Source organism: Massilia sp. CF038 (assembly GCF_900129765.1).
Lineage (GTDB): Bacteria > Pseudomonadota > Gammaproteobacteria > Burkholderiales > Burkholderiaceae_D > Telluria_A.
Genome location: NZ_FQWU01000001.1, coordinates 2,047,159 through 2,104,829 on the forward strand (window position 1 = coordinate 2,047,159; position 57,671 = coordinate 2,104,829).

The following is a 57,671-nucleotide window of genomic DNA, read 5'->3' on the forward strand; positions in this document are numbered from 1 at the left end:
ACCAGGCGCATGGCCAGCAGCAGCTCCCACTGGCCCCGGCACAGCACCAGCAGCACACCCGCAATCGACAGCACCGCACCGGCCATCTGCCGCCGCGTCACGGGAGCCTGGAAAAACAGCGCGCCCACCAGCATCATCCACACCGGCATGCCGGCCGCCACCAGGGTGACATTGATGGGGGTGGAGCTTTGCAGCGCCAGGTACTGGAAGGAGTTGTACAGGCCGATGCCCAGCAGACCAAGCAGGGCGTAGCGGCGCCAGTTGCGCAGCAGGGCCGAGCCGGGGGCAAACAAAGCGCGGCCCAGGGGCAGCAAAATGAGCAGCGCGATCGACCAGCGCAGCAGATTGAGCGTCATGGGCGGCACCGCGTCGCGCACCAGCCGCCCGACGATGGCATTCCCGGCCCACAGCAGCGGGGGCAGGGTCAGCAGGGTGATGGTCGACGGTGACAGGCGCGTGTTCATGCGCAGCGTTTAGCGGCGCGGCGGGGTCAGCACGCTGGGCAGCGCCTTGGGCAGCGTGTTCGGGTAATCGCGGCTGAAATGCAGGCCGCGGCTCTCGCGCCGGGTCAGCGCACTGTTGACGATCAGGGACGCCACGTCGACCAGGTTGCGCAGTTCCAGCAAGTCGTGGGTGATGCGGAAGTTGCGGTAGTACTCGTCGATTTCTTCCTTGAGCAGCGCAATGCGGTGCTGCGCCCGTTCCAGCCGCTTGGTGGTGCGCACAATGCCCACGTAATTCCACATGAAGCGGCGCAGTTCATCCCAATTGTGGGCAATGACGACTTCTTCATCAGCGTTGGTGACGCGGCTTTCATCCCAGGCTGGCAGCGAAGGCGTGTCCCCCTGCGGCATCGCGGCAATTTCGTGGGCGCAGGCACGGCCCACCACCAGGCACTCGAGCAGCGAATTGCTGGCCAGGCGGTTGGCGCCGTGCAGACCGGTGCAGGCGGTTTCGCCCACCGCATACAGGCCTGGCACGTCGGTGCGCCCGGCCAGGTCGGTGACAATGCCGCCACAAGTGAAGTGCACGGCCGGCACCACCGGGATCGGCTCCTTGGTGATGTCAATGCCCAGTTCCAGGCAGCGCGCGTAAATGGTGGGGAAGTGCTCCTTGAGGAATTCCGGGCTCTGGTGGCTGATGTCGAGGTTGACGTAATCGAGACCGCGCTTTTTCATTTCAAAGTCGATGGCGCGGGCGACCACGTCGCGCGGCGCCAGCTCGCCCCGCTCATCGTACATGGGCATGAAGCGGGTGCCGGCGGCGGCGCCGGCTTCGGGCGGCAGCTTGAGCAAACCGCCTTCGCCACGGATCGCTTCGGTGATCAGGAAGGACTTGGCATACGGGTGATACAGGCAGGTCGGGTGGAACTGGATGAATTCCATGTTCGAGACGCGGCAGCCGGCGCGCCAGGCCATGGCAATGCCGTCGCCGGTGGCGGTGTCGGGATTGGTGGTGTACAGGTAGACCTTGCCGGCGCCGCCCGTGGCCAGCACCGTGTGCTCGGCTTCGAAGGTGAGGACCTGGCCGGTCTTTTCATCCTGCACGTACAGGCCGTAGCAATGGGGCTGGCTGCCGCCGGTGGGCTTGATGCCCAGCTTGTCGGAGGTGATCACGTCAATCGCGCAGTGCTGCTCGAACAGGGAAATGTTTGGATGGGCGCGTACCTTCTGTTCCAGCGTGACCTGGACCGCGTGGCCGGTGGCGTCCGCCGCGTGGATGATGCGGCGCTGGCTATGGCCGCCTTCGCGCGTCAGGTGGAAACCCAGTTCGGCGCTGGCGTCGCGCGTAAACGGCACCCCTTGCTCGATCAGCCATTCGATTGCCTCGCGTCCGTGTTCGACAATGAAGCGGGTGGCCGCTTCGTCGCACAGGCCGCCGCCGGCAATCAGGGTATCGTCGATATGCTGCTGGTGGGTGTCGCCCGAATCGAGCACAGCGGCAATACCGCCCTGGGCCCAGTTGCTGGCGCCGTCGAGCAGGGCGCGCTTGGAAATGATGGCGACCTTGCGCGTCTGCGCGAGGTGGAGGGCAACCGAGAGGCCGGCAAGGCCGCTGCCGACAATAGCGACGTCAAATTTCATGATGAGCAAGGTGGTTTGTACAGAAACACCACTATAGACTATTTGCCACGGCTTCGTCTGGCCTGTAGGAAATGGCCAAGCGCGCTTGTTCGTAGTCAATGCCCGCCAGTGCGCTCTCCGCCACACTCAAAGGGCTGTTTTCATCCCCAAGACGGAGGAGCCCCGTGATCCGGATCTTTAATCACTATGTTTCAAAAGTGGCATTTATTTTGCTCCTGCTGGAACTGGTGATGTTGCTGGCCACGGTCAGTGTGGCATCGGCGATCTGGGTGTCGGACGGCCAGGCCTATTTCAGCCCCACCAATCTGTACATTTCTTCGCTTGCATTTGCGCTGGTAATCATCTTCAGCATGAGCGCCCTGGGCATGTACCAGCACAGCACGCGCGAGGGCATGCGCATCACGCTGTTCCGGATCATGCCCTCGTTTGCCCTGGGCTTTGCCCTGCTCAGCGCCCTGATTGCCATCCGGCCCGATCTGTCGGTCGGGCGCGGCGTGAGCAGCATCATCTTTGCCCTGGGTGCTACCGGCGTGGTGCTGACCCGGCTGGTGGTGTTCAAGTCGGCCGAGTCGGCGCTGCTGGAAGCGCGCCTGATCTTCATTGGCAGCGGCCCCATTGCGCGCGAATGCATGGAGCTGGCCGTGCGCAAATTCGGTTTTCACCAGTTTAAGGTGGTGGGCTGCCTGCCGGTGGCGGGCGAAGCGACTTGCGTGCCTGACAGCTACTTGTTGCCAATGGCGGAATCGCTCTTGACGATGGCGCAAAAATACGAAGCCAGCGAGATTGTCGTGACGGTCGGGGAACGCCGCAGCAGCGCCTTTCCGGTCGATCAATTGCTGCAATGCGCGTTGGGCGGCGTGCGCGTGATCGATGCGGCCACCTTCTTCGAGCGCGAAGCGTGCCAGATCCGGCTCGATTCCTTGCAGCCCAGTTATCTGATCTTCGGGGGCGGGTTTGACCAGAGCTTTATACGCGCCAGTTCCAAGCGCCTGTTCGATCTGCTGGCCAGCGTGCTGCTGTTCGTGCTGGGTTTGCCCGTGATGCTCGCTGCCGCCGCCGCCATTGCCATTGAAGGCAAGGGGCCGATTTTCTACCAGCAAGAGCGGGTTGGCCGCCATGGCCAGCTGTTCAAGGTGCTGAAATTTCGCAGCATGCGCAAGGATGCCGAGGAGGGCGGCTTGCCCACCTGGGCTGCTGCCAACGATCCCCGTGTGACCCGGGTCGGGCGGGTGCTGCGCACGCTGCGCATTGACGAATTGCCGCAACTGTTTAACGTGCTCAAGGGCGACATGAGTTTTGTAGGGCCGCGGCCCGAACGGGCCTACTTTGTCGATCAGCTGATTTGCGACGTTCCTTATTACAACGTCAGGCACGGGATCAAGCCCGGCATTACAGGCTTGGCCCAAGTACGGTATCAATATGGCGCCTCCAAGGACGACGCCGTCCAGAAATTGCAGTACGACCTCTACTACGTCAAGAACAACAGCTTATTCCTCGATATTCTGATCCTGATCGATACGGTCCAGGTGGTCCTGCTCGGGAAGGGCAGTCGCTAACGCAAGGAGAGGCGGATGGGCAAACGCAAGTTGCTGATTGTGGAGGATGACAAGGGCCTGCAAAAACAGTTGCGCTGGCATTTCGATGCCTACGAGGTGATTGTGGCGGGCGAGCGCGACGCGGCCCTGGCCCAGCTCAGACGCCACCAGCCGGCGGTGGTCACGCTCGACCTGGGCTTGCCGCCCGATCCGGATGGCGCCAGCGAGGGCCTGGCCACCTTGACCCGGATCCTGGCTGAGGCACCCGCCATCAAGGTCATTGTTCTGTCGGGTAACCGCGAACGCGCCCATGCCCTCAAGGCGGTCGCCATGGGCGCCTACGATTTCCATCAAAAACCCTGCCAGCCGGAACTGCTGGCCCTGGTGATCGAGCGCGCGTTTGCCCTGTATGACATGCAGCAAGAAAATAACCGCATGCTGCAAATCGATGCCGATTCGCCGCTGGCAGGCATCGTCAGCCGCGATCCGGGCATGCTGCGCTTGTGCCGCAGCGTCGAAAAACTGGCGTCCTCGTCAGCGACCGTCATGCTGCTGGGCGATTCAGGCAGCGGCAAGGAATTGTTCGCGCGCGGTTTGCACGCCTTGTCGGCACGGGAGGCCCACCGCTTTGTGGCCATCAACTGTGCAGCCATTCCGGACGACTTGCTTGAAAGCGAGCTGTTTGGCCACGAAAAAGGCGCATTCACCGGCGCCGGGCAGCAAACGCTGGGCAAGATCGAAATGGCACAGGGTGGCACCTTCTTTCTGGACGAAATCGGCGACATGGCACTGTCGCTGCAGGCGAAGCTGCTGCGCTTTGTGCAGGAGCGGGTGATTGAGCGGGTGGGCGGGCGCACCGAAATTGCCATTGATGCGCGCATTGTCTGCGCCACCCACCAGGATTTGAAAGCGCTGGTGCACAGCGGGCGTTTTCGGGAAGACTTGTATTATCGCTTGAGCGAAATCGTGCTGGCCATTCCACCGCTGCGCGCGCGCAGCGGCGACAGTGTCTTGCTGGCACATCACTTCAAGCACCGCTACTGCCTGGCCGAGCGTCGCAGCCAGCTCCATTTTGCCCCCGAAGCCTTGCTGGCAATCGAGCAGTACGACTGGCCGGGCAATGTGCGTGAGCTCGAACATTGCATCAAGCGCGCCGTGATTCTGTGCGAAGGCCCGCAGATCAGACCGCGTGACCTGGGCTTGCCCGAGGCCGCGCCCGGCGTGCTGACGGTGAACCTGCGCAAGGCGCGCGAGGCGGCCGAGTACGATGTCATGGTCAAGGCGCTGGCGCGTGCGGACGGTTCGATCGTCAAGGCAGCCGAGCTGCTGGGCATCAGCCGCCCGACCTTGTACGACCTGATGCACCACCACGGCATCCGCAGCTCACCATGACGCGATCCAGTTGGCACTGAGTTCGGCCACTTCGTCGCGCCATGCGCGGCTGGCAAAGGTGTGATTGGCACCGGCAATGGTGATTTGCCGGCACGTTGCCTGGTGCTCTGCCATGAGGCTGGCGAACTGGCGCCCGATGCGGTCTTCGCTGGCGACGATGAGCAGCGCGGCGCCATCCAGGCAAGCGAGCGCAGCGATGATACGCTGGGGCAGCGGCAAATTGGCCTCGACCGCATGCGCGTGGCGGGTGCCGGTTTTTTTCCAGAAGCCGATTTCGCCAAAGCGTGCCAGCAGTTGCGGCAACAGTGCGCTTTGGGTGGATGCGTCTGCGCCCGGCCAGGGATTGAGCAGGACCAGGCCGCGCACGCGCGGGTCGGTGTGGGCATACAGCGCGGCGGCACTGGCGCCGTCGCCCAGCGCCCAGATCACGACTTCATTGAGCTCGGGCATCTGCCGGAAGAACTCATCAATGGCGCCACTGATGTCAGCGTCGATGGCCGGCAAGGGCAGCGCCGGGGCGTCCCCTTCGCTGTCGCCCGTGCCGCGGCAATCGAAACGCATCACGGCAATCCCCCGCGGGGCCAGCAAACGCGCCATGAGCGTGTATTGACGATGGCTGCCGACCCGGTACTGGGGACCGGCGCTGACGACCAGCACACCACGCGGCAGCGGCCGTTCCGGCACGTCGAGAATGCCCACCAGCGAGTGGCCGTTGCAGCTGAACTGCAGGGCGCGCTGTTCGGCCTTCATGGGAGCAGGCTGCCAAACACGGCATCGGTGGCAGCGAGCAAGGCCGGACACTCGGCCACGCTGCCCTGCCAGAAGGGCAGGCCGTCAATCGGGTGCAGCCGGACCTGGACGCCATGCTGGCCCCAGCGCGCACCCAGGCGAGCGGCCTCGGCCGACAAACGCGCAGGCGCGCCGCCATGGCTGGCAAACCAGTCAATCGTGCAGGCAGGCAGCTGCATGCTGGCTGCGTCGCAGGCATCGATGGCGCGTGCCAACGGGGCCACCAGTTCATAGCCATTGATTTCAATTTGTCCATGGGTGGCAAGCCGCGCCCGCAGGGCAGCGCTGGACTGGGGCCCGGTTTCGGTGGGCAGGCGCTGACGCAAAAACTGGTTGATGGCGCTGCGGCCATTGAGGACCGGTTGCCACAGAATCAGGCCATCGACCGCACTGCTGCGGGCCGCGTCCAGTGCCAGCAAGGCGCCCAGGCGAATCCCCCACAGGTGCATGGGGCCCGGACTGCGCTCGGCCAGCCAGGCGCGCGCGGTGGCCAGATCACGCTGCCACAGCTCCCAGCGCGCTGCATTGAAGTCGCCGCAGCTGTCACCGCAGCCGAACAGATCGATCTGCAGCACTGCGTAGCCCAGCGCGGCAAAGCGGCGCGATTGCAAGGCGGCCATGCGGCGGCACCAATTGAGTTCTTCGGCAAAGGGGTGAACGTAGAGAATGGCGCCGCGGGCTGGGATGTGCGGGGCCGGGGCGTGGTACAGGCTGAAACGGGTTCCGGGATCGGCGTCAAAGAAAAACGGTTCCACGCGCGGCGCGGATAGCAGCGGGGCGTTCATGCTGTAGCTCTCCTGCACGGCTGCCAGCAGGGCCGGCGCCCGCAAAATGGACGGCGCCAATGACCGCCTTGTGGACAGCCTTGTGCGCTCTCGGAAGTCTCCTCAATACCCATGCATTACACACCTGCGGCTGGGCCCGGATATTGCGCACGCTCAAATGCAGCCGTGTCAGTTTGCCATGGGCATGGCCGGCCCGGCGCAGGACAGCCAGTGGCGCGTCAGCGGCAGGCACAAGCCTGGCCCTGCACGCTTACCGAGCGTGACGCGGGGCAGGGCAAACACATCGCTGCCGCAGTGCGCCGCAGCCTGGGCTGTTGTCACGGCTGCCGCAAACCCGGCCGCGCGCAGCATGTTGCCGTGACGGCGCTCGAAGTCGTTTCCCGGCATCCCGTTTGGATAGGAAAACAAGGTGACTGGCGCTTGCACGATGTCTTCCAGCTGGGCGCGGCTGGTGGCAATTTCGGCGCGCGCCTCGGCATTGGACAGGCGCGTCAGCGGGTGCTCGCTGATCGCGCAGGCGCCGATCTCCATGCCAGCGCGGTGCAGTGCCAGCAGGTGATCAGGATGGAGTCCACCGCCCGTGTCACTCTGCGGCACGGCGGCCATGCGGCGCCGGCGTTCGGCAGCAGGCAGGCTCGACAGGGCATCGAGCAACAGTGCAATCACCGCACAGCGCCGCCGCAGGCAGCCGATATCGAAGCTGCCGAAGCCAGCACGTGCCAGGCACAGGCGCGGTCCGGCGGCCTGCCGCACCAGCGCGATGATGTTGTCGCGCCAGCTCGGCTGACCATCAAGCAGGCCGCTGGACACAAAAAAGGCGGCCGGTACGCCATGCCGCTGCAAGACCGGCAGGGCCAGATGCAGGTGGTCGGCGCACACGTCCTCGAACGTCAGCGCAATGGCGCGCGCAGGCAGGGTGCGCTCTTGCAGCTGGCGCACCGCCACGCTCACGGGCAGCAGGCGACACCACTGCTGCAGCCAGCGTATCTGCCGTTCGAAATGCTGCACTTGCAGGGCGCCCGGATGCAGGAGCGCGGGAAGGGTGACGATACGCCGGTATAGAAGGATGGGCAGGGGAAGCTGCATGAGGGAAATCCTGTTGATATGGATCAAAGTTGCACAGGGATGCGCCACTACACTGATTTTTGGCTAAAGAAATATTAGTGCAGCAAGCACGCGGCCTGTTGCGCGTGCTCAGCTGCGAATGCTGTTGCATCCTGAGCCAACGAGGTCATCAATGCGTATTGGAATCGCCCACAGTCCGGTTCTTTACCAGCATGAGGCAGCCCTTGTGCAGCAGATCCGTGCGACCACAGCCGCACTGCAGGCGGCGCATGCCGCGGTGGTGCTGGCGGGCAGCAACGCTAAGCTGGCACGCTTGGATCTGCTGCATGTGTATTCACTTGGCGGCGGCAATGCCCCGCTGCTGGCCGCGGCAGCTGCGCGCGCGCTGCCGGTGGTGTTCTCGCCCTTGATGGCGCCTATGCAGCCGCAGCGAGGCGAAACTGGCAGGGCGGCCTCAGCGCACGGCACCCCAGACGATCTGCGGCGTGCCATGGCGCAGGCCAGTCTGGTGCTGGCGCTCGGTCCGCAGGAACAACAAGCAATTGCGCGCAGCTTTCTGGTTGAACGGCAGCGGCTGGGTGTGCTGCCGAGCGGCGTCGGGGCGGGAATGTTCCATGTCAGTGGCGACTTGTTCCGCTTGCGTACCGGGATGCGCACGCGCTTTGTCTTGATTGATGCACCGCTGGCCACAGTGCAAGCGCAGCTTGCCTTGGCCAGCGCGCTGGCCCAGCGCGGCATGCGTCTGCTGTGGCTGACCAGCACACCGAGCGAGGCGGCGCGCGCCGTGTGCACGGTTCCGATCGTGCCGGGCATCGGCTACCTGAGTCCGCTACAGCACGACCCTGCCATGCTTGCCAGCGCACTGGCCGCGGCGTCAGTCCTGCTGATTCCGGGATGCGACGACCGCTGCGCGCGCACAGTGCTGGCCGCCCTGGCCAGCGGGACGCCGGTGGTGACCAGTCCCGCTGCCGCTGCCGGCCTCGGTGCTGACCCGGCCGTGCTGCGCCGGGTCGGGACGCGCGACCATGCTGCCTGGCGCAGTGCGGTCCTCGACCTGTTGACGCTTGCTGCGCCACGGCCAGCGGCGCAAGCGCTGGCGCGGCCGTGCAGCTGGGAGCACGCCGCGCAGGCATTGATCGCGCACTACGCCCGCGTGTTGGCGCGGGCGCGGGCGCGACCAGCCGTTCAGGCCGAGGGCAGGCTGGCTGCCGCCTGACAGGGGTACAGCTCGCGCGTGAGGGCGTCGTAGACCGCCGTGTAGCCGCGCGCCATCTCGGGCAGGGAGTGGCGCGCAATGACATGGCTGCGCGCGCGCATGCCGTGGCGGGCGCCCATATCCGGAATCCGGCAATAGTCGGCGATGGCGGCAGCGAGCAAGTCCGGGGTGCGCGGCGGCACCAGAATGCCGGTAAAGCCGGGATGGACCAGGCCGGGGTTGCCACCGACGGCACTGGCGACGACCGGCAGGCCGGTGGCCATGGCTTCCAGGATGGTATTCGAACTGCCCTCGGCCAGCGAAGGCAGCACAAACAGGTCCATCGCGCGCATCAACTGGGCCACATCGGTGCGTTCGCCCGGCAACCAGGCGCGCTCCATGGCGCCGGCGCGCACCAGCATGTCGAGGCATTGTGCGCGCTGCGGGCCGTCGCCCACAATCAGCAGGCGCATGCGCTGGTGGGCGGGGTGGGGCGACGCAATCAGGCGCAAAAACGCTTCGACCAGGGTGGGATAATCCTTGACCTCGTCCATCTTGCCGACACTGCCGATCACGAACGCATTGTCACGCATGAAGCCAGCCGGACCGATGGCCGCTGGCGGCCCCAGGCGTGGGTGGAACTGGATGCTGTCGACGCCGTTCGAAATGCGCGACACCTTGTCCGGCTCGGCGCCCACACTGTCGATCAGCCATTGTTCCAGGTCGCTGCTGACGGCGATAAAGTGGCCAATCAATGGCCGCAGCATGCGCCGCAACACCTGATACTTCAAGCGGCGTCCATGCAGATCGTTCATTTCGCGCCCATGTTCGCCATGCACACGCAATTTGACCCCGGCCAGGGCGGCAACCAGCTGGCCTTCAATGCCATGCAGGTTGCGCGTGTGGATCAGATCGGGCTGTAAGGCGCGCAGCGTACGGAACATGCGCAGATAGTGGCCAAAATCCTTGCCTTCGCGCTTGTTCAAACTGATGATCTCGACCCCGCGCGACTGGATATGGGCATGGTAGGTGGAATAGTCCTTCAGGCAGACAATGGCATGTCGGTAGCGGTCGGCCGGCATGTGGCGAATCAGGTTGATGAGGCCATTTTCAATGCCTCCCACCTCAAGCTGTTGCACCAGGTGCACCACCAGGCGCGGCCGGTCGAACGTTATCGTCATGATCTCACTCCGGGTCAGGACCGGCGCCGCCTGGCGCCGGCAATACGCAAAGCACCGGCAGGCCGGTCAATCGTCGTCGCTGTCGTAGGCTTGCCCGGCAAAGGCGCGCGCCTTGTTGCAAATTAGGTCGATCGGGGCACAATGGTCAAGCCGGCGCAGCGCTTCCGTGACCGCGCGCCGGCTCGTCACGTCCGATGCCACCACCAGCAGCACCTGACCCATCTGTCCGGCCAGGACCGCCGCCTCGGAGCTCAGCAGGATCGGCGGCGAATCGAAAATCACGATGCGCGCGGGGGCCTCGCTGGCCAGCTCGGCAAGCAAGCTGCGCATGGCCTGGCTGGCCAGCATTTCCGCCGCGTGCGGGTGCGCCTGGCCGGCTGAGAGCAGGCTCAGGCCGGCAATGTTGGTGCGCAAGATCAGCGCGGACGGCTTGCGGCCGGGCTCGCCCAGCAGATCCAGCAAACCGGGGGTACGCTGCAGTCCAAGCAAGGCTGAAATGGCGGGCCGCGCCACGTCGGCGTCGACCAGCAGCACCGTGTGGTCGCGCTCCATGGCCAGGCTGACAGCCAGGTTGACGCTGCAAAAAGTCTTGCCTTCCCCAGGCAAGGCGCTGGTCAGCAAGACTAGATTGGCGGGCGCGGCGGGCGCGGCCGTGACAGCGCAGGCGCGCGCCAGCAGCCTGCGTTTGATCAGGCGAAACGCTTCGGCTGCGTGGCTGCGGGCGCCGTCCGGCGTCAGGATGCCCAGTTGGGCCAGACGTGCCAGGTTGATGACGACCGGAGCAGGATCGTCAGATGAGTTCGCTTGTGGGCGCAGCGCTTCCATGGCATTCCTTGGTATCGGTCAGGTGCGCAGAACACTGGCGGCAAGCACCGCACCGTAAGCGAACACGAGGGCGCCAAAGGCGCTGGCCAGCACCAGCCGGCTGTGGCGCCGGCGCGCGCGCTCGGCCTCGGTCCAGGTCAGGGACACGGTGCCCAGCACGGGCAGACCGGTCAGTTCGCGCAGGGCGGCCGGGCTGGCAAAGGTGGGACGCGCCTGGCCGATCAGGACGGCAGTCAGCATGCCAGCGCAGAGCGCCCCGCACAGCGTCAGGGTGGTCAGCAAAGGCCGGTCAGGACCGACGGGAGTGAGTGGCAGGGTGGGTGGGTCGATGATTTTGAAGGTCATCATTTCGGTTGTGGAACTGAGCTCACCGGACAATTTGGCCGCTTCGCGCTTGCTGATGAGCTTTTCGTAATTGTCCTTGTTGATCTGGTAGTCGCGGTTCAGCTGGGACAGCTGGGCTTCCACCTCGGGCACGGCCTTGCTTTGCTCAAGCAGGCGCGCATGGCGGGCGCCAAACTCCGCCACCCGCACGCGAATGGCCGCCAGTTTGGCGTCCGCCTCGGTCTGGGCGACCTTGAGCTGCTGCAGCATGGGGCTATAGTTGCGGCCAGGATCGTTGTCGCGATAGGGATGCTTGCTTTCCTCGATCTTGCGCGCTTCAAGCTGGCCAATGAGGCGCTTGGCGGCAACGATGTCAGGATGCTGTTCGGTGTACTGCAGGCGCAGCGCATCGAGATCTTTCGCCACCAGGGCGATGCGGGCATCGAGTTCCGGGTTGTTGATGCGCACGGGGCGGCGGTCTTTCCCCTTGCGCGGCGGCTCGCCCCCCATCTGCGCGCGAATGGCGTTGCGCGCTTGCTCGGCCTCATCCATTTCGAGGCGCGCCGTGTTGAGCGCGTCGGCAGCGTCAGCCAGCTGGGCGCTGTAATCGCCCTGGCGCGGCAGCAGGCCGGTATACCGTACCTTGAAATCCTTGAGGGCATTTTCAGCGCTGATCAAGCGCGTTTCGTAGCCACGAATCTGGTCGTCGATGAAGCGCACGGCCTGGCGCGAATCGTCGCGCTTGCCCGTGAAACTGCCTTCGACGAAGATCGTCAGCAGCGACTGCACCACGTCGCGCGCCTGTTTGGGCTCGCCGCCGCGGTAACTGATGGTATAGATGTCGTGACTGCTGGTGCCAGTGATCTTGATGGTGGCGGCCAGCTGGTCCAGCGCGCGTTCGCGCTGGCGTGCACTGTTTGACTGGAGATCGAGGTCGACCATGCGCATGACGCGCTCCAGATTGGGCCGGCTGAGCAGGGTGCGGCTCATGATCGACACTTGCTGTTCCACATTGGGGACCGTGGTCATGCCGGACAGCAGGGGTTTGAGAATGCTCTGGGTGTCGACGTAGACCCGGGCCGACGCCTGATAGTCGCTGGGCATCGTCAAGACCGTGGCCCAGCCAGCCAGCGCGCACAGCCACATGACGCCCATGGCATACCACCGATACTTCCAGAAGCGGCGGGCATGGACCTGCAACTGGCTGATCAATTCCTCCATGAAAGACGGGTCTCCATCGCGTTTGCAATGCGCGCTGGCCGCGGGCCGCGGCGCAGCAGGGTCAATTATAGGATCGGGGAACCTTGAACAATGTGCTACCCGGTCAGCTGTTGACCAGTGTCAAAAAGGGCCCGCGCACCGCGCCTGCGCGGCGCCCGAGCGAGCCCGGCAACGACTAGCGACGGCGGCGTTTGAAGGCCGTCATGCCCAGCAAGCCCAGCCCGAAAATGGCGAGCGTGGCCGGTTCCGGCACCGCGACGGTGCTTTGCAGGGCGTTGGCCAGGGTGTTGTGCTGGATGGTCAGCTGGTAAACATCGGTCGCGTTGAGCAAGGGCGAGGTGGCCGAGAAACTCAGGGTGCCCGGGTTATAGGTGGTCAGGCCGGGGAAGGTGCCGGTGCGGCTGGCATTGGCTTCGCCGTTGAGTTCGCCCGGCTGGAACACGTACACAATTTCGCCGGTGGTCTGATTGACGATGTTCAAGCTCCAGGACAGACGCGCGATGGCATTGGTGGCCGTGCCATCGGTGGTGTAGGCCTGGGTGAAGGGCGTGGCATCAAAGGCGAAGCTCATGGTGCCAGCCGAGCCGAGCGTGAAGCTGAAGGTGGTCGAGGTGCCAACGTCGGAATCGCCCGAGGCGGAACCATCGGACTGCAGCGACGCGTCGGCGCGGGTTTGGGCCGAGGCGCCGGCCGGTGCACCGCCGATCGTCAGGGCGCTGCCAGTCAGGTTCTGGTCGGCATACCCGAAGGTGCCGGGCAGGGCGGGCGGACTGGGGAAGGGCGTGAACGAGTTTTCCGGGCGCGGCGGATTGGGCAGGCCGACGAACTGGTGCGCGACATCGGGATTGAGACCGCTCAGGATGCTGAAGTCCTGCGGCGTGGCCACGGCGCTGACGCCATTCAGGCTGGCGCGTGCGTGGGCCGAATTGACACCGTCGAGCACATCGAAATCGCTGGGGGCGAAGGCGGTGCCGTCCGCTTGCAGCAGGCGGAAATTATTGATGGTGAGGATGGATTGGGCGAAGGCGTCGGCTTTGGCGGGACCGGCTAAACCGACGCAGAAAGTGGCCAGTGCGGCGGACAGAATCAATGTTTTTCTGACGATTTTCATGCTTGAATCTCCTTGGGGAAAAGAAAAAATGTGAGCAGCGCTCGGCTGCGTATCTGTCCCAATGCAGCATCCGTGCCACCGCAGAATTTCCTATCAATTCAAGCGCTTACGACTGGTGCCTAGGTGCATTCCCGTCCATGCCGGCGCCATGGCAAATTTTCCGACGCTGCGAAGTTTGTCGAAGAACAAATTCTTTAATGAAGCTTTCGGGAACTTCTGTACAGATGGCCCTGTCTGACCTTGCACAACATATCGTTCGCGCCGGAAATCGGCGCCAAAACGCTTACCTGGAAGGACGACAAATCATGATGAAAGAGGACTTGCCCATTGCGACCTTTGCAACGCCCGTCGGCTTGCGCGATTTGTGTATCGGCGAAGCTGGCACCCCACCAAACCTGGACCATCCCTTGGACGTCCAGGTTTTTCATATCAGGATGGCAAATTCCGCGGGGCGGCGTGAAGCGGCCAGCTTGCTGATCCGGAAAATGTACGGCTGGCGCGGCTACTCGGTAGAAGCGCATCAGCCGCAAGAAGCGAACAAGATCACGCTGTACGCCGAAACCGGCGGCGTGGTGGTGGGGACCATGAGTCTGTGCCTCGATAGCCAGGCCTTGTTGCCGGCCGATGACAACTTCAGCGACAAGCTTGACGAATTGCGCGCGCAGGGGCGGCGCCTGTGCGAGCCATCCCGGCTTGCCATTGACAAGGGCGTGACCAAGCGCGTGTTCGCTTCGCTGATCCACATTTCCTATATCTATGCGCACAACATCCACGGTTTCACCGACTACGTGATCGAAGTCAACCCGCGCCACGTGATGTTCTACAAACGGATGCTGGGATTTGTCGATTTTGGCGAGGAACGCACGTGTGACCGGGTGGGCGCGCCAGCGGTCCTGCTGCGCCTGCCTTTGTCCGACATGGGCGCCCAGATCCGCAAATGGGGTGGCCTGATGGAGCAGCATGGCGAGGAGCGCTCGTTCTATCCCTATTTCTTTCCCATCCGCGACGAGCCCGGTATCACGGGCCGCCTGCTGGCCGGGCGCAACTAGAGCGCGTCCATGGCCACCCCGCTCACTGCCACAGCGCTGGACGCGCTGTTTGCTGCCCTGCGCCAGATCGTGGGCGCCGATCATCTCTTGTCCGATCACGCCACTCTGGCGGCCTATGCGCGCAGCACGGCGGCGCGGCCCACACTGCCGTGCGCCGTGGTGCGGCCCGGCTCGCACCAGGAAGTGGTGGCGCTGATGCAGGCCGCGCGTCAGTTCAAAATCCCGGTGTATCCGCTGAGCACAGGAAAAAACTGGGGCTACGGCGATGCCTGTGCCGTGCAGGCAGGCCAGCTGATCGTCGAGCTGGCGCGCATGCGCCGCATCGTGCATGTCGATCCGGAGCTCGCCTACGCGGTCATCGAACCTGGCGTCACCCAGCAGCAGCTGGCCGACCATTTGCATGCGCAGGGCTACCCGCTGTGGATGGATTGCACCGGGGCGGGCCCGGACACCAGTTTGATGGGCAACATTCTGGAGCGCGGCTTTGGCCACTCGCCCTATGGCAACCGGCTCGCCCATGTATCGGGCATGCAAATCGTGCTGGCCGACGGCACGGTGCTGCACACGGGCTTTGGTCACTACCCGAACGCGCGCACCACGCACTTGTTTCCCTACGGCGTTGGGCCATTCATCGATGGCCTGTTTACCCAGTCCAATCTGGGCATTGTGACCCAGATCGGCCTGTGGCTGATGCCCAAGAGCGAGGCCTTGAATCATTTTCTGTGCCAGGTTGCGCAGCACGAGGATATCGGTCCCGTGGTGGACGCCTTGCGGCCGCTGCGCCTGGACGGCACCTTGCGCAGTATTTTGCACATTGGTAATGATTTGCGCGTGCTGTCGGGTGGCCAGGTATTTCCCCGTGAAGCGGCCGGCGGTGCCAGTTGCTTGCCCGACGCCCTGCGTCAGCAATTGCGTGCCCGCGCCGGCGGTGCGGCCTGGGTGGTGTCGGGCGCCTTGTACGGCAGCCGCGCCCAGGTGGCCGCGGCCAGGGCGGCAGTGCGCAAGGCGCTGGCGCCCACGGCGGCCAAGCCGCGCTTTCTCGATGAGCGCAAGCTGCGCGTGGGCAGCTGGCTGGCACGGGTGCTGGGCAATAGCGCAAGCGGTCAGCGTCTGCAGGCACAAGTGGCGCTCGGTTCCGCGCTGTTTGCCATGAACCGCGGCATGCCCAACGGGCGCTTTCTGGCTGGTGCCTACTGGCGCCGGCGCGGTGGCTTGCCGCCCGCATTCCCGCAGCGGGCCAATCCCGCGCAGGACAATTGCGGCTTGCTGTGGGTCTCGCCCATCTTGCCCATGCGCGGGGCCGAGATGCTGGCCCTGCATGCCCTGGTCGCGCCCCTGTTCCAGCAATATGGCTTCGACTTGTTTGTGACCTTCAGCATGATCAACGAGCGCACCCTGGGCGGCGTCATCACGATTGCCTTCGATCAGGATGACCCGGCTGAGGTCGCGCGCGCGCAAGCCTGTTACCAGGCGCTGTTCGACTGTGTCATGCGGGCTGGGTACATCCCTTACCGTGTGGGCAACCAGTCCATGGCGCAGCTCGATCCGCACGGCGACGTGTATTGGCAAACGGTGGCGCGCATCAAGCAGGCGCTCGATCCCGACATGCTGATTGCGCCCGGCCGCTATCAGCCGGGGGCGTGATCGGGCAGCCTCACAGCGACTCGAGCAAGGCCTGCGCTTCCTGGCGGCGGGCAAAGCCCGGGCCGCTGGCAAGCGCCTTCTGCAGTTGACTGCGGGCAGCGCGCTTGTCGCCTTCCTTTGCCAATAGCATGCCGTAGTGGTAAAGAATTTCCGGCGCATGGGGCGCCAGCGCGTTGGCTTTTTTCAGCAGGGGCGCCGCACGCGCAAGATTGCCCTGCGCAAGGTGGATCCAGCCCAGTGTGTCGAGCACGACCGGGCTATCGGGCGCCCTTGCGTAGGCACGCTCGGCAATGGCCAGCGCTTGCCGGTTGCCGACCCGCTGATAGCACCAGGCCAGATCATTGAGGGCACTGAGGTTGGCAGGCTCGACTTGCAATACCGCTTCCAGGTGCGGAATGGCGGCGCCAGGATTGCCACCCACCAGCTTGCGGCTGGCCACATGCAAACGCGTGGGGACGTCTGCCGGATGCTGCGCGAACCAGCGTTCGGCCAGGGCGTCGGCCTCCGCCGCGCGCCCCAGACGGTCCAGCGCGCCACTGATCTGAATCAGGGCCGCGCCCGAGGGCTGCTTTGAGAACGCCAGCTGATAGGCGCCCAGCGCTTCCTTGTCGCGCCCCTGCGCGCTGTACACATCGCCTTCGAGCTTGTCACCGGCGCTGGCACCGGGCTGGCTTTTTTTCAGGGCGCTGGCGACCGCCAGCGCCTGAGCCGGCTTGCCTTGATGGAGCAGCAGGTTGACCAGGGTGATCCGCGCTTCCAGCAAGCCCGGTTCGATCGTCAGCGCCTTGTCCAGCGCCGCCAGGGCAGCTGCGTCCTGCTTTTGCGCGATATGGAGCGAGGCCAGATACACATGGGGCCGGCCTGAACCAGGACTGAGGGCGGCCAGGCGTGCATAGGCCTCCATCGCTTGCGCAAAGCGCCTGGCGGCGACCGCGCTCTGGCCCAGCATGCCCAGCACGGCAGCGTTGCCGGGGTGGAGCGACTGCAGTTGCTGGGCCAGCAAGAAGGCTTTGTCAGGCTGGCCGGCCTGCAAGTACAGCTGGGCCGCGCGCAGTGCCAGCGGCAGCGCATCGGGCTGGGCGGCGCGGGCGCGCTCGATCCAGCTGAGCGCCTCGGGCACCCGCTGCTGTGCCAGGGCCAGACGCGCCAGCGCTTCCATCAGCGCGCTGTCACGCGGCATTTTTTCGAGCGCCTTGAGATAGCGCGGCCGGGTATCGGCACTGCGCTGCTCGAGCGCGTCGAGCCGTTCGAGGTTGGTCAGGGCGGGCAGGTAGGCGGGGTACAGCGCCAGGGCCTTGTTGAAACTGATACGGGCAGCGCGCGCATCGGCGCGTGCCAGGAAAATGCCGCCCTTGAGGTTTTGTACCAGCGGATTGTCGGCCCGCTGTTCCATCTCCTGGGCCACTTGCAATGCCTTGTCGGTCTGGCCGGCGCGCAGATAGCTCATGGCCAGCAGGACCCCGGTGGCGGCCGGTTTGTCGCGCGCCAGCTGGTTCGCGTGTTCGAGTTCGCCAATGGCCCGCTCGCTGTCGCCATGGCCCAGGTGGCTCACTGCCAGCCCGGTGCGGAACGCGGCGCTATCGGGCCGCAGGCTGGCAGCGCGTTCGAACAGCTGCGCCGCCTGGTCGAAGCGGCCGCCGCGCAGACTGGCCTCGCCAGCGAGAGAGAGCAGTTCGAGGTCATCGGGATAGCGCCCCAGCAGCGGTTCCAGCAAGGACCAGGCTGCCTGCGGGTCGTTGGCAGCCAGCCGGATCGACACCAGCAGCTTGCTGGCGTAGGGATGGCCCGGATAGGCTTGCAGGAAGCGCTGCAGATGGGCGGCAGCCTCCTGGTGCGCGCCTTGCGTCATTTGCAGCGCCCCGGCCAATAGCAGACTGGGGTAATGCTCCGGTGCCGCACGCAGCACCCGCTGGACTTTTTCGAGGGCGGCGGCGCGCTGATTGTCGCGAAAGTCGAGCATGGCTTCGGCGTACAGCAGGCCGACACTGTCGCCGGTGAGCTTGCGCGCGCTGGCCAGGGCGCTGCGGGCCGGGCCGATGCGGCCGGCATCGATGTGCAGGTTGGCCACATCGACCAGCGCCTGCGCATTGTGGGGATGCCGGGCCAGGATGGCTTGCTGCAGCGCCAGCGCTTGCTCAGTCTGGCCTTCGGCACGCAGCAGGTCGGCGCGGTAGCGCAGGCAGTCGATCTCGCCTGGATGGGCCGCGAGCGCGCGCACGAGCAGGGTGTGCGCGCGCGCCGTTTGCTTTTCCCATACCGCAATGCGTGCCAGACCCAGCAGAGATTGCGCCGACTCGGGACTGAGCTTGAGTGCCTCCGAGAACTGGGTGCGCGCCTCGTCCACTTTGCCCTGGCCAAGCAGGGCGTTGCCGCGCAAGGCCAGGATGGCGGGGCGCTGCGCGGGCGCCGTTGCCGGCCCGATTTCGCTCAGGACCTGGTCGTAGCGGCCCTGCATGAGGAGCGCCTTGCCCAGCAAAAGCATGACCTTGCCAGCGTCGGCACCGAGCCCGCGTGCGCGGCGCAATTCCTGTTCCGCCGCTTGCGGATCGGCCTGCGCGAGGTACACCTCGCCCAGCAGCAGGCGGGCGCCGCGATGGGTGCTGTCCTTTTGCAGGGCGCCTTTGAGCATGATGACGGCCGTGCGCGGCTCGCCTTGCTCCTGGGCGTGACGCGCCGCCAGCACCATGCTGTCCGGGTCGCGTGGACTGCAGGCGCCAAGACAGCCTGCCAGCAACAGGGCAAGGACCACAGTGACGGGGGAACGACGGGCTTGCGTGGGCATGGTTTCTCCGGCTCGGGACAGGGGCAGACCAGCCATAGAGTACGGACATGTGGCGCGCGCACGTTTGAGCCAGCTCAAGCATTTCCAACTGGCACGCTCAAGTGTGAATGTTCACGCATTTGCTGATTATCAAAGGTGTGACCGGTCCGGTCCGTAGAATTTCCCCATCGCCCCTCAGCGGGCCTTGCCTGCCGTTCCACACGGCGTTTCGGAGGTCGACCCATGAAACATGCTAATTCCAGTGGACCGCTGCGGTCCCTGCCTGGTGCGAGGCGGTGCTGATGGGGACCGCCAAGCCGCAGGCGGCAACCGCTTACGATCGTGCACTGTGCGCCTTGCGCGCGCAGCCCAGGCGCTGGCTGATCACCGGCGTGGCCGGCTTTGTCGGCTCCAATCTGCTTGAAACCTTGCTGCGCAACGGACAGCAGGTCACCGGCCTGGATAATTTCATGACAGGCTACCGCGACAATCTCGACCAGGTGCAAACCCTGGTACCGGCCAGTGCCTGGCAACGCTTTCAATTTATCGAAGGCGATATCCGCTGTCTGGCCAGCTGCAAGCGTGCCTGCAGCAATGTGGACTATGTCTTGCATCAGGCTGCGCTTGGCTCCGTCGGGCGCTCGATCGAAGACCCGATCCTCACCAGCGACATCAACATGATCGGCTTTCTGAACGTGCTGGTGGCCGCGCGCGACGCCGGCGTACGCCGCCTTGTGTATGCCGCATCCAGTGCGACCTACGGTGACCACCCGGAATTGCCCAAGGTGGAAGAGCGGATCGGACGCCCCCTGTCGCCGTACGCGCTGACCAAGCACGTCAATGAAGTGTATGCCGACATGTTCGCGCGCTGCTACCAGACCGAGGCCATCGGGCTGCGCTACTTTAATGTGTTCGGTCCGCGCCAGGACCCGAACGGGCCGTATGCCGCCGTGATCCCGCAATGGTTCAGCGCCATGATCAACAATGCCCGTCTCAATATCAACGGCGATGGCAAAAGCAGCCGCGACTTCTGCTTTGTCGACAATGCGGTCCAGGCCAATCTGCTGGCCAGCCTCAGCACGGACCCGGCCGCGGTCAACCAGGTGTACAACGTGGCGGTCAATGCGCGTACCAGCCTGAACGAATTGTATGCGCTGATGCGGCGCATGCTGGACCAGCGTTTCCCGCACCTGCTCGACTACCAGCCGCACTACACCGATTTTCGCGCTGGCGATGTGCGTCATTCCCAGGCCGATATTTCGAAAGCGGCGCGTTTGCTCGGCTACGAGCCTACCCACCGCCTGGAGGATGGCTTGCGCGAATCCCTTGACTGGTATGTGGCGCACCTGCGCACCCGGCAATGAGCGCACCCGTGCCGCGCGCGGCTAGGGCAGGGCCTTGCGCACGGGTAGCACGCGTACCACGCCCCGAAAATCGACCGTGTGCAGGGTGACTGGCCGGCGCCACAGGCGGGCCACGTAGTCGATGACTTTTTCGGCTTGGGTCAGCTCCAGGCCGCGGCCGTCGCGCAGATAGTCGTGCTCCAGTTCCAGCGTGCCGTCGGCGCCAGTGCGCTTGACGGTGATGGTGGGGGCACCGTAATTGTATTTGGGCCCCAGAATGGCTTCACGGATTGCCACGATATCGCGGTTGACCATGCGTGTTTCGCCGTCCTTGCGTGTCTCGTAGACGAACAGATCGAGTTCGTCGGCCAGTGCCTGATCGAGATAATTGCGCACAAAGCCGAAATCGTCTTCCTCGCGGCAGATCTGGCGCGCTTTCTCCATGCCCTGATGCGCAATGATGTGCTCCCACATGGCAAATCCCAGGTGGTAGGGGTTGACCGACAGGGCCAGGGCTTGATCGTTGCCAAAGGGCCGCACCACGTCGGAGTGGGCCTTGAGGGCGACCAGGTACAGCGCTTCGGGCAGAAAGCGCGCCTCCCGCAGCAGCCGGGCATGCCAGTACGAGGCCCAGCCTTCGTTCATGATCTGGCAGGCAAAGATGGGATGGAAGTAAAACGCTTCTTCGCGCACGGCCAGAAAGATGTCCCGTTCCCACTCGGCCATGTCGGGCGCGTAATGGGCAATGAACCAGAGCAGATCGGCCTCGGGCTGGGGCGGCAGAGGAGCGCGCCGCGGCGCGTCAGCGGCGCCGTCGGGCGGCTCGGCGCCGGCCAGCTTTGCGAAACGCAGGGCGAAGGGATCGGCGCCGGGTGCGGGCGGCGGCGCGAGAAATTCGGGATACAGCGGCCGATGCAGCGGCTGGTTGACATCGATATGGGTTTCCAGTGCCAGCGCGGCGTCCAGCACGGCTTCGACCCTTTCCTGGCCGTGCGCCGTCAATGCCCGTTCCAGGCGGTGAGCCCGGGCTGCGCTTTGCTCAAGGATATGGCCGCCAGCCATGGCCATGAAACGGGTGAAGAGCTGATTGTTTTTGGCGAAATCGGCGTGGCCCAGGACGTGGGCGGTGACCAGGGTGTTTTCCGCCAGCGAGTTTTGTTCCTGTAAAAACGCCTGGCAAGGGTCTCCTGGAAACATGACCTCGAAAATACGCGAGTGGCCCATGTGCTGACGCACCAGCTGGTGGATGTAGCGCACCCCAAAGGACCAGTGGCGCATGCGTACCGGTAGACCATACACGGCAATTTCAAGCATGAAGTTTGCCGGCACCAGGTCAAAACTGACAGGGTAAAAGTCCAGCCCCAGTTCCTGGGCCAGGACGAGAAATTGCTCGGCGTAGTTGTCGAGCGCGGCACTGGTGCTGTTCATGGGCTCACCGCCGTATCTGTCGCCATTTCGCGCATGAAAAAGGCACGCAGTGCGCGCCAGATATCGTCGGGCCCGGACAGCGCGCTGCTGCCCACGGGCAGGCCGCGCCGCTCCAGTTCCTTGCACAGGCGCCGCATTTCGGTCTCGAGTGCGCGGGGCACGCCCGGCAGGGTTTCGACGTAGCCAATATAGTTCACCTGGCTGGCCAGCTCGGCCAGTGCCAGCTGGGCCGGCTGGCGATCTTCGGTAAAGTTTTCGCCGTCGGAGGCGTAGAACAGGTAGATGTTGTCGCGACTGGGGTCGAGTTCCTTGCGCAACAGATCGAGAATCAGGCGGAAGGCGCTGGAGGCGATGGTGCCGCCCATGCCCGATACCTGGAAGAACTCTTGTTCGGTAAATTCCCATGCGTGGGTCGTATGCGCGATAAAGCGCGTGTCAACACGGGCATATTTGCGCCGGATGCCTTGCAGGGCGAAGAAAAAGAAGGACTTGGCCAGCTTGCGTTCGAGCTGGGTCATGCTGGCAGAGACGTCAATGGCGAACAGGATGGTGGCGCTGGTGCTGGGCCGCACCCGGGTGACGATCTGGCGAAAGCGCAGATCGTCATTGGTAAAGGGCAGGGGATCGGTCTGCATGGCGCGGCGTTTGATGGCTTCTTTGACGGTGCGGCGCCGGTCCAGGCGCGAGGGCGCGCCGCGTTTGTCCCAGCCCTGGCGTACCAGCTCGGCCTGGTCGATTCTGGACCCGGGCCTGGGTTGCAGATCGGGCAGTTGGAGTTCTTCCCAGATCCAGTCCATGACATCGTCGATCGACAGTTCCATCAGCAAGCGCACGGCGCCGTCTTCGCTGCCGCCAGCAGCGCCCGCGTCGGGGCCACCATCGTCGGGCAGACCGGGCTGCAGCAGGTCGCCGGGTGCGCCGCCGCCCTGGCCCGCGCCGCGCTCGCTACGGCCTTCGGCCAGCTTGAACCTGGCGTGCTCAAGCATGCGAACAGGCACCTGGACTGTCCGTTGCTGCGGCCCGGTGATCAGGTCCGGACCGGCAATCAGGTCAGGCAAGTGGCTCTGGACCGCGTCGCGCACCTTGTTGTTGTGCCGCAGCCAGTCATGCGCCCCGCGGGAAAACAGTTCGTACCAGGCGCTGTTGTTGCTTGCGCTCACCTTGCCTCCGATGTGGCTACTCTTGCGCCAGCAGGGTGGTTACGTAATTGAGCGCCTCGCGCGCGCTGTGATTGTCGTAACCGTATTCGTCGACCATGCGCTGTTCAACGGCCGATATTTTGCTGCGGACTTCGTCGTCAGGGCGTTTGGTGGAACTGACCAGGCGCAGCACATCGCGCCGCTGTTCGAACAGGTATTGTTGTACCGCGTCGTTCAATTGCAGATGGCTTTCGAGGCTGAACTTGAGGCCACGCTTGTAGGCACCCATGGCCTTGCGTACGACTTCCTGGCGGAACGATTGTTTGCCCGATTCGGAAATGTGGATCTTTTCCTCGACCGCACGCAGAAAGCGTTCGTCGGGGCGCCGTTCTTCGTTGGTGATGGGATCCTTGATGTGGCGGTTGTCAAGCATGGCTTCGACCTCGTCGATGTACTTGTTGAGCAAATCTTGCGCCTCCTGTTCGAAGGAGACAAACAAGGCCTTGTGCACGTCCTCTTTGACCCAGCGGTTGTAAAAGTCCTTGCGCGTCAGGACCAGGTAATCGACCCATTTGCGCTTTTTTTTGGGATCGATCCGGGCATCGCTTTCAATGCCGTCCTTGAGTGCAAGCAGGACATCCATGGTGGACAGGCTCTGGCGGTTGGATTGAATGATGGCGTTGGACAGGGCATTGATCACGAAGCGCGGCGAGACGCCCGCCAGGCCTTCATCGGGTGCTTTTTCGCGTTCCTTGACGCGCCGCACGTCGGCCCGGTTGACCCCGTCCACCTCTTCGTCGGCATGGATACGGATATTTTTGACCAGTTCCACGTCCTTGTCGTCGCCGTCCTGGATGCGGCTGAGAATGGCAAACACGGCAGCGGCGTGCAGCACATGCGGGTCGAGGTGCACATCGCGAAACGCCGGCGCGGCGGCCGAGATCAGCTTGCGGTAGATGCGCGCTTCCTGGCGGTAGTTCAGCGTGTAGGGCACCTGGATGATGACCATGCGGTCCAGCAGCGCCTCGTTCTCGCTTTCTTGCAGAAATTTGCGAAATTCGGCCAGATTGGTATGGGCCAGGATGGTTTCGTCCAGGTAGATCAGGGGAAAGCGCGCCACCTTGACGTTTTTTTCCTGGGTCAGGGTCAGCAGCAGATAAAGAAACTCGCGCTTGACCTTGAGAATTTCGATCATTTCCAGAATGCCCCGGCTGGCGGCGTACACGGCTCCGGACCAGGACCAGGCGCGCGGGTCGCCTTCGTCGCCGTACAGGGCCACTTTGGACAGGTCGACCGAGCCGACCAGATCTGCCAGATCGGCCGTGGTGGGATCGTGCGGTGCATACGTGCCGATCGCACTGCGCCCGGATTCGGAAATGAAGAAGCGCTCGATGGGCATTTGCAGGAAGTCGCCCTGATACTGGTCTTCGAGACGCGCGCGGCAGTGGGGGCAGATGTCGCCGCTGATGTCGATGCCATAGGTATTGCGGCAGCTGGCGCGCATGGTATGCGGCACCAGGTGCAGGGGCGACTCGTGCACGGGGCAGCCGGCAATGGCATACAGGGCGCCGTCGTCGGTGTAGCTGTATTCTTCCAGCGCGCGCTTGAGCAGGATGACCAGCGACGACTTGCCTCCCGACGGCGGCCCCAGCAACAGGAGCAGGCGGCGTCCGACCTCGGACCCGGCAGCGGCCGCCTTGAAATAATCAATCACACGCTCGAGCGCGTCGTCAATGCCGAACAGCTCGTCCTCGAACAGGCCGCAGCGCAGCCGGCCCTCGCTGTCGTGGGTGCAGCGCGCGCGGATCATGTCCCAGATATATTGGTGCGAGCTGCGGGCAAGTTGCTGGGCGGCGCCGGGGAAGCGCTGCTCCATGAACGCGGAAAACGGGCCGGACCAGTGCTCGGCGCGGTGCTGCCGGGTAAAACGCCCCAGATCACGGAGGAATGCGTCTTGCTGTTCTGGCCTTGCATTACCAATGTCGTCGCTCACAGTGCCTCCGCAGATCAAGGCACAGGGCCTTTTTTCCTAGTATCTGTGGGTGCGCCACGAATCGGATGAGGCGCGTCAATGTGCGCCATTGAACCTATTGCCAGCGCCAACGGGCTGAGCCAATTGCGCACCCGCCTCACAAGTTGACTCGACGTAAGTTCGAACCCGCACAGACCTGCCCAGCGTGCGGCGCTAGCATGCAGGCTCTACTTATGCACAAGAAAAGGAAGCCGCATGTCCGCCTACGACCACTCCAGCCAGGTTGCCGAACTCCAGTCCAAAGTCAAAGCAATCAAATTCGCCATGTTTACTACCGTGGATCAGTACGACCACCTGATCAGCCGCCCCATGACGTGCCAGGACATCGACAGCGAAGGCAATCTCTGGTTCTATACCTCGACCGAGGCCGATATCTGGGAAAACATCGCTGCCCAGCCCGACGTCAATCTGAGTTTCGCCAACCCCGACGACAGTGTGTATGTGTCCGTCAGCGGGCGCGCCGAGCGCGTGGTCGACCGCGAGGAAATCAAGGCGCGCTGGAATGCGGCGGTGCAAGCCTGGTTCCCCGCCGGCCCCGACGACCCGCACGCCGTCCTGATCCGCGTGGTGTCCGACACGGCCGAGTACTGGGATTCCAATTCCAGCAGCATGGTCCAGCTGTACCAGATGGCCAAGTCGGTGCTGACCGGGACCAAGCCCCATGACGGCGAACACGGCCGCCTCAAGCTCTGAACGGTCCGGCCCGCGTGCAGGGCCGGCCATGACGGCCGAGGCGGTGCAGGCACAAGGCCTGGCGCGCATGCGCCGCCTGGCCACCGGACTGCTGCTGCTGATGGCAGCGCTGTTTGTGGTTGCCAAATTGCTGGAACCGGGCCGCCCGGCGCTGGGCTTCGTGGCCGCCTTTGCCGAGGCGGCCATGGTGGGCGCCATCGCCGACTGGTTTGCCGTAACGGCACTGTTTCGCCACCCCCTCGGCTTGCCCATTCCCCACACCGCCATCATCCCCGCCAACAAGGAGCGCATCGGCAATAACCTGGCCAGCTTTCTTGAGCAAAACTTCATGAGTTACGACGTCGTCCATGGCGAACTGTCACGCATTGACTTCACCGGCGCGGCGGCGCAATGGCTGGCGCATCCCGGCAATGCACGCGCGGTGGCCCAGGAAGTAAGCAGCGCCGTGCCCGTCCTGCTGCGTATGGCGAACGACAAGGATGCGGCCGACGTGCTGGGACAGGCGCTGGAAGGGGCGATGCGCAATGTCAAGCTGGCGCCCTTGCTGTCACGCTTGCTCAGCGTGCTGGCCGCAGGACGCCAGCATCATGTGCTGCTGGAAAATCTGCTACGCCTGGTGGCCGACGCGCTTGAGCGCCACCGGCCTTACATCCGGCAAAAAGTGCATGACCATAGTCCGCGCTGGTTGCCCAAGGCCATCGATGAAAAATTTTACGAGCGCCTCATGGCGGGCGTGCAATCCACGCTGGACGACATGCAGGGCGAGGACAGCGAGTGGCGGGCACGCTTCCAGAGCGCGACCGAAGAGCTGATTGCCAATCTCGCCACGTCCGACGAGTACGAACAGAAGTTACGGGGCCTGCTGGACAGCACCCTGGGCCACCCCATGTTTCGCAGCTACATGGGCCAGGTGTGGGACGACATTCGCCAGCGCTTGCTGGCCGACACCAGCAAGCCCGATTCGCGCATCGCGGCCCATCTGGAACAAGCCTTGCTGGCCCTGGGCAGTGCGCTGGCGCGCAACCCGGCCGTGCAGCACAAGCTCAACGCATGGATCCGCACCTTCGCTGCCGATACCATTGTCGCCAAACGGGTACTGATCGTCGACCTGGTGCGGCGCGTGATCCATAGCTGGGATACCGACACGCTCACACGCAAGCTCGAGCTGCACGTTGGCCGCGATCTGCAATATATCCGCATCAACGGCACCCTGGTGGGCGGCATGGTCGGCCTGCTGTTACATGCGGTCGGCTTGCTATTTTGAGGCATTTTTGCAAATAAGTTGCCCATAAATTATTAAAATGTCGCAAAGGCATTGTTTAATTAGTATTCCCGTGGCAAGATGTTTGTTCTTTTGGAAATCACGGGGAACCATAACAATGAAAAAACTGACGATTCTTGCCTTTGCAGCAGCAGCCCTGTGCGGCAGCGCCCAAGCCAGTGTGATCAAGATCGAAACTGCCAGCGCGACGTCACCGTTCCTGGGTAGCGCCGCCGCCTACCTGAGCGCAGTCGACAGCGCCTTGCTTGACGCCAGCTACGCGTCGCAACTGGTCGGCAGCTACGACAGCATCAGCCATCAAGCCCTGTTCGGTGGCAATTCGAATTTTGCGTTCAAGTCGACCATCCAATTCAGCCTGGCAGCGGCCACCAGCATGGCCGTGCGCGCCGGTGTTGATTTCGGCTTCGGTGGCGCCATGTTCATTGACGGTGTTGCAGTTGATTTCAAGTCAAACGACATGTGGTGGAGTGGTAACTACAGCAATCCATCCCAGTTCCTGGCAGGCGCCGGCGCCCTGGCCGCGGGCAACCACACTGTGACCATCGTCGGCTTCGAAGGTTGCTGCGACGGTGCCCAGCAGGTGCAATTCCAGCAGGCCGGTGGCAACTGGACCAGCTTTGCCGGTACCGATGGCTTGAACGGCGTGGTGCCGGAACCAGCATCGATCGCGCTGCTGCTGACGGGTGTGGGCCTGATTGGCGCCAGCCGCCGGCGCAAGACGCCGCAAGCCTGATCACCAGGCAAGCAGGCAGAAAAACAGCGCGGCGCCGCAAGGCGCCGCGCTGTTTTCATTTCATGGCTCAGGCCCAGGCCGCGCCAAAGCGGTGGCCGTCCGCCTCTTCGTAGCCAGTGATGAACTGGGTGCGGCGGTTTTCCGCCATCTGCTTGTTGAACTCAGCCTGGAACTGGGCCGCGTCCTGGCCGTGGCGTGCCAGTACCGCAGGCGCCTTTTCTTGCCAGATGGCGGTAAAGTGCGGCGTGCCAGCGTGGGTATAGGCGTTCAGATACATCAGTTTGCGGCCCGCATTGGTGTTGGCGGTGAACTGGCTCTGGTACTCGGCAGGCGTAAGGAAACTCTTGGCGAAGAAGCCGCCCACATCGCGCTTTTCATACAGGCCGGCATAGCACAGCTTATTGTTCGGCGACACCACACTGATGTTGATCGGGCGCCAGCCGTCCGCCGTCAGCGCATTGAAGCGGGCCTGATGCTGATCGCGGCTCAGGCCGTGGTAAGCGGTGCGCGCCGTGGCTGCGCTCTTGATGAAAATGCTGGCATAGCGCACTTCATTGCCACTCAAATAGGATTCAATCTGATGCAGGTGGAAGCCCTGGGCTGAGCGGGCGTCAAATTCCGCCTGGTACTGGGCGCCGCTCATGCCGTGGCGCGCTGCCCAGGCGTGGCCATCATTGGGGTGGAAGATGGCGTTGAAATACACCTTGCCATTCACCTCATACGCATCGACCCACACTGGCCGGTAGCCGGCGCCGGTGGCATGGTCGAACTCGGCCTGGTAGGACGCTTCGGGAATGCCGCTGCGGCTCACTTCTGCCCAGCCTGGTGGATACCAGGCGGGCGCGGTGGTCGCGGGCCACACGGCCATCGGGGTGCTGGAAAAGCCCAGGTCTTCGCCCTTGACCCATTTACCCTCGGGGCTGGGCGGCTTGAGTGCGCTGCGGTCAATCATGTAGAGATTGCGGAAGGGCAGGGGACGCAGCGGGCCGCCCCAAGGCTTGTTGGCCTCGATCGCATGGATGTGCAAGTGCGGGTTGGTCGAATTGCCCGAATTGCCGGCCAGGCCCAGGAATTGGCCCCGTTGAATGACGGCGCCGATCTTGGTCAATGCCGGATTGAGCGATCCCGGCTGCATGTGCGCGTAGACCACCGCTTCGTCACCATGCTGGAGCCAGAAATGGTTGCCTTCGACCGGATTGGGCGTGGGCACCTGGGTCCCCATCTTGGTGTTTTCCGGCATATCGTTCTTGAAGCCGATCACGGTGCCGTCGGCCATCGCATAAATCGGCTTGCCATAAATGCGGTAGTGGCTGTTCAAGCTGCCATCCTTGCCGGGCAGCTTGTCATTCCAGGCATTGGTCGCCTTGTCAAAGGCGATGACTCCCATGTCGTAAGCAAACAGCTGGCTGCCGTCGCCCGCGGCCGCGTGCGATTCTGCGCGCCCGGACCAGTATTCGCCCATGCGGAAGTCCTGCGCCTTGGCAGGAAAATCGTAAGAGCCGCCAGCCACCGGGCTGGTGTGCGGTTTCAGGGGCATGCTCAGGCTGACGGCATCGGCGAAGGTGTCGGCACTGATGCTCATCTTGATCTGACCGGGGGCCGGCACTGGCACCGTAATATTGTTTTCAGGCTGGAAGAACCAGGACACGCTGGCGCCGGCGGCAATTTGCAGCGGCTTCATTTCCACCACATTGGTGATAGGATTCTTCACGCCCACCAGGAGCGGGATCGCCACGGCCGGCAGCACAGGTGCGCCGATAAACGAGACCACCAGGTTTTTCATGGTCACCGTTTTGGCTTCATTGTTCTTGATGGTGATCTTCAGGGCCACCTGGCCGCTGGCTTCGCCGCCTGCCGTTTTGGGCGACAAGGGCAGATACACAATCGCGCCCGCTTCGGCGGGCTGGGCGCTCAAGACCAGTTTTGGTGCAGTCATAATATTATTCTCCTAGATTAATTTTTGTGGTGATTCAGTTAAATGGCGACCAATCTGAAAACCAGGTCAGACAGCTGTTTTGCCGGGAGATTGATTTTCGATTCAGTGGCCGGATAATCCCCGCATTCACATAGCGCGTCAATACTTTTTGGTGTTAAATACACAATGAATTTTTCGTGTATATCCTTGATTTTATTGGCTTCCCTATGGCGTGGGCCGCGCACGTGACCAAGCGCGTATATCCAGTCGGCGACATGATGACCGCATTCTTTCACTTTGGCGCAGCGAATATTTTCTTAATTGAATTAATGCAAGCCGACGATATTTAATTAATAACTTCGTGAATCGTTATTTTGCGTTTGACCCGGATTATTTTTCTTTGCCTCAGTCCATTTTCATGGACAAGGACGTGTCCGGATGGCAAAGTGTCGGCCATGAACACTCGTCTTTATGTCCTCCGCGCCGCCGGGACTGCAACTGCACTGCTTGCGCTGTACACCGCCTTCGGCTTTCTGGCTGTTCCGGCCATTATCAAGAGCCAGGCCCAAAGTCTGGCCGCAGAAAAACTCCATCGCCAGCTGACCATCGAGGCCGTCGACTTCAACCCGTACACGCTGGCACTGTCGGTGCGCGGTATCAAGATGATGGAAGCGAAGGGCGGCAAGGTGTTCGTCAGCACCGAGCGCATCGGGCTGGACCTGGCCGCCGCCTCGCTGTGGCGCATGGCGCCTGTGATTGAGCAATTGCGCGTGGAAAAGCCTTACCTGCATCTGGTGCGCACGCAAGATGGCCACTACAGCATTGACGACATCCTTGCCTTGCTCGCCAGCACGCCGCCGTCACCGGAACCGGCGCGCTTTTCCTTGAACAATATTGCGATCGAGGCTGGCCGGATCGTGTTCGACGACCAGCCCGCTGGCAGCACCCACAAGGTGGAGCAGCTGCGTCTGGGCATTCCATCGCTCTCGTCCATGCCGGCCCAGGTCCAGATATTTGTCGAGCCGCTGCTGTCGGCCAAAATCAACGGCGCGCCGCTGCTGCTCAAGGGCAAGGCACGCCCGTTTGCCGACCCCAAGGACATGGCGCTCGAGCTGCAACTGGACGATGTGGACCTGCCGCGCTATCTGGCGTATTTGCCGTACCAGCCGCAATTCAAGGTCACTGGCGCGCGCCTGGACGCGCGCCTGACAGCCAGCTTCCGCCAGCCGCACGACAAGGGCGCCTCGCTGGTAATTGGCGGTCAGCTCCAGCTCAAGGACGTTGCCGTGCGCGACGGCGCAGACAAACCCATGCTCAAGTTCGCGTCACTCGACGTCGGCCTGGGCAGCCTGGATATTTTTGCAGGCAAGTTCGACCTGGCCCGCATTGCGCTTGATGGCCTCGATACCGCCATCGTGCGCGCCGCAGACGGCAGTCTGAATCTGGCGCAGCTGGGCGGCCCGGCGCTGCCGCCTGCACCGGATACCCCGGCCAAACCGGGGCCGGGCGTCCGCGTGACGCTCAAGGAATTGCGTTTGCGCGATGCGCTGCTGCACTACGCCGAACCCGGCTTGCAGACCGAGCTAGAAAAATGCAATCTGACCGTGCAGGGCATTGCTGCCGATACGGGCAAGAGGACTGTGGCCATCGCTGCCATTGCATCTGACGGCGCGCAATTGCTGGTACGGCGCGACACGGCACCCGCGCACAAGGCAGCGCCGGCGGCAACCGCGCCGGCCGAGCCCGCGTATGCCTACGCCGTCGACAAGATCGGCCTGCAACATTGGTCCCTCAAGGTCGATGACCGCACCCACGCCGAACCCATCGAGATGGCATTTGCGCCCCTCACGCTGGACCTGAAGGCATTCTCGTCAGCAGCCGGTGCGCCCATGCAGCTGGCCTTGCAAAGCGGCGCAGGAAAAATGGGCAAGATTGACGCGAACGGCACGCTGGCACTGGCGCCGCTGCAGCTTGACCTGGCCCTGGCGCTGGACAAGGTCAGCCTGCTGCCGCTGCAGCCTTACGCCAGCGAATCGGTCAATCTGCGCCTGACCCAGGCCCTGTTCACCAGCAAGGGCAGGGTGGCGCTGAAAGCCGATGCCAAAGGCGACCTGAGCGGCGGCTACATAGGTGACGCCAGCATCGAGCGCCTGGCCACGGTGGACAAGGCCAGCGCCAGCGACTTCGTCAGCTGGAAGTCCCTGGCGCTGGGGGGGATGGATGTGCAGATCGCGCCATTTAGCATGACGGTGGACAAGGTCGCGCTGTCGGATTTTTTTGCCCGCGTGATTATCGACCCGACTGGCCGCATCAATCTGCAAGACGTGCGCCGCACCGAAGCCAGCGGCGAGCGCAGCCTGACCGATGCCGGTGAGCGCGCTGCCGCCCCGGCGCCGGTTGCGCAGGCCGTGCCGGCGCCAGCGCCCGCTACTCCGTTGCCGCCGATCCGCATCAATTCCCTGGCCCTGTCAGGCGGGCGCGTGCGCTTTACCGACAATTTTATTCGCCCCAACTATTCGGCCAGCCTGCAGCAGCTGGGCGGCAGCGTCAACGGCTTGTCGTCCGATCCGGCCGCCAACGCCGAGCTGAGCCTGCGCGGGGTCGTGAATGGCGCGCCGCTCTCGATTGCCGGGCGCATCAATCCGCTCAAGCGCGACTTGTTCCTTGACGTCAAGGCCGAGGTGCGCGGCATCGAACTGGCGACCTTGTCGGCTTACTCCGACAAGTATGTCGGCTACGGTATCGACAAGGGCAAGCTCTCGTTCGAGGTGGCCTACAAGCTCGACAATCGTCAATTGCAATCGGAAAACCGCCTCATTCTCGATCAGCTCGCGTTTGGCAGCGAAAGCACCAACCCCGAGGTCAAGAAGCTGCCAGTGCGCCTGGCGGTGGCCTTGCTCAGTGACCGCAACGGCATCATCGATATCAGCGTCCCGGTCGGCGGCACCCTCGATGATCCGCAATTTTCGATCGGCGGGATCATCCTTAAAATCATCGGCAACGCCATCATGAAGACGGTGACATCGCCGTTCTCGCTGCTCGCTTCCGCCTTTGGCAGTGCCGAGGAACTGTCGGCGCTGCCTTTCGATGCAGGGCGCGCCACCATCAGCAGCAGTGGGGAAAACACCATGGGCACCCTGGCCAAGGCCTTGCAGGAACGGCCCGCACTGAAGCTTGACATTGCCGGTCACGCCGATCCGGCCGTCGACCTGGATGCCTTGAAACAGGTGAGCCTGGAGCGCAAACTGCGCACGATCAAGACGCGCGACCTGCAGGAAGCCGGTACGGAACTGCCGTCCGGCGGGGTGGTGGTCAGTGCCGAAGAATACCCGGCGCTGCTGGCGCGCGCCTTCAAGGCCGAGACCTTCAAAAAGCCGCGCAATGTGATTGGCTTGCCGAAGACGCTCACCAATGCCGACATGGAGCAAATGATCCTGGCCAATGTGGAAGTCGACGACGACGATCTGCAAAGTCTGGCGCGGCGCCGTAGCCAGGCCGCCAAGGATTGGCTGATCAAAAACGGGCAGGTGAAGGAGGAGCGGGTGTACATCGTGGCGGCGCACAGCGCGGATGCGGCCGACAAGAACGGGAAGAAGTCCGGACCGCGGGTCGAGTTCGCCCTGCGATGATGTACAGAGTGCACAGGCCTTGCTTGTATGCACAATTTTCTTGCCATTTGTTAATGTTGCCCTTATGATCTTTCCCTTTTGACAAAAGAGAACGCTGGCCGTTCCATCTAGGGAAAAACCATGAAAAAATTATTCTGTGCGCTGATGCTGGTTTGCGGTGCCGCCAATGCCTCGAGTGGCTTCACGGCCGTGCCATCGAGCTGGAAATTGGAGAGCTACAGCGAGCGCGGCGTGGCACTTTGGTTCACGCCATCGACCTGCAACATGGGTTCAGTCGGCTTGCCAGCGACCGCCACCGTCACCGATCATAATCGCCTGTACGCCACCGTCATGGCAGCCAAAATTTCTGGCTCCAAAATGTTCATCTATTACGACGTGGTGGGTGTGAATTGCGTCATCGTCAGCTACGGCATGGCTGAACAATGAGATTGGCCCTGATCCGCAAGGCCGCGCTGGCACTGACGCTGGCGTGCGCGCTGGTGCCCGCTGCCCAGGCATTCAAGGCCGACACCCACATCTGGGTTGGTCAGCAAGTCATCAACGATCTGGCCGATGACGGCAAAATCACGGTCCGTCTGAACGGCCGCAGCGTCACGCTCGACGTGCCTGCCGATGTACGCGATGCCATTCTCGCCAACCGTTCCGACTATTTGCTTGGCAATATCGGTCCCGATTCGGCGCCCGACCTGATCGTAGGGCAGACCATCGTCCACCCGGGCCTGGAGCACGGCTGGAAGACCAATGACTGGCTGCAGCATTTGCTCGACAACTCGCGCGCCAATGCGCCCGCCAAGGCCTACACCTATGGTTACCTGGGACACGCGGCGGCCGATACCTTTGCCCATACCTACGTCAATCAGTACTCCGGCGATATTTTCCTGCTGGAGGACCGCGAAATTCTGGTGGAAGAACGCCACATTGCGCTGGAAGGCTTCATCTCGAAGCTGACCCCGCCGTTGACCGATCACACCGGCAAAGTGCTGGGCCCGGTGACCAGCGTGGTCAAGCCAACCAACGCCTTCGGCACTTTCGCGCGCGATACCCTGGTCATGAACGACACGGTGTACCAGCAATACAGCAGTGTTGCCACGGGCGCGCACCTGGCCGCTTTTTACAAGCTGCGCAAAGGGATCGACAGCCTGGCGCAAGACCCGCGCTGGAACCAGATCGATGCCGCCGTCCTGCGCATCATCGCCCTGCAGTTCAACATCAATCTGTCGCAAGCGAACAGCCAGAAGATCATTGACCGCGCCAACGTAATTATTCCCAAGCTACAAAGGAAGGAAGACAACGTTCAAAGTGCGTTCAACGATATCGTCAACGCCGCAGGCGGCCTGGACGATCGCGTGTTCAAGGGTTTTGTGTCGACGGCAAATCGGATGAATACCCTGGAACACGAGGTGGTGGACCTGAGTATCCGGATTGCGCAGGCAAATAGCCGGCTCATCAGCAAGTCGTGCCCGCCGAAGTGGCTGGACCCGTTATGCAGTGCGGTCCTGAGCGCAGTTGAAAGGGAAATCAATGAAAAGATCTACGCCGAGCTCAGGGGCTTGAATGACAGTGCTGCCAACAAGCGCCAGGAGTTGATCAACCTGACCGTCGGCATCCGTGACGCTGCCGTAAAGGGCCAGAAACTGATCCAGATTGTGACCAACGCGCAAATCGATTTCGCGCAGCGCATGGGCAGCAACACCTCGCCCATCAAGGCCGCGCTGCTGGGCTGGCGCAACGATCTGGACCTGGGCATGCTGGAGTACACCAAGGCAACCAGCCAGATGATCCTCAATTCCACCGATCCCAATGCGGACGCGCTGGCGCCGATGACGCGCTGGATCGATTGTTACGGAAAAAGTGTCATTGGCATTCCACTGGAAGTGAGCGGCTGTGCCGTCATGGATGGCGCCAAGGACTTCACCTGGGCCGTCGACCGGGTCACCAAGCTGGCTGACGAACTGACCTCGGTCGGCGAGCTGTTCGGCCTGCCAAGTCCATCGGATATCGAAGCCTGGAAGAACGAACAGATCGAAAACCTGAAGGCGGAACTGACCGATCAGATCCTCAACCACTTGCTGTCCGACGAAGTCAGGCAATTGATTGGCTTGTTCAAGACCGACATGACCGATGATGCCTTGAATATGTACTTCACCAAGCCTGAGTCGCGCGTCGACAAGAAGTTGATCAGCATTCCGGACATGGCAGCGCGCGTGCGTGCCGAGATGTATCTGAAGAACGGTTACTTCGATCCGGACCGCTACGCTGTGGCGCGCAATGCCGTCACGCTCGCCAAGCTGGCCCTGCTGGACAAAGCCGGCCTGACCCGTCTGGCCGAGCAGGCCGGTGTGGGCGCCAACGCGCCGTTTGCCGCGACCGACAATGTTGTCGCTGGCGCGTTTGCCAGCATCGACGGCAACCACCAGTGGATGGCATTGCCACCCAAGCGGCCGAACTACGAGGGCGGCGCCTCGTACAAGCAGCCGCCATCGTACGCAGCGCCAGCCGGATTCATTCCGTGGCGCTCGGACGTGCGCAGCTCGCTGTTCCGCGCCTTGTTCACTGGTCCATTGTCGCCCGGTATTGACGCACCGGCACTGATCGGGTTCCCGGCCCTGTTGCCCAACGACTATCCATACCGTCCTTGCGTCGGCAGGCCTTTCCCGTCCGACGAAAATGACCGCACCTGCGCTTATCTGCAGGTGATGCCGTCGCTCATGCAATTGCTCGGCATGTAGATGGCAGCAAGAGGGAAGGTGGCTAGCGCTGCCTTCCCTTGTCTTGCCGCTTCGGCATGGCCTGGTCCGACATGGCCCGCATCAAGTTGTCCGACAGCTTGGTGTAGGGTGGCCAGAAGTGCGAGGACCGGAAGAAATTCGGGTTCTCGCGCAACAGCGGATTGTCGACCGTGCGGGTGACGGCGACCATGTTCAAGCTGTGTACCACGCGCTGCTGCACGGCATTGCTGAGCATGTAATCCATGAACAGATAGGCCGCTGCCAGCTTCGCTCCCTGCACATTCTTGTGCAGATTCATGGTGTCCAGCCACACCGTATTGCCCTCCTCAAACTGCACCATGCGCCAGCGTTCACCGCGCGCGCGCCGCTCTGAAATCTCCGGACCATAGCTGGCCACGAGCCAATCGCTGGCTGGAAACTGGGGCGCTTCATACCAGAACTGTGCCACCTGGCCATACAGTGCGCGCAGGAAGGTTCTAGCCTCGCTGTGCACCAATTCCTGTTTGGCGCGCTCTCTGCGATCCTGGCGCACCAGGTCATCAAGCACAAAGGGCGGCTGGCCACTGGCCATGTAGGCCAGCGCGACGTTGGGCTGGACCTGGCCCGCAGACAGCGCCAGATGGTGTTTCCATTGCGGCGCCAGCAAGTCGTGCAGCCGGCGCGGCAATTGCGCCGCTTTCAGCTGATCCATGTTGGCCCAGATTCCATACGCGCCGCCACCGAAGGGCACATACAGGGGACGCCCCTTGCTCATCCCCATGGGCAGGGCGCGCAACTGGGGCAGGGTGTGGCGGTAGTTTTTCAGGCGGGCCACATCGACAGGCTGCAGCTGGCGCCCGATGCGCCCATCCTGCATCTGGATGTAGTTCACGGTCAGAAAACTCAGGTCGGCGCCGTTCTGCCGCATCACCTGGAACATTTGTTCCGGTCCCTGGGCGTAACTGGCGCTCATGGCCACCGTCACATCGATGCCACGCTGTTGGAGCAGGCGGTTGACGGCGGCCACATCCTGCGCGGTCACATAGCCTTGCCAGGCAAATATGCGCAACACGTCCGCGCCCCGTGCTGGCGCGGCCACGCATGACAACATGGTCAGGACGATCACAAGACTGCGCACGCGCCTGCCTCCATCCGAATGATCAATTTCTCTAATGCAAATTTATCACTGATCCGCGCTGTACGGAAACTTTCCTTTGCACGCCTTCAAGGGAAGCGCGCCAGGACCAGCGCACGCAGCCAGCGGTGCGCCGGATCGGCGTCGAAACGAGGGTGCCACAACAGCGATACGGTCAGCTCGGGCAAGGCGAAGGGGAGCACAAAGGTGTGCAGCCCCGCGCGCAGCACACCAGTCTGGCGTTCTGGCACGGTGGCGATCAGGTCCGATTGCGCTGCCAGGGCCAGGGCGCTGGCAAAGCTGCCGGTGACGGTGGCCACCGAACGTTCCAGCGCCAGGGCAGCCAGGGCGGTATCGAGCTGGCTGTGCGCCTGGCCGCGGCGTGAAACCGCAATGTGCTGGCCGCCAGCGTAACGCGCCGCCGTCACCTTGCCGCGTGCAAGGGGATGGCCGGGCCGCACCACGCCCACGAAACGGTCGCGAAACAGCGCCCGCGTGCGCACTTCCGGTCCCGTTTCTTTGCCGACCACGCCGGTATCGAGATCAATCCGGCCGTCCCGCAAGCCGGTGCTGTCCTTGTCGCTTTTCTGGATGAAAGACAGGCGCACGCCCGGTGCGGCGCGGGCAGCGTCGGCAATCAAGGCGGCGCCGACGTTTTCAACAAAGCCTTCGCGCACGCGCAGCGTAAAGCTGCGTCGCAAGCTTGACAAGTCCACGGCGCTGGCAGGGCGCAGCACGCTTTCGGCTTCGTGCACCAGGCGGCTGACCTGATCGCGCAGTTCGATGGCGCGCGGCGTGGGCACCAGGCCACGGCCGGCGCGCACCAGCAGCGGGTCGCCCGTAGTGGTGCGCAAGCGGGCCAGGGCACGGCTCATGGCAGAGGGACTCAGGTGCAGCCGCTGGGCAGCCCGTACCACGCTGCCTTCGCTCAGCACCGCGTCCAGCGTCAGCAGCAAGTTGAAATCAGGGATGGACATGCTGGCAGTGTAGCGCACACCTGGCGTTGCATGCACTCATACACTGCACATGGTGCGTCTTCCGCCATGTCTGACCCAGCGTTACTGTATCGGCATAGCCACTGCAGGAGCGCCCCATGAAAACCGCCGTCCCCACCTTGCACCCGCACACTTCCCCCGCGGGCGCCCTGGCCGCCCTGGCGCTGCCCATGCTGCTGGCGTCGCTCGGGACCAGCAGTATCAGCATCGCCCTGCCCACGCTGGCACAGCAATTCGGCGTCGCGGTGGCCCCGGTACAGTGGATTGTCCTGTCCTACTTGCTGGCGGTCACGACCCTGGTGCTCAGCATGGGGCGCCTGGGCGACCTGCTGGGCCGGCGCCGCCTGCTGCAATGTGGCCTGCTGGTGTTTATTGCCGGCGCCTTGCTGTGTGCGGCGGCACCGGACTTGCCGCTGCTGGTGGCCGCGCGTGCCGCGCAGGGCCTGGGCGCCGCCATCATGATGGCGCTCAGCCTGGCGATGGTGGCTGATGTGGCGGCCCATGGCCGCAGCGGTAGCGCCATGGGCTGGCTGGGCACCACCTCCGCCATCGGCACGGCGCTCGGTCCTTCCCTGGGCGGAGCACTCCTGTCCGCTTACGGCTGGCAAGCGCTGTTCCTGCTCAACCTGCCGCTTGGCGTGTTGGCGCTGGTGCTGGTGCGCCGCTTTCTGCCGTCCGTGCCGCCTGCGCGCGCAGGCGCGCTTGCCGCGTTCGACTTCGCCGGCACCGTGTGGCTGGCGCTGACGCTGGGCATGTACGCGTTTGCCCTGAGCGCCAGCCGCGCCAGCTTGTTGCTGGTGGCGGCCATGACCCTGGGCCTGTTTCTGCGGCGCCAGATGTCCGCCGCGCAGCCCTTGCTGCCACTGGCGCTCCTGCGCACTCGCACCATGAGCGCAGGCACCATCATGAGCGCCATGGTGTCCGCTGTGGTCATGGCCACGCTGGTGGTGGGACCGTTTTACCTTACCAGTGCTGTGGGTTTGACGGCGGCGGCCACCGGCCTGGCCATGTCGAGCGGCCCGCTGGTCTCCGCGCTGTGTGCCTGGCCAGCAGGCAGACTGGTCGATCGATTTGGCAGCGCGGCGCTGGTCGCGGCCGGCCTGGTTGGGATGCTGCTTGCGTGCATCCTGTTTGTCCTACTGCCGCCGGCAGCAGGGCTGGCTGGCTACGTGGCGCCGCTGTGCCTGCTGACAGCCAGTTATGCCTTGTTCCAGACTGCCAACAATGCCGATGTCATGGGCCAGGCCGCGCCTGGTCAGCGTGGCCTGGCATCGGGCCTGCTGAACATGGCGCGCAACCTGGGGTTGATCAGTGGCGCGGCGGCAGCCGGGGTCCTGTTCGCCAGCGCGAGCGGGCCGCACGCCGGCTTGCAGCGCGTGTTTGCGTGGGCAGGCGGACTGATCACTATCGGCTTGGTCATGGGCCTGGCGCGCCGCCGCGCCAAGCCGTAGCCACATGGAAGGCAGGGCGGTTGTCCGTGCGTGGCGCGCCCGTTTGGGGCTTTTGCCCCAGCCGGGCCACGCCGCGGCGGGACAAAGTGTTTGTTCTTCACTCGCGTGACAAACTGCGAGTTTCTCAGGCCAAATTTGCGCGCAGACTTGTGATTTCGATCAAACATTGCAGGGGCGCGACATGGCAAAGGCAATTGGCAAGGGCAGCATTTCGAAGGCAACCGTGAAAGCCCGGGCCAAGTCGCCCGTGGCGCCGGCGCGCAAGGCATCGGGCCAGAAAAAGGCGGCATCGAACACCCGCATCTTCAACGCGCGCCCGGACACGCTCGACTTTCGCGACAAGATGTACACCCCGACCTTGATCGAAGTGCCGACCGTGGTCCCGGTGGAAGACTTCCTCAAGCATAAGATCCCCGTGCTGGACCAAGGCCAGGAAGGGGCCTGCACTGGCTTCGGCCTGGCCACGGTGGCCAATTATCTGCTGGCGCGCCGCGTGTGCGTGCCGGACCGCAACTGCGTCAGTCCGCGCATGTTTTACGAACTGGCGCGGCGCTATGACGAATGGCCAGGCGAAGCCTACTCCGGCTCCAGTGCGCGCGGTGCAATGAAAGGCTGGAACAAGCATGGCGTGTGCGCCGAATCCGACTGGGCCTACAAGGTCGTGGCAGCCAAGAACGACGGGTTCAACCAGAAACGCATGAGCGAAGCCAAGCGCCGGCCGCTGGGGGCGTATTTCCGTGTCAACCACCTCGACCTGATTGCCATGCATGCCGCCATTGCCGAGGTTGGCGTGCTGTACGCCACCGCCAATGTGCACGAAGGCTGGCAGAACGTGGGCCCGGACGGCAAAATCAAGCTCAGCGACAAGGCATTGGGCGGCCACGCGTTTGCCATTGTTGCGTATGACGCCCAGGGTTTCTGGATCCAGAATTCCTGGGGCAAGGAGTGGGGGCGCAAAGGGCTGGCCCAGATCAGCTACGACGACTGGCTCAAGAACGGCACTGATGTGTGGGTGGCGCGCCTCGGGGTACCTGTGGTGCTGTCGAATCCGGTTTCGTTTGCCACCGCGCATGCAGCCGCATCCGGCCAGTCAGCGGCCTACTCGTATGCGGAACTGCGCCCCCATCTGGTGAGCATTGGTAACGAAGGCTTGCTCAAGCCGGGCGGCGATTACGGTACCACCGAGCGCGAACTGGCCACCATTTTCGAGCAGGACATTCCCCAGTTTCTCAAGGCGAACAAGCGCAAGAGTCTGCTGCTATTTGCCCACGGTGGCCTGGTGGGCGAAGCGGCCGCCGTGCAGCGCGTGGCCGAATACCGGCGCGCCCTGATGGAAGCCGGCGTGTTCCCCCTGGCGCTGATGTGGCACACCGACTACTGGTCGACGGTGACGAACGTGCTGCAGGACGCCGTGCGCCGGCGCCGTCCGGAAGGCTTGCTCGACCGCGCCAAGGACTTCATGCTGGACCGGCTCGACGATGCGCTCGAACCGCTGGCGCGTGCCCTGAGCGGCAAGATGGCCTGGAGCGAAATGAAGGAAAATGCGCTTGCCGCCAGCAGCGGGCAAGGCGCAGTTCGCCTGGTGCTGGACCACTTGCTGAAGTTGAAGGAAACCTTCCCCGATCTGGAACTGCACCTGGTCTCGCACAGTGCTGGATCGATCATTCTGGCGCCGCTGGTGCAGTTGTGGACGACGGCAGGCAGCATAGCGCGCGGGCCCATGCAGGGCAGGGTGGGCGCCGGCCTGCCGCTGGCGACTTGCACCATGTGGGCACCGGCCTGCACCGTCAAACTGTTCGACGACAGCTACCGGCCGGCCATCGAGTCGCGCGCCATCGCCAACTTCTCGCTGTTCTGCCTGAACGACAAGGCTGAGCAGAAGGACGATTGCGCCAATATCTACAACAAGTCGCTGCTGTATCTGGTGTCAAACGCGTTTGAAGACAGCGCCCGCATACCGGGCTTCCGCGAGGGCGTACCCATCCTGGGTATGGAAAAGACCATCCGCGCGGACGAAGGTTTGAAGACGCTGTTCGCGACCAGCAATGCGCAACTGGTCGTGGCGCCCAACAACGACGGTCCCGAATCAATGGCAGCGTCAACGGCGCGCAAGCACGGCGATTTCGATGACGACGCGGCCACGGTGCGTTCCACCTTCATGCGCATACTGGCCAGTGCCCAAAGTGGTGCCGCGCCGCAAGCGATCAAGGAAGATGCCATATCGTTTGCCGCATCGGCGACCCATTTGTCGAGCATCCGGCTGGCAATTGACGAACAGACCCGCAGGAGTCATCCATAAACAGACAGGCCGCGTCCCCACGGACTGGCCCATGACGCATCAATAAGCGGTAGCCTTAACCTATCGTCCTCGCGCAGGTGCTGGGGCATGCCCCAGCCCCATAGCACGCATGCTATGTGGTGCTTCGTATTTGCTATAGGTCCCCGCCTGCGCGAGGACGATGTGCATCTGACCGCGGCGCGAAGGGGGCGGATTGCGGATTTGCCTGTATCACGGCAAGACGGCCTTGCCAACGTTATAATAGCGACCATGCTGTTCCGACGCTTACTCGCCATCCTGCTCATGTTCATCCTTCCGCTGCAAGCAACCCTGGCGGCGGTGGATGGCTGCTGCATGCCGGGCCGCGCAAGCACCTCGCAGCAACTGGACACAGCGTTCGAATCCGGCCACACCGCGGCCGTGCCGGATGCTGCCAGCGACGATTGCTGCGTCAGCTGCGATTTTTGCCAGCATGCCGGCTCGGCCTGCTTCCCCGCGACCCACGCCGCCCCCTTGCTCGCGCAAACGAGCGCGCCGCCGGTCCATCCGGACGCCCCCATCCATTCCTTCATTCCTGATTTAGTCCCCCGGCCCGATCTAGCGGCCTGACCTTCCTCCGACTGGCTGCAGCAGCAGCCGTGCATGGCTTTTGCCATCGATTTTCATCGTTTTCACTCGGAGTTTCACCATGAAGGCAATATTATTGACCTTGCTGGCGGCCGCCCTGGCGGCGCCGGCAAGCGGGCAGGCGCATGACGCTGCCCCAGAGCAAACGGTGACGCTGCCCGCCCTGGTCACCAAAGCGGTGCACAGCAATGGCGAACTGCAGGGGCTCAGGCTCGAGCTTGCCGCATTGCAGGCACGCGCTGAGCAGGCCGGCCTATCCCCCAATCCGACCCTGGACTATCTACGCGAAGGCGACGCAGCCCAGGGCGGCGCGCGCAGCTGGCAACTGTCCATTCCGCTTGAGCTCGGCGGCAAGCGCAGCGCGCGCGTCGATGCCGCAGCGGCAGACCTGGCCGTCGCCGAGCTTGCACTGGCCGCAGGCGTTCTGCGCGTTCAGGCGGAGACGATTGCCGCTTATCACGATGCCTACCTGGCGCAACAGCGACTGGCGCTGGCCGAGCGCGCCGCGCAATCGGGCGCGCAGACGGCGCTCAGTACGCAGCGCCGTGTCAAGGCAGGCAAGGTTTCCCCGGTCGACGAAACGCGTGCCCAACTGGCCCACGCCCACTTGAAAATCGAGACCATTCAAGCGCGCAGCGAGCTTGGCAAAGCCATGCTGACCCTGGCGTTGCTGTCCGGCGCGGCGCCCGATCCTTCCGTGCGCTTGGCGTCCCCGCAGACCGCCTTGCCAGTCGTACCCAACGATAAGGAAATTGCCGCGCGCCTGCTGGAAGGTCCCTCCATGCAGGGCGCTGGGGCGGAACTGGCCGTGCGCGGCGCTGCCGTGCGTCTGGAGCGGGCCAACCGCATGCCCACCATCGGACTGATCGTTGGCACCCGCCGCGAAGGCCTGGCCCAGGAACGGCAAACCATCCTTGGCCTATCGTTGCCGCTGCCATTGCGCGACCGCCATCAAGGCGCCATCCGCGAAGCGCAATTGCGCGTTGAACAGGCCGAAACCACCGTGACGGCGACGCGCCAGCGCTTGCTGACCGAGGCGTTGCAAGCGGCGACCCGTCTGCAAGCGGCGCTGGCCGAAGAACAAGTCCTGCGCGAGGACGTCCTGGCCGGCGCCGCGTCCGCTTATGACGCCACGCGCAAAGGCTTCGAGGCAGGCAAGTTCGGCTTTCTCGATGTGCTGGACGCCCAGCGCAGCCATGTACAAGCGCAAACCCTGCATCTGCGCGCAATCTCGCAAGCGCACCGCGCTGCGGCCGAGCTTGCTGCGCTGATCGGCCCGACTGCGCCATCGAATAGCAGCATTTCCATTCAGGATAAATAATGAACAAGCGTCAAACCATCACCATTGGCATCATGCTGGCCGCCGCCCTGGCGCTCGGCGCCAGCGTGCTCGTGCGGGACCGCCTGGCGCGCGCACCCCATGCAGAAGCGCCGCACGAAGCGCCACATGAAGCAGGCCATGCTGACGACCAGCACGGACCGCAAATCATCGCATTCACCGATGCCCAGATCCGCTCGGCCGATATCGCGCTGCGCACCGCCGGCCCAGCCCGCCTGGAGACCTTTATCCGCATGCCGGGCGAAATCAAGTTCAATGAAGACCGCACCGCCCACGTGACCCCACGCGTGGAAGGCATCGTCGAAAACGTCCACGTCAATCTGGGCCAGCAAGTGCGCAAGGGAACGGTACTGGCGGTACTGGCCAGCGCCGACATTTCCGAACAGCGCAGTGCGCTGGCAGCGGCCATCAAGCGCGCCCAGCTTGCCCACACCATCTACCTGAGCGAAAAACAGCTGTGGGAGGACAAGATTTCGGCCCGCCAGGACTATCTCCAGGCGGAACAAGCCTGGCAGGAAGCCGACATTGCTGTTCGAAATGCGCGCCAGAAGCTGCTTGCCTTTGGCGCGGACAGCGACGCCAGTGGACCGTTTAACCGCCTGGCGCTGCGCGCGCCCTTCGACGGCATGATCGTGGACAAGCATATTGCCGTGGGCGAGGCGGTCGGCGCGCAGACCAAAGTGTTCACCTTGTCGGACCTGAAAACGGTGTGGGCCGAGGTGGTGGTGCCCGCCAAGGACCTGGGCATTGTGCGGGTCGGCACCGAGGCGCTGTTGCACTCGGCTGCGACCCAGGACCAGGTCAAGGGCAAGGTCAGTTTCGTCAGCGCCATGATCGGTGAGCAAACCCGCTCTGCACGGGCACGGGTGGTCATCGAGAACCCGGCGCTGGCCTGGCGGCCGGGCTTGTTTGTGGATGTCGACGTGGTGACCGGCACAGCCAGCGTGCCGGTGGCGGTCGAGAAGGAAGCGATTCAGCTGCTCGATGGCAAGCAGGTGGTGTACTGCCGCGTGCAGGAGGGCTTCGTGGCGCGCACGGTGGTGCTGGGCCGCTCCGACGGGCGCCTGGTTGAAATCCTGTCCGGCGTGCCTGCCGGCGCAGTCTACGCCGCTGCCCACAGCTTTACCGTCAAGGCAGAGCAGGGCAAGGGCGCTGCCGGACACGACGACTGATGGAGACGACCGGCATGTTCAACCGCATCTTACAAACAAGCATCGGCCAGCGCTGGCTGGTCATGTGCATTGTCGCTGCCATGGCCGTTCTGGGCGTGGTCAACTACCAGAAGCTGCCCATTGATGCCGTGCCTGACATCACCAATGTCCAGGTACAGATCAACACCGCCGCGCCCGGCTATTCGCCCCTTGAAACCGAGCAGCGCATCACCTTCCCGATCGAATCGGTGATGGCGGGGCTGCCCAGGCTGGAGTCCACGCGTTCGCTGTCGCGGTATGGCCTGTCGCAGATCACGGTGGTGTTCAAGGATGGCACCGACATCCATTTTGCCCGCCAGCTGGTGGCCCAGCGCATTCAGGACGCGCGCGCGCAATTGCCGGCGGGATTGACGCCAACCATGAGCCCGATCGCCACTGGTTTGTCCGAGATTTACCTGTGGACCGTGGACGCGGCGCCGGGCGCAAAAAAGGCCGACGGCAGCGCCTACACCCCGACCGATCTGCGTGAAATCCAGGACTGGATCATCAAGCCGCAGTTGCGCAACGTGCCGGGCGTGACCGAAATTAATGTGATTGGCGGCTACGACAAGCAATACCTGGTGGCCCCCAGCACGGCCAGGCTGGCATCGCACGGCTTGAATCTGGCCGACGTGGTCAACGCCCTCGAGCGCAACAACGCCAATGTCGGTGCCGGCTATATCGAGAAGGAGGGCGAGCAGTACCTGCTGCGGGCGCCCGGTCAAGTTGCCTCCATGGACGACATCGGCAACATCGTCGTGGCAACCATCGCCGGCACCTCGATCCGCGTGCGCGATGTGGCCGAGGTAGGCATTGGCGCGGAATTGCGCACTGGCGCTGCCACCCGCAATGGCAAGGAAGTGGTGCTGGGCACTGTCTTCATGCTGATCGGCGAAAACAGCCGCGCCGTATCGCAGGCGGTAGACCGCAAGATGGTGGAGATCAACCGCAGCCTGCCCGCCGGCGTCAGCGCGACGACGGTGTACGACCGCACCATCCTGGTGGAAAAGGCAATTGCCACGGTACAGCGCAATCTACTGGAAGGGGCGGTCCTGGTGATTGCCGTCCTGTTCCTTTTCCTGGGCAATCTGCGCGCGGCCCTGATCACGGCCATGGTGATTCCCTTGTCCATGCTGTTTACTTTTTCGGGCATGGTGGCCAACAACGTCAGTGCCAACCTGCTCAGTCTGGGCGCGCTTGATTTCGGCATCATCATCGATGGCGCTGTCGTGATTGTAGAAAATTGCGTGCGCCGCCTGGCCCATGAGCAGCAGCGCCTGGGCCGCCAGCTCAGTCGCCAGGAACGCCTGGACATCGTATTTGCCGCCAGCGCCGAGACCAGGCGCCCCCTGATCTATGGGCAGCTGATCATCATGATCGTGTATCTGCCCATCTTCACGCTGTCTGGCATTGAGGGCAAGATGTTCCATCCGATGGCGTTCAGCGTCGTGACCGCGCTGCTGGGCGCGATGCTGCTGTCGGTCACCTTCATTCCGGCGGCGGTGGCACTGTTTATTGGCGACTCGGTCAAAGAAGGCGAGAGCAAGCTGATGCACCACGCGCAGCGGCACTACGCCCGCTGTCTCGAGTACGTGATGCAGAACCGTCCGGTCGCGGCTGCGGCAGCTGCCATTCTTCTGGGCTTGTCGCTCCTGTTTGGCACGCGCCTGGGCACCGAGTTCGTTCCTAACCTCAACGAAGGTGATTTTGCCGTTCTCACGATCCGCATTCCCGGTACGGGCCTGGCGCAGTCAGTGCAGATGCAGCAACAGATTGAAAAAACGCTGATGGCCGGGTTCCCGGAAATTGCCACCGTGTTCGCCCGCACGGGCACGGCGGAAATTGCCTCCGATCCCATGCCGCCCAGCATTTCTGACGGCTACATCATGCTCAAGCCAGAGAAGGACTGGCCCAAGCCGCGTAAATCGCGCGAGCAACTGCTGTTGGCCATACGCGACGCGGTCGAGCAATTGCCGGGCAATAGCTACGAGTTCAGCCAGCCAATTCAGTTGCGCGTCAATGAATTGATTTCCGGCGTGCGCAGCGACGTGGCCATCAAACTGTTTGGCGACGACCTTGACGTACTGAACGCCAAGGCGGCCGAGCTGGCAGCGACCCTGGCCGGCATTCCCGGCGCGGTGGAAGTGAAAGCAGAGCAAAGTACGGGCTTGCCGATGCTGCAGATTCAAATCGACCGCGAGCGTGCCGCGCGCCTGGGTTTGAACATCGCCGAAGTACAGGAAATGATTGCCACAGCAACTGCCGGGCGCGAAGCGGGTGTGATGTTTGAAGGTGACCGCCGCTTCGCCATCGTGGTGCGTTTGCCGGAAGCGGTGCGTGCCGATATCGAAGCGCTCAAGCGCTTGCCCGTGCCCTTACCGAAGCGCTCGCCCGGCGAGGAGGGATCGAATTACATTACCCTTGGCGAGATTGCCAGCTTTGTGACCGCGCCCGGACCCAACCAGCTGAGCCGGGAGCAGGGCAAGCGGCGCGTGGTGGTTACCGCCAATGTACGTGGGCGCGATATCGGTTCCTTCGTCTCGCAAGCGCAGGCGGCAATCATCAAGCAGGTGGTTCTGCCAGCTGGATACTGGACGGCCTGGGGTGGCCAGTTCGAGAATCTGCAAAATGCCGCCAGACGCCTGCAACTGGTCATTCCCGCGTCCCTGGCGCTGGTATTTGCCCTCTTGTTCCTCATGTTTAAGAACGCCAAGGATGGTTTGCTGGTATTTAGCGGCATTCCGTTCGCGTTGACCGGCGGCGTGTTTGCCCTGGCGCTGCGCGGCATTCCCTTGTCGATTTCGGCGGCCATCGGCTTTATTGCGCTGTCCGGCGTGGCGGTCCTGAACGGTCTGGTGATGATCGCCTTCATCCGCGCATTGCGCGAGCAGGGCATGGCGCTTGATCAGGCCGTGCGCGAAGGGGCACTGGCGCGCCTGCGGCCGGTATTGATGACGGCGCTGGTTGCATCGCTGGGATTTGTGCCGATGGCGATTGCCACCGGCACAGGCGCCGAGGTGCAGCGTCCCCTTGCCACCGTGGTGATCGGCGGGGTGCTGTCATCGACGGCACTGACCTTGCTGCTATTGCCGCTGATGTATTTGCTGGCGCACCGCCGCAAGGCCTGAGTTGCCGTTCACGCTGCCCACGGTGGCGTGAACGGCGCCTGCCCGGCCAGCATGGCCTGGCCACCGACGGGAAGTACGGCGACTGCCCGGAACGGCGCGTCCGAGTGGTTGTTGATTGTAAACGTGGTATGGGCCGGCACGATCAAGGCACTGCCAGGCGTGATCTCGTGGGTTTCGTCGCCCACAGTGGCGCTGGCTTGTCCTTCCAGGCCGATGAACACTTCTTCGCGTGTGAGCTGATGCGGCGTGCCCGGCGTTCCCGGGGCAAGCGCGACCAGCCAGACGGCAGTTTCTGTGGCACCGCGCGTGGGCGAGGCAAGTCCGGTAAAGCTGGCGCCGTGCAGGCTGAAGGCGGGGGCGTCGTGATGAGCAATAAATGGCATGGGGGTTTCCTGTTATATAATTCACCAAAGATTATAAACTGAGGTGAATTAAATGTCGACGCAAGCGGAAATTAATTTTGGCATCTTGCTCAATGTCGGCTTCGGGGTGTTCAAGACCGAGCTGCACAAGGTACTGGCGAAGAAAGGGTATGACGATCTTGGCTCCTCGTTCGGCTACGTGTTTCGCATGCTCAAGGAAAAGCCGCTGAGCCTGAAGCAAGTGGCGTCCAATCTGGGCATTACGGCGCAAGGCGCGCTCAAGGTCATCAACGACATGGAGGCGAAAGGTTACGTCGAGCGCCACGAGGAGCCGGGCGACGGCCGCATGAAGCGCCTGGCGCTGACGGCGCGTGCACTGGCGGCCATGGCCGAAGCGCAGCGCTTCCATATTCAGTATGAACGCGACCTGGCCGAAAGGTTCGGCGACAAACAGGTGGCCAGCATGCGCCGCATTCTCGAAGCAATTTACGCCGGCGCCAGTGCCGATGGCATGGCGCTGGTGCGTCCGTTCTAAGGTCATCCATATGAAATACGACGTCATCATTGCCGGCGCCGGCCCGGTCGGCCTGTTTCTGGCCTGCGAGCTGGCTCTGGCCAGGTGCGCGGTCCTGGTTCTTGAAAAGGCAGCCGATCCCGTCTCGCCGTTCAAGCAATTTCCTTTTGGGATAAGGGGATTGTCAGCGCCCACGCTGGAAGCCCTGGATCGGCGCGATCTTCTCAATGCACTGGACACACCGCAGCGCCGCGCGCATCCCTTCAGCAAAGAAGCGCAGGCACAGGCACCACGCCAGGCCGGGCACTTCGCCGGCATCGGCTTTAACGCCGACCGCATCGACAGCACGCAATGGCCTTATCGCTTGCCCACATCGACGCCGACCAGCCTGATGTCCGAGATGGCGGCGCTGGAAGCCGTACTGACTGACCGCGCCGCGCAGCTGGGCGTGGACATCAAGCGCGGGCAGGCCGTGACGGCGATCAGCCAGAGCGAGGACGCGGTCACAGTCTTCACCGACAGCGCCGCGTTCGGCGGGCGCTGGCTGGTCGGTTGCGACGGCGCCCGCAGCGCCGTGCGCAAGGCAGGGCGCTTCACCTTTGCCGGGACCGAGCCCAGTTTTACGGGCTATTCCATCAAGGCCGATCTGGCCGATCCGAGTGTCCTGGCACCGGGACGCAACCTGACCTCGAACGGCATGTACTTCCAGTCGCAGCCGGGCTTTCTGGTGATGCAGCAATTCGATGGCGGCGCCGCGCACGACACAGGTTTGTGCACGCTCGAGCACGTGCAGGCAGTGCTGCGCCGCGTCTCGAACAGCAACGCCACCATCGCAGCCTTGCATACGGCCAGCACCTGGACCGACCGCGCGCGCCAGGCCACCGAGTATCGCGACGGGCGCATTCTGCTGGCCGGGGACGCGGCCCACATTCATGCGCCTCTGGGCGGGCAGGGCTTGAATCTCGGCCTTGGGGACGCGATGAACCTGGGCTGGAAGCTGGCCGCCACCGTGCATGGCACAGCAGCTCCCGGTCTGCTCGACAGTTATCAGCGCGAGCGGCATCCGATTGGCATGCGTGTACTCGACTGGTCGCGCGCCCAGGCGGTGCTGATGACACCCACACCCGAGGCGAATGCCTTGCGCGCCATTGTGTCGGACCTGATGCAGACTGTTGATGGCGCCACCTATATTGCCGGCCGGGTCTGGGGGATCGGCACCCGGCTCGATCTGGGCGATGGGCACCCATTGGACGGTCACAGCGTGCCCAATTTTGCACTGGACACGGGCGCCACGGTGGGCGAACTGCTGCGCGACGGGCGCGCGCTGCTGCTTGACTTTGGCGGCCTGCGATCAGGCGATGCGCTGGTGCGTGGCTACCGCGGGCAGATCCGTTACCTGGCCGCGCGCGCGCATGACCAGCTGGGACTGGGTGCGCTGCTGATTCGCCCGGACGGCATTGTCGCCTGGGCCTGTGATGCCGGCGTCGATACAGGCACGCTGGCACACGTGGTCGCGCGTTACTGGCTGCCCGAACGGTAACCATCGCAACACGGCACACGGTCCTGTTGATTTATAAATTTTAGCAAAGTGACATTCCGTGTACCTTCTCGCGTTTACGTTTGCTATGCTGGTTTAACGGTTTAACGCACTGCCAATTCCCAGGCCTGCCATTGCAGCGCGAGGGAGCAGGGCGCTGCCGTGTGGTCGCGCCGACGTCACTTTTGTTCTTGTACTTGCGTCAGCAACTACCCATACCAATCAGGTTCACTCCAGGTCTGCAACGGACCTTTCCGGAGCCGGTCGTTCGCGACTATTGGCAGTTACCTCAACGATAAAAGCTGTTCCATCGCTGGAAGCGCCGTCCCATGGCGCGGCCACGCCGATCTATTGTCCTGAAAAAGAAGGAGAAGCTGTCATGAATGAACTCTATCGTCCCGACTTGAAAGCACACGTACTGACCGACGAACGCAATCGGGTGCGCACCATCCGCCACTCGCAGGAATATTGGGAAAGCCCGACCGGCGGTGGCTTGATGAGCGCTGCCGCCTACCTGCGCGAATTCGCCGGCGTGTATGAAATACCGGTCGCAAAATTTGATCGGCTCACCAGCAAAGTGGCGTTTCTCGATCCGGCCGAGCAAGGCGAAGAATATCGCCTGTCCGAAGAAAAACGCCAATTCGATTCCGAGACGTTTGGCTTCTACCAGACTTACCTGAATGTGCCTGTGTGGCGCGCCGGCCTGAAAGTCACGCTCAAGCATGGCCCGAACCGCGTCATCAAATCCGATGACACGTCGCAAAGTGGGGTGAATGCCAAAATGCCTTCGCAGGAGGCGATCGACAAATACAAGCGGCTGTTCACCACAGCCAATTCGACCACCGTGCAACGGCAAGCCCTACAAGCAAATCCGGACCTGCGCGCCGCTGCCGTAACCGCGGTCAACGCGGCTGGCGAAGACGAGAACGATCGCGAAGGCGTGGCGCTGCTGGGCCGTCTGTTCAAATTCGACACCGATGGCGAGGCGCGCGTCACGCAGACGCGCCTGGTACGTGGCCGCTTCTGGATCTATCGCTATGACGCAGCGGCGCGCCTGCCGGACGATGAAGGCGGCACCGTTCCCGTCCCCAAAGAGCAGCCGGCTCCTGAAACGCGCCGCAACTTGAAGAAGGGTGGGGGAGAGGTCGACGACGGCGTGCAGCCTTTGCCGTTTGATCTGCCGGAAGTGTCGCAAAAAATCCGCGACGGCATGTACTACATGGTGGCGGAAATCACCTTCGAGCTGACCTACGGGCAGGATAAGCACATGTGGCGTGCCCTGTTCGAACTTGAGACCGATTCAATTCTCTATCTGCGCCCGCTCGAAGGGCACGTGAACGGCTTCGTACACGCCACCGATCCGATCACCAAGACCGGCACCACGGCACCGTCGAGCGGCTCCACCAATGCCACCTTGAATGCCCTGCGCGACGACATGCTGCTGCAAAATCTGAACGGTCCAAGCGGCGGCGTGCAGCATTTGCGCGGCAGTTTTGCCGAGGTGCGCCAGGTCGAGGGCCCGGACATTGTGGCGCCCACGGAAACGGCGGGTACGAACTTCCATTACGATACCCGCAGCAACAACCTGGCCTCGGTCAGCGGCTACTTCCATGTGGACCGGATTTTCCGCACCATGCAGGACCTGGGCTTTAACGTGGCCACCTACATGGCCAATACTGTATTCCCGATCCCGGTCGACATCCGCTGTTTCAATGATGTGAACGCGCATTGCGTGGGCAACGGCACCGGCGGTATTGGCCACGCCGGTTTTGGCACCATGGACAGCAGCCTGCCGGGCGATCCGCTCGGGCGCGCCTGCGACCCGCGCGTGCACCTGCACGAAGTGCTGGGCCACGGCATTTTGTACGAGGCGGTCGACGGGGCCAACTTCGGGTTTGCGCACAGCGCGGGCGACTCATTGTCGCTGATCTATTTTGATCCCGATTCGCATTGCAAGGGCGTCGACGGCACCGCGGTCGGCAAACCGGGCGACCTGCGCTTTACGTATGTGCCGTGGCACCCCAGTCTGAACCGGCGTTGCGACCGCAGCGTGGCCACTGGCTGGGCCTGGAATGGCGCGCAGGACAATGGCGGCTACGGTTCCGAGGAAATCCTCGCGACAACACTGTTTAATTTCTACCGCTCCATCGGCGGCGACCATCCGGATCTGGGACGGCGCCAGTTCGCCTCGCGCATGGCCATGTACCTGATCATGCGCGCCATTGGCGACCTGACCCCGGCCACCAATCCGCAATACGCGCGCGACTTTGCGGCAGCGCTGATGGCCACCGATGCGCTGAACTGGACCAGCGAAGGCGTGTATGGCGGCGCCTACAACAAGGTGATCCGCTGGGCCTTCGAAAAGCAGGGCGAGTACCAGACCCCGCTGGTGACCAATGGCAGCGCTGCCGACGGCACCATCACCACGGCCGGCAAGCCGCCCCAGGTGGACGTCTACATCAACGACGGCCGCAACGGGGAATACCCGTTCCAGCACGTGCACTGGCAGACCACGACCATGTGGAACCGGCGTGCGGCCGACGGCATCGATGCGCACCAGGAACCGGAGCTGGGTGCGACCAACTATGCCTACGTCAAGATCCGCAACCGTGGCACCCAGCAGGCGCACAACGTGGTGGTGCGCGCCTTCCACACCAAACCTGGCGCCGGCCTGAACTGGCCTGCCGACTTTGCCGCGTTTGCCACGCCTTCCATCAATGTGGGCACCTTAAATGCCAACAACACCGAAGAGAAAATTGTCGGCCCCTTCGAATGGACGCCGAACATCAATGCCTACGGCCACGATTGCATGCTGATGGTGGTCTCGGCCGATGGCGACCCGTCCAATATCGATAACTTCACGGCGGGCGAAACCGTGCCCGAGTGGCGCCTTGTGCCGAACGACAATAACGTCGGTCAGCGCAATGTGACGGTCCTGCCAGCCGGCGGCGGCGAACTGGGCCTGATGGCCGGTCTGAATGGTAAGAGCTTCTTTGTCGGCAATCCTGACCCGAAACGCGGCAAGATCACCTTCAATGTGGTGCTGCCGGCACTGCTGGTCAAGCTGGGCTGGCGGCTGGAACTGGTGGACGTGGAAGGCGGCTTCACGCTTGCGTCCGGGGCCAAGCGCGAAGTCTTCATGCAGCTGCATCCAGGCAAAAACTTCACGCCCGCAGAGGTGGAGGCGACCACCGACCGCGCGTTCCGGATCGATGTCCTGTCCAACGATAACTTGATCGGCGGCATGACCTACCTGCTTGATCCGGCCTTGACCCGCCCTTGGAACGATGACAAGCCAAAAGATGGCGCCTGCTTGAACCAGGCGCAGCGGCTGGCCGAGTGCCTGGGCATCAAGCAGGATGTCGACCAAGTCTGCGTCAAGGAAATCACGGTGAGTCTGAAGATGAAGGGCAATTGCGGTTGCTGATGTTGGCATGCGCGCGTCGCGCCAGGGAGAAAATGATGGCTATAAACTTTGACTTGGCGCCACCGCCAACCACCGTCGATGGGCTGCTGGCTGTGCCCATCGACATCCAGAGCGTCGATGCCGTGTTCGTGTTTGACGGTGCGGCGTCGACCGGCACGGCCGATGTGACCATGGCCTACACGGTCGGCCCGACGGCAGGTAACCCAATCTTCGATCTGCGCCAGAGTATTGCCGCGGCCTGGATCGATGGGGTGGCCGTGCCGCCGGCGCAACTGGCGCACCACAGCTTTGGCAGCGGCAGCTTTACCGACCTGCGCGTGATGGCGGCCGTGCAAGCGGCTGGTTCGGTCCACACCCTGCGTGTGCAGTATGCGCTGGCCCTGCCAGACGCGCAGCTGGGCGGCAGCTATCTGCCCGCCCTGGCGTGGACGCCGGGACCGCGCCTGCGCTTCGTGTTCGGCTTGTCAGACCTGAACCGGGCGCGTTACGCGGAAGCCTGGCTCCCTGCCAATTTGCTGTTTGACCAGTTTGCGCTCACGCTTGAACTAGCGGTGACAGGCACGCTGGCGCCGCATTCGGTGATCACCAACGCGGCCATCACCGTGCTGGGGACCAACCACTGGCGCCTGGTGTTCCCGGCGCGGTTCAGCGCGCTGTCACCCATGCTGGAAGTGCGCGCCAGCGATACGCTGGAAATGCAGACCGACAGCACGATACTGCCGGTATCGGGCACCAACGTCACGCTGGAGGGCTGGAAGCTGGTCGGCAGCGCGACCAATCTGACCACGGCACTCAATTCACTCAAGGTCCTGCTTGCCGAAAACGAGAACGACTACGGCCCTTACCTGCACGGCAACCGCTACGTCGCCTTCTTCAACGGCAGTGGCGGCATGGAATACGAGGGCGGCACCACCACCTCCACCAGCGCGCTCGCGCACGAAACCTTCCACAGCTGGTTCGCACGCGGCATCAAGCCCGCGTCCCAGGCCGATAGCTGGTGGGACGAGGGCTACACCACCTACCATGACGACGGCGCCGACGACGCGCTTCCGTTCGACTTCAGCGCGGCGCCGGTGCTACTGTGTTCGCGCGACCCATGGCAGCGCCACACTGCGGGCAATGCCTACAGCGACGGCGCGCGCTTCTGGAAAGGTATAGCCGCCTTGCTGGGCGTGGCCACCTTCAAGACGCTGATGAAAGACTTGTACCTCACTTACCGTGGCAACCCGGTCTCGACCGCGATGATCGAGGAATATCTGCTGCGTCGTTCTGGCAACCCGCAAGTGGTCGATGCCTTCCATCGCTTTGTGTATGGCCTGGCCAATCCGTCGCCCGCGCCCGACCTGTGGTTGCGCGACGCATCTGGCGACCCGGGCAACGACAGCTGGGATGGCGCCTTCTGGAATTCGCCCGACCTGTGGATCCGCCGCGACAACGACAACGGCATCGTCCACCAGGCGCCCGAATACGGCCAGGACAACTGGTTCCATGCACGGGTACGCAACAAGGCAGGCAGCGGGGCGGCCCAGCACTTCGTGGTGACCTTCCACGCCAAAGGTTTTGCGGGTACCCAATTTCAATATCCGGCCGACTTCCTGCCAGCTATTGCCGCACGCGCCGAGTTCGACCTGGCGCCCGGTGCCACCAAGATCGTCAAAGCGCGCTGGCCACGTGCCCTGGTCCCGGCCGAAGGCACCCACACCTGCCTGCTGGCCTCGGTTATCGCGCGCGGCGATCACCCGATTGCAGGGCGCCATGTTTGGGAGCACAACAATCTGGCACAAAAAAACTTGACGGTCGTGGACATGCTGCCCGACACCTTCTTGATTGTGCCGGTGATCATCGCCAACTGGGAGCCGCGCTTCGGGCGCGAGTTTGCATTGGAACTGCTTGAGGTACGCGGTTCGGCGCCATTTGGCGCCAGTCTGCTGCATGCCTCACCCGAGATCTTTCGCAAGGCGCGCACCAAACCGAAGCAGTTCACGCCGTTTGCCGACCGCAAGCCGCCGGTGGCGCACGACATGGAACTGGAGTGCGGCGGCCACATCGACGGCGGCGCGCACCGTCACGATGGCAGCATCATGACGTCCAACCGGCGCGACCTGATCGAAAAACGTTTTCCTATTAGTTGGGAAATGCCGTTTGCCGCCGACGGCGCTGCCCGCATGACGATCGAGCTGGCGCCGTTTGACCAGATTGTGATGGGCTTGAAGGTCATGGTGCCGCGCGACGCCCAGCCGGGCCAGGTGATCCGCCTGCATTTCGCGCAGCGCAGCCTGAAGGGCAAACACTTGGTTGGCGGCATCTCGGTCGAAGTGCGGGTGCCGAAAAAGGAGGAGCAGCGCTCAGCTTCGTGACACCTTGTGCGCGGTGAGTGGAATCAGCGCCAACGCGACGGCGAGCATCCAGAATGCCGCAGGCAAGCTGCTTGCCTTGGCCACGAAGCCCACTGCTGCCGGCCCCAGTAGTACGCCAGCGTAGCCGGTGGTCGTCATCGCGGCAATGGCCAGGCTGGTCGGCATATCCTGCTGCGCGGCAGCCTGGCGGAAGAAGACAGGCACAATATTGGACGCGCCCAGGCCAATAAGCACAAACCCGGCCAGGGCGAGCGGCGCCAGCGGCGCCGTCAACAACATCACAAACCCGCCCACAGCGAGGGCGCCGCCCCACTGCAGAACGGTGCGGTCGCCCAATCTTGCCGTAATGGCGTCGCCGCTCAAACGGCCGGCGGTCATGGCAATGGAAAACAGAATATAGCCCAGTCCCCCATAACTGACCGGCACCAGGTTTTTCTCGGTGATCAGCAGGGCGCCCCAGTCGAGCATGGCGCCCTCGGCCAGGAAGGTGATGCCGGCAAGCGGCGCCAGCAACAAGACAATGCCGCGCGGGCGCGCCAGGAATGCACCACTTGCAGCCGGCCCGCTCGCCAGGAGGCGCGACGGCAGGAAGAGGGCAACGACGGCCATCACGGCCGCGCAAATGCAGGTGCTGGCCAGTGGCGACAGGCGGGCCGACAGCAGCGCCGTCATGACGGTGGCGCCAGCAAAACCGCCAATGCTGAACAGGGCGTGAAAGCCCGACATCAAGGGTTTGCCCGCCAGCTTTTCCACCTCGACCGCATGCACGTTCATGGCGACATCGATCGAGCCCAGCGCTGCGCCAAACACCAATAGCGCCGCAGCAATCTGCAGTGGCGTGGTGGCCAGCGCCAGCAGCGGCACCGTCAGCGCCAGCCCCCAGGCACAGGCGACGATGACCAGTTTGCTGCCGAGACGGCTGCACAGTCCGCCTGTAACCAGCATCGACAGTACCGAGCCCACGCCCATACACAAGAGCAGCATGCCCAGCAGCCGTTCGTCCAGGTTCAGACTGTGCTTCACGTACGGCACCAGGGGCGCCCAGCACGACAGGGCGAAGCCGGAAATCAGGAAGGCGAGCCGGGTTGCCAGCGCCGCGCGGGAGGGCGGGGCGGGGTGGCGTACGGGCGCAGCGTCGACAATATGCGGTTCCATGTTTTCTGATTGCCCAACGGTCAAAGAATGGGTTATTGTTCGGCTATTCTACATTGGGAGCGCTTCCATGAGTAATTCCAGCCGACTTGATTTGCTTGATGCCTTGCGCGGCTGCGCCATCGTGGCGATCATGCTTTTGCACAATGTAGAGCACTTCAACCTGATGGTGCCGGTGCCGGGCACGCCGAACTGGCTGGCCATGGCCGACCATTTTGTGCTTGCCGCCGGCTACCTGCTGTTTGGCGGCAAGGCCTACGCCGTGTTTGCCTTGATGTTCGGCGTCACCTTTTATCTGCAATTTCGCAGCCGCGCC

General features: G+C 63.4%; 41 protein-coding genes (2 of these 41 only partly in view). 23 read left to right on the plus strand and 18 right to left on the minus strand.

Translation table 11 applies throughout. The annotated features are described in order from the left end of the window. Positions 1-464 carry the 5' portion of a DMT family transporter gene (locus BUC24_RS09355; RefSeq protein WP_073214164.1) on the minus strand. The gene continues 439 nt to the left of window position 1, outside the view, so only the first 464 of its 903 coding nucleotides appear in the window; it begins with the start codon at positions 462-464; its stop codon lies beyond the left edge, outside the window. 9 nt (positions 465-473) lie between these two features. Further along, positions 474-2,084 (minus strand): L-aspartate oxidase, encoded by a 1,611-nt coding sequence (nadB, locus tag BUC24_RS09360; RefSeq protein WP_073215049.1) that lies wholly within the window; start codon positions 2,082-2,084, stop codon positions 474-476. Between the two features lie 164 nt (positions 2,085-2,248). On the opposite strand from nadB, the gene BUC24_RS09365 reads away from it, so the two are divergent. Both BUC24_RS09365 and prsR read left to right on the plus strand, forming a co-directional pair. After that, positions 2,249-3,640: a TIGR03013 family XrtA/PEP-CTERM system glycosyltransferase gene (locus BUC24_RS09365; protein WP_073214167.1), complete on the plus strand. Its 1,392-nt coding sequence runs from the start codon at positions 2,249-2,251 to the stop codon at positions 3,638-3,640. Between the two features lie 15 nt (positions 3,641-3,655). Beyond that, positions 3,656-5,011, plus strand: coding sequence for a PEP-CTERM-box response regulator transcription factor (gene prsR, locus BUC24_RS09370; protein WP_073214170.1), 1,356 nt, complete (start codon positions 3,656-3,658; stop codon positions 5,009-5,011). On the opposite strand, the gene BUC24_RS09375 is transcribed toward prsR, so the two are convergent. The 3 genes from BUC24_RS09375 to BUC24_RS09385 all read right to left on the minus strand — a co-directional run bounded on the left by BUC24_RS09375 (position 5,003) and on the right by BUC24_RS09385 (position 7,671). Further along, entirely contained in the window at positions 5,003-5,761 is a 759-nt protein-coding gene (locus tag BUC24_RS09375; RefSeq protein ID WP_073214172.1) for a hydrolase 1, exosortase A system-associated, read from the minus strand. The two genes, prsR and BUC24_RS09375, sit on opposite strands and share 9 nt — an antisense overlap. Then, entirely contained in the window at positions 5,758-6,645 is an 888-nt protein-coding gene (locus BUC24_RS09380) for a hydrolase 2, exosortase A system-associated (protein WP_229448118.1), read from the minus strand. Before BUC24_RS09380 ends, BUC24_RS09375 begins: the two co-directional genes overlap by 4 nt. Before the next feature lie 108 nt (positions 6,646-6,753). Beyond that, the gene (locus tag BUC24_RS09385; RefSeq protein ID WP_073214176.1) at positions 6,754-7,671 is read right to left on the minus strand and encodes a polysaccharide deacetylase family protein; all 918 of its coding nucleotides are present in this window, start codon (positions 7,669-7,671) and stop codon (positions 6,754-6,756) included. 151 nt (positions 7,672-7,822) lie between these two features. On the opposite strand from BUC24_RS09385, the gene BUC24_RS09390 reads away from it, so the two are divergent. Further along, on the plus strand, positions 7,823-8,866 hold the full coding sequence (locus BUC24_RS09390) for a hypothetical protein (protein WP_073214179.1): 1,044 nt from the start codon (positions 7,823-7,825) through the stop codon (positions 8,864-8,866). Here BUC24_RS09390 and BUC24_RS09395 read toward each other — a convergent pair. The 4 genes from BUC24_RS09395 to BUC24_RS09410 form a co-directional block, all read right to left on the minus strand. Further along, complete coding sequence (locus tag BUC24_RS09395; protein WP_073214182.1) at positions 8,836-10,026, minus strand: TIGR03088 family PEP-CTERM/XrtA system glycosyltransferase; 1,191 nt, start codon at positions 10,024-10,026, stop codon at positions 8,836-8,838. The two genes, BUC24_RS09390 and BUC24_RS09395, sit on opposite strands and share 31 nt — an antisense overlap. A gap of 66 nt (positions 10,027-10,092) precedes the next feature. Next, a complete protein-coding gene (locus tag BUC24_RS09400) occupies positions 10,093-10,851 on the minus strand; it encodes an XrtA-associated tyrosine autokinase (protein WP_073214185.1) in 759 nt (252 codons plus the stop codon). An 18-nt stretch (positions 10,852-10,869) separates the two neighbouring features. After that, a complete protein-coding gene (locus tag BUC24_RS09405) occupies positions 10,870-12,396 on the minus strand; it encodes an XrtA system polysaccharide chain length determinant (protein ID WP_073214187.1) in 1,527 nt (508 codons plus the stop codon). Positions 12,397-12,571: 175 nt separating this feature from the next. Beyond that, on the minus strand, positions 12,572-13,507 hold the full coding sequence (locus BUC24_RS09410; protein WP_073214189.1) for an EDSAP-1 family PEP-CTERM protein: 936 nt from the start codon (positions 13,505-13,507) through the stop codon (positions 12,572-12,574). Positions 13,508-13,812: 305 nt separating this feature from the next. On the opposite strand from BUC24_RS09410, the gene BUC24_RS09415 reads away from it, so the two are divergent. Beyond that, a complete protein-coding gene (locus BUC24_RS09415) occupies positions 13,813-14,556 on the plus strand; it encodes an N-acyl amino acid synthase FeeM domain-containing protein (RefSeq protein WP_073214191.1) in 744 nt (247 codons plus the stop codon). A gap of 9 nt (positions 14,557-14,565) precedes the next feature. Next, the gene (locus tag BUC24_RS09420; protein ID WP_073214194.1) at positions 14,566-16,200 is read left to right on the plus strand and encodes an FAD-binding oxidoreductase; all 1,635 of its coding nucleotides are present in this window, start codon (positions 14,566-14,568) and stop codon (positions 16,198-16,200) included. Between the two features lie 10 nt (positions 16,201-16,210). Here BUC24_RS09420 and prsT read toward each other — a convergent pair whose 3' ends face one another. Further along, positions 16,211-18,982 (minus strand): XrtA/PEP-CTERM system TPR-repeat protein PrsT, encoded by a 2,772-nt coding sequence (gene prsT, locus BUC24_RS09425; protein WP_178372509.1) that lies wholly within the window; start codon positions 18,980-18,982, stop codon positions 16,211-16,213. Between the two features lie 281 nt (positions 18,983-19,263). Here prsT and BUC24_RS09430 point away from each other — a divergent pair, with 281 nt between their 5' ends. Further along, entirely contained in the window at positions 19,264-20,325 is a 1,062-nt protein-coding gene (locus BUC24_RS09430) for an SDR family oxidoreductase (RefSeq protein WP_073214198.1), read from the plus strand. A 21-nt stretch (positions 20,326-20,346) separates the two neighbouring features. On the opposite strand, the gene BUC24_RS09435 is transcribed toward BUC24_RS09430, so the two are convergent. From BUC24_RS09435 to BUC24_RS09445, 3 genes are read right to left on the minus strand one after another with little or no spacing between them, the layout of a single operon-like run. Beyond that, complete coding sequence (locus BUC24_RS09435) at positions 20,347-21,732, minus strand: SpoVR family protein (protein ID WP_073214201.1); 1,386 nt, start codon at positions 21,730-21,732, stop codon at positions 20,347-20,349. After that, positions 21,729-22,892 carry a DUF444 family protein gene (locus BUC24_RS09440; RefSeq protein ID WP_073214204.1) on the minus strand — a complete coding sequence of 388 codons (1,164 nt, stop codon included), beginning with the start codon at positions 22,890-22,892 and terminating at the stop codon, positions 21,729-21,731. Before BUC24_RS09440 ends, BUC24_RS09435 begins: the two co-directional genes overlap by 4 nt. Positions 22,893-22,908: 16 nt before the next feature. Continuing rightward, on the minus strand, positions 22,909-24,864 hold the full coding sequence (locus tag BUC24_RS09445) for a serine protein kinase (RefSeq protein WP_073214205.1): 1,956 nt from the start codon (positions 24,862-24,864) through the stop codon (positions 22,909-22,911). A gap of 234 nt (positions 24,865-25,098) precedes the next feature. On the opposite strand from BUC24_RS09445, the gene BUC24_RS09450 reads away from it, so the two are divergent. The 3 genes from BUC24_RS09450 to BUC24_RS09460 all read left to right on the plus strand — a co-directional run bounded on the left by BUC24_RS09450 (position 25,099) and on the right by BUC24_RS09460 (position 27,611). Next, entirely contained in the window at positions 25,099-25,596 is a 498-nt protein-coding gene (locus BUC24_RS09450; protein ID WP_073214208.1) for a pyridoxamine 5'-phosphate oxidase family protein, read from the plus strand. After that, complete coding sequence (locus tag BUC24_RS09455) at positions 25,565-26,860, plus strand: DUF445 domain-containing protein (protein WP_229448120.1); 1,296 nt, start codon at positions 25,565-25,567, stop codon at positions 26,858-26,860. Before BUC24_RS09450 ends, BUC24_RS09455 begins: the two co-directional genes overlap by 32 nt. Before the next feature lie 115 nt (positions 26,861-26,975). Further along, positions 26,976-27,611: a CCXG family PEP-CTERM protein gene (locus BUC24_RS09460; protein ID WP_073214215.1), complete on the plus strand. Its 636-nt coding sequence runs from the start codon at positions 26,976-26,978 to the stop codon at positions 27,609-27,611. 67 nt (positions 27,612-27,678) lie between these two features. Here BUC24_RS09460 and BUC24_RS09465 read toward each other — a convergent pair whose 3' ends face one another. Next, positions 27,679-29,547 (minus strand): peptidoglycan DD-metalloendopeptidase family protein, encoded by a 1,869-nt coding sequence (locus BUC24_RS09465; protein ID WP_073214218.1) that lies wholly within the window; start codon positions 29,545-29,547, stop codon positions 27,679-27,681. A 434-nt stretch (positions 29,548-29,981) separates the two neighbouring features. Here BUC24_RS09465 and BUC24_RS09470 point away from each other — a divergent pair, with 434 nt between their 5' ends. The 3 genes from BUC24_RS09470 (at position 29,982) to BUC24_RS09480 (ending at position 35,884) form a co-directional block, all read left to right on the plus strand. Then, positions 29,982-33,155 carry a DUF748 domain-containing protein gene (locus BUC24_RS09470; RefSeq protein WP_073214221.1) on the plus strand — a complete coding sequence of 1,058 codons (3,174 nt, stop codon included), beginning with the start codon at positions 29,982-29,984 and terminating at the stop codon, positions 33,153-33,155. 120 nt (positions 33,156-33,275) lie between these two features. Beyond that, positions 33,276-33,581, plus strand: coding sequence for a hypothetical protein (locus BUC24_RS09475; protein WP_073214225.1), 306 nt, complete (start codon positions 33,276-33,278; stop codon positions 33,579-33,581). Continuing rightward, positions 33,578-35,884 carry a zinc dependent phospholipase C family protein gene (locus tag BUC24_RS09480; protein WP_143167444.1) on the plus strand — a complete coding sequence of 769 codons (2,307 nt, stop codon included), beginning with the start codon at positions 33,578-33,580 and terminating at the stop codon, positions 35,882-35,884. Before BUC24_RS09475 ends, BUC24_RS09480 begins: the two co-directional genes overlap by 4 nt. A 22-nt stretch (positions 35,885-35,906) precedes the next feature. On the opposite strand, the gene BUC24_RS09485 is transcribed toward BUC24_RS09480, so the two are convergent. Then, positions 35,907-37,001, minus strand: a complete 1,095-nt coding sequence (locus BUC24_RS09485; RefSeq protein ID WP_073214231.1) for an ABC transporter substrate-binding protein — start codon at positions 36,999-37,001, stop codon at positions 35,907-35,909. A gap of 86 nt (positions 37,002-37,087) precedes the next feature. Beyond that, positions 37,088-37,975: a LysR family transcriptional regulator gene (locus BUC24_RS09490; RefSeq protein WP_073215053.1), complete on the minus strand. Its 888-nt coding sequence runs from the start codon at positions 37,973-37,975 to the stop codon at positions 37,088-37,090. A 116-nt stretch (positions 37,976-38,091) separates the two neighbouring features. Between BUC24_RS09490 and BUC24_RS09495 the strand changes: the two genes are divergently transcribed. From BUC24_RS09495 to BUC24_RS09520, 6 genes are all read left to right on the plus strand, one after another. Then, positions 38,092-39,444 (plus strand): MFS transporter, encoded by a 1,353-nt coding sequence (locus tag BUC24_RS09495; RefSeq protein ID WP_073214234.1) that lies wholly within the window; start codon positions 38,092-38,094, stop codon positions 39,442-39,444. 181 nt (positions 39,445-39,625) lie between these two features. Continuing rightward, complete coding sequence (locus BUC24_RS09500; protein WP_083598797.1) at positions 39,626-41,743, plus strand: C1 family peptidase; 2,118 nt, start codon at positions 39,626-39,628, stop codon at positions 41,741-41,743. 249 nt (positions 41,744-41,992) lie between these two features. Next, entirely contained in the window at positions 41,993-42,331 is a 339-nt protein-coding gene (locus BUC24_RS09505) for a hypothetical protein (RefSeq protein WP_143167445.1), read from the plus strand. A 79-nt stretch (positions 42,332-42,410) separates the two neighbouring features. Beyond that, positions 42,411-43,670, plus strand: coding sequence for a TolC family protein (locus BUC24_RS09510; protein WP_073214239.1), 1,260 nt, complete (start codon positions 42,411-42,413; stop codon positions 43,668-43,670). Beyond that, positions 43,670-44,860, plus strand: a complete 1,191-nt coding sequence (locus BUC24_RS09515; protein ID WP_073214241.1) for an efflux RND transporter periplasmic adaptor subunit — start codon at positions 43,670-43,672, stop codon at positions 44,858-44,860. The genes BUC24_RS09510 and BUC24_RS09515 overlap by 1 nt, the downstream gene beginning before the upstream one ends. A gap of 14 nt (positions 44,861-44,874) precedes the next feature. After that, the gene (locus BUC24_RS09520; protein WP_073215059.1) at positions 44,875-48,006 is read left to right on the plus strand and encodes an efflux RND transporter permease subunit; all 3,132 of its coding nucleotides are present in this window, start codon (positions 44,875-44,877) and stop codon (positions 48,004-48,006) included. A gap of 8 nt (positions 48,007-48,014) precedes the next feature. On the opposite strand, the gene BUC24_RS09525 is transcribed toward BUC24_RS09520, so the two are convergent. Beyond that, on the minus strand, positions 48,015-48,389 hold the full coding sequence (locus BUC24_RS09525; protein ID WP_073214244.1) for a cupin domain-containing protein: 375 nt from the start codon (positions 48,387-48,389) through the stop codon (positions 48,015-48,017). A gap of 52 nt (positions 48,390-48,441) precedes the next feature. On the opposite strand from BUC24_RS09525, the gene BUC24_RS09530 reads away from it, so the two are divergent. The 4 genes from BUC24_RS09530 to BUC24_RS09545 all read left to right on the plus strand — a co-directional run bounded on the left by BUC24_RS09530 (position 48,442) and on the right by BUC24_RS09545 (position 56,203). Next, positions 48,442-48,903 (plus strand): MarR family transcriptional regulator, encoded by a 462-nt coding sequence (locus tag BUC24_RS09530; RefSeq protein ID WP_083598798.1) that lies wholly within the window; start codon positions 48,442-48,444, stop codon positions 48,901-48,903. A 10-nt stretch (positions 48,904-48,913) separates the two neighbouring features. Continuing rightward, a complete protein-coding gene (locus tag BUC24_RS09535; RefSeq protein WP_083598799.1) occupies positions 48,914-50,422 on the plus strand; it encodes an FAD-dependent oxidoreductase in 1,509 nt (502 codons plus the stop codon). Positions 50,423-50,798: 376 nt separating this feature from the next. Next, the gene (locus BUC24_RS09540) at positions 50,799-53,846 is read left to right on the plus strand and encodes a hypothetical protein (RefSeq protein WP_073214249.1); all 3,048 of its coding nucleotides are present in this window, start codon (positions 50,799-50,801) and stop codon (positions 53,844-53,846) included. Positions 53,847-53,878: 32 nt separating this feature from the next. Continuing rightward, on the plus strand, positions 53,879-56,203 hold the full coding sequence (locus BUC24_RS09545) for a M1 aminopeptidase family protein (protein WP_143167446.1): 2,325 nt from the start codon (positions 53,879-53,881) through the stop codon (positions 56,201-56,203). On the opposite strand, the gene BUC24_RS09550 is transcribed toward BUC24_RS09545, so the two are convergent. After that, complete coding sequence (locus BUC24_RS09550; RefSeq protein WP_073214254.1) at positions 56,192-57,358, minus strand: MFS transporter; 1,167 nt, start codon at positions 57,356-57,358, stop codon at positions 56,192-56,194. The genes BUC24_RS09545 and BUC24_RS09550 overlap by 12 nt on opposite strands. 67 nt (positions 57,359-57,425) lie before the next feature. Here BUC24_RS09550 and BUC24_RS09555 point away from each other — a divergent pair, with 67 nt between their 5' ends. After that, positions 57,426-57,671 carry the 5' portion of a DUF418 domain-containing protein gene (locus BUC24_RS09555; RefSeq protein ID WP_073214256.1) on the plus strand. It continues 942 nt past the right edge of the window, so the window shows 246 of its 1,188 coding nt (coding positions 1-246); its start codon is at positions 57,426-57,428; its stop codon lies off the right edge, out of view.

What these genes read in the sequence shown, in the direction of transcription:
- nadB (WP_073215049.1), bottom strand. Translation starts at nt 2,084, where the DNA reads ATGAAATTTGACGTCGCTATTGTCGGCAGCGGCCTTGCCGGCCTCTCG.
- prsR (WP_073214170.1), top strand. Translation starts at nt 3,656, where the DNA reads ATGGGCAAACGCAAGTTGCTGATTGTGGAGGATGACAAGGGCCTGCAA.
- BUC24_RS09375 (WP_073214172.1), bottom strand. Translation starts at nt 5,761, where the DNA reads ATGAAGGCCGAACAGCGCGCCCTGCAGTTCAGCTGCAACGGCCACTCG.
- BUC24_RS09385 (WP_073214176.1), bottom strand. Translation starts at nt 7,671, where the DNA reads ATGCAGCTTCCCCTGCCCATCCTTCTATACCGGCGTATCGTCACCCTT.
- BUC24_RS09390 (WP_073214179.1), top strand. Translation starts at nt 7,823, where the DNA reads ATGCGTATTGGAATCGCCCACAGTCCGGTTCTTTACCAGCATGAGGCA.
- BUC24_RS09395 (WP_073214182.1), bottom strand. Translation starts at nt 10,026, where the DNA reads ATGACGATAACGTTCGACCGGCCGCGCCTGGTGGTGCACCTGGTGCAA.
- BUC24_RS09400 (WP_073214185.1), bottom strand. Translation starts at nt 10,851, where the DNA reads ATGGAAGCGCTGCGCCCACAAGCGAACTCATCTGACGATCCTGCTCCG.
- BUC24_RS09405 (WP_073214187.1), bottom strand. Translation starts at nt 12,396, where the DNA reads ATGGAGGAATTGATCAGCCAGTTGCAGGTCCATGCCCGCCGCTTCTGG.
- BUC24_RS09410 (WP_073214189.1), bottom strand. Translation starts at nt 13,507, where the DNA reads ATGAAAATCGTCAGAAAAACATTGATTCTGTCCGCCGCACTGGCCACT.
- BUC24_RS09415 (WP_073214191.1), top strand. Translation starts at nt 13,813, where the DNA reads ATGATGAAAGAGGACTTGCCCATTGCGACCTTTGCAACGCCCGTCGGC.
- BUC24_RS09420 (WP_073214194.1), top strand. Translation starts at nt 14,566, where the DNA reads ATGGCCACCCCGCTCACTGCCACAGCGCTGGACGCGCTGTTTGCTGCC.
- prsT (WP_178372509.1), bottom strand. Translation starts at nt 18,982, where the DNA reads ATGCCCACGCAAGCCCGTCGTTCCCCCGTCACTGTGGTCCTTGCCCTG.
- BUC24_RS09430 (WP_073214198.1), top strand. Translation starts at nt 19,264, where the DNA reads ATGGGGACCGCCAAGCCGCAGGCGGCAACCGCTTACGATCGTGCACTG.
- BUC24_RS09435 (WP_073214201.1), bottom strand. Translation starts at nt 21,732, where the DNA reads ATGAACAGCACCAGTGCCGCGCTCGACAACTACGCCGAGCAATTTCTC.
- BUC24_RS09450 (WP_073214208.1), top strand. Translation starts at nt 25,099, where the DNA reads ATGTCCGCCTACGACCACTCCAGCCAGGTTGCCGAACTCCAGTCCAAA.
- BUC24_RS09455 (WP_229448120.1), top strand. Translation starts at nt 25,565, where the DNA reads ATGACGGCGAACACGGCCGCCTCAAGCTCTGAACGGTCCGGCCCGCGT.
- BUC24_RS09460 (WP_073214215.1), top strand. Translation starts at nt 26,976, where the DNA reads ATGAAAAAACTGACGATTCTTGCCTTTGCAGCAGCAGCCCTGTGCGGC.
- BUC24_RS09465 (WP_073214218.1), bottom strand. Translation starts at nt 29,547, where the DNA reads ATGACTGCACCAAAACTGGTCTTGAGCGCCCAGCCCGCCGAAGCGGGC.
- BUC24_RS09470 (WP_073214221.1), top strand. Translation starts at nt 29,982, where the DNA reads ATGAACACTCGTCTTTATGTCCTCCGCGCCGCCGGGACTGCAACTGCA.
- BUC24_RS09475 (WP_073214225.1), top strand. Translation starts at nt 33,276, where the DNA reads ATGAAAAAATTATTCTGTGCGCTGATGCTGGTTTGCGGTGCCGCCAAT.
- BUC24_RS09480 (WP_143167444.1), top strand. Translation starts at nt 33,578, where the DNA reads ATGAGATTGGCCCTGATCCGCAAGGCCGCGCTGGCACTGACGCTGGCG.
- BUC24_RS09490 (WP_073215053.1), bottom strand. Translation starts at nt 37,975, where the DNA reads ATGTCCATCCCTGATTTCAACTTGCTGCTGACGCTGGACGCGGTGCTG.
- BUC24_RS09495 (WP_073214234.1), top strand. Translation starts at nt 38,092, where the DNA reads ATGAAAACCGCCGTCCCCACCTTGCACCCGCACACTTCCCCCGCGGGC.
- BUC24_RS09500 (WP_083598797.1), top strand. Translation starts at nt 39,626, where the DNA reads ATGGCAAAGGCAATTGGCAAGGGCAGCATTTCGAAGGCAACCGTGAAA.
- BUC24_RS09505 (WP_143167445.1), top strand. Translation starts at nt 41,993, where the DNA reads ATGCTGTTCCGACGCTTACTCGCCATCCTGCTCATGTTCATCCTTCCG.
- BUC24_RS09510 (WP_073214239.1), top strand. Translation starts at nt 42,411, where the DNA reads ATGAAGGCAATATTATTGACCTTGCTGGCGGCCGCCCTGGCGGCGCCG.
- BUC24_RS09515 (WP_073214241.1), top strand. Translation starts at nt 43,670, where the DNA reads ATGAACAAGCGTCAAACCATCACCATTGGCATCATGCTGGCCGCCGCC.
- BUC24_RS09520 (WP_073215059.1), top strand. Translation starts at nt 44,875, where the DNA reads ATGTTCAACCGCATCTTACAAACAAGCATCGGCCAGCGCTGGCTGGTC.
- BUC24_RS09525 (WP_073214244.1), bottom strand. Translation starts at nt 48,389, where the DNA reads ATGCCATTTATTGCTCATCACGACGCCCCCGCCTTCAGCCTGCACGGC.
- BUC24_RS09530 (WP_083598798.1), top strand. Translation starts at nt 48,442, where the DNA reads ATGTCGACGCAAGCGGAAATTAATTTTGGCATCTTGCTCAATGTCGGC.
- BUC24_RS09535 (WP_083598799.1), top strand. Translation starts at nt 48,914, where the DNA reads ATGAAATACGACGTCATCATTGCCGGCGCCGGCCCGGTCGGCCTGTTT.
- BUC24_RS09540 (WP_073214249.1), top strand. Translation starts at nt 50,799, where the DNA reads ATGAATGAACTCTATCGTCCCGACTTGAAAGCACACGTACTGACCGAC.
- BUC24_RS09545 (WP_143167446.1), top strand. Translation starts at nt 53,879, where the DNA reads ATGATGGCTATAAACTTTGACTTGGCGCCACCGCCAACCACCGTCGAT.
- BUC24_RS09550 (WP_073214254.1), bottom strand. Translation starts at nt 57,358, where the DNA reads ATGGAACCGCATATTGTCGACGCTGCGCCCGTACGCCACCCCGCCCCG.